Source organism: Brevibacillus laterosporus LMG 15441, from assembly GCF_000219535.2.
GTDB lineage: Bacteria > Bacillota > Bacilli > Brevibacillales > Brevibacillaceae > Brevibacillus_B > Brevibacillus_B halotolerans.
Genome location: NZ_CP007806.1, coordinates 5020858 through 5078528, shown reverse-complemented (window position 1 = coordinate 5078528; position 57671 = coordinate 5020858). Strand labels below are relative to the sequence as shown.

Genomic DNA, 57671 nt, shown 5'->3' with positions numbered 1-57671 from the left:
CCCCATTCTTGACGCTTCCTCCTCATCTTATGCGAATGGACGAGATTCATTCCACAACCTTTCCATATTTCTAACGTTAATTTGCCTCAATGCCTGCGTATACTGTTACTACAGCAAGAATATGTAAGCTCTTAATTACAAAAATATCTTTTATTCCTGCTAGAACGAAAGGAGTAATTGTTATGGGTTATTACGATAATGATTTTTATGAAACGGAGCCAAAGAAAAAAGCCAGCCGTTCCGGCATGGGCAAATATATCGTGACCTCTGTCACATCAGCCGTCATTGGAGGTTTGGTCGTACTTATGCTTACGCCAGCCATCTCCAAAACAGGTTATCTGAATCTACCTTTAAAAAATGGAGCAGATGCTAATCAAGCAGCAGTGACAGCATCGACGATCTCAACGAAAACCAACCAGCCTGTAAGTGTGAACGTGGAAACAGCGATCACCAGCGCAGTGGAAAAAACAGAGGATGCAGTGGTCGGAATTACCAACATCAAACGGGTAGCTAACCTCTGGACCAGACAAACAGGTAACGTCGCGGCCGGTGTAGGCTCTGGTGTCATTTTCGAAAAGAAAGATGGAAAAGCGCATATCATCACGAACAATCACGTTGTACAAGGTGCGCAAAGCATTGAAGTCAGTCTAGCAAGCGGAGACAAAGTGACCGCTAAAGTCCTTGGAGCTGACGCATACAACGATTTGGCCGTGTTAGAAATAGATGGATCGAAGGTAACAAAAGTTGCCGAGCTAGGTGATTCTAGCACGTTAAAAGTAGGGGAACCAACCATTGCGATCGGTAACCCGTTAGGTTTAGACTTCTCTCGTACCGTTACACAAGGAATTATCAGTTCGAAAAGCCGCTCCATGCCGACAGACGTAAATGATGACGGCGTTGTAGACTGGGAGCTGGACGTTATCCAAACAGACGCAGCCATTAATCCAGGAAACAGCGGCGGGGCTCTGGTCAACATCTATGGCCAGGTAATCGGAATTAATACCTTGAAAATCTCTCGTGAGGGCGTAGAAGGTCTTGGATTTGCGATCCCTATTAACGATGTGAAAAACATCATTCCACGTCTTATGCAGGATGGCTATCTAAAACGTGCCTACCTTGGCGTAACACCGCGCGACCTAACAGACGTACCAAAATATGCGTGGAAGGAAGTATTGAATCTACCAAACGAAGTGAAAACAGGTGTAGTTGCTATGGACGTAGGAAGCTTCTCTCCAGCATCTAAGGGTGGCTTGAAACAATACGATGTCATTACCCAACTAGACGATACTCCAATTAATAGCAGTGCACAGCTATTGAAATACTTCACCCTGAATAAAAAAGCAGGTGAAACCGTATCGATCACTCTGTATCGAGATGGATTTAAGAAAGAGGTTAAAGTAACACTCGGGGAAAAACCACAGCAGAATCAGGAACAGCTACAACCGCAATTTCCGTAAATAATAGAGTAATGAGGGGGACCTCCAGCAAATCAAGTGTTGCTGGCGGTCTCCTTCGTCATCAAGCTAGTGAAAAGGAAAAGCTGAGAATGAGAAAACCTATTCATTTTCCTTGCCAGCACAAATGATAGGCATGTGAAAAGCCATATCGGGTAATTTCTCGCTCATTCCAATACAAGCATCGGTGATGGATAAAGTACAAAGCAAAGACCATCCTTCATTTTCAGATTTTACACTGAATAAGGATGGTCATTTTTATCTTTTTATATCATGATCTTACCTTAATGGTTTTGGAGACAGCCTGTTTTAGAGTTACTAAAATCAACCTGCTGCCCAAACATCTAATTCAATTTTTAATTCCGGTAACCCTAATCCTTTAATGTATGCAATCGTCATTGAAGGAGGCGTGGTACCGAATACTTGATTCCAAATCTCATCGAAATGCTCCCAATCAATTTCTTCTGTGGCCCAAATATTAACCTTAATGACGTGATCGGGAGTCAATTTTTGAGAAGAAAGGATTTCAACGATATTATTCATTGTGTTTGTCACTTGTTGATTAAAATCTGTGGGTATATTATTGTTCTGATCTATACCAATTTGCCCAGAAAATACATACATTTCAGCATTTCTGCTTATTTTTGTTACATGACTATAGTTCCCGACAGGACTCGCTATATTTTCTGGATTATATCTTTTGATCACATGATTATTCATTGTAAAAGTCTCCTTTTAAATAGAAAACATATAACTTATGGATATGTCATATATTTTCACTGTTTTTTCATCTTTCTTGATTTTAGACAGACTTATCCCGTCATTAATCAATTCTAGAAAAAAACAGCGGTAGAATACCCAATACCAAAAGATAAAAATTTAATCGATCTCTTTTTCATCGGGTATTTCCTCCTTACCTTTAAAAGTGAGATAATTACATTAATATTCTAACATTAACGCAAGAAAAATGAAATGATGATCTGATTCCAAACCAAGAAACGGGTACATCTATTAAGTAATAATAGGCTTACTTAAACCCACTTTAGGGGTAGCTTTTCATTAACATATCTAAAAGTTGTAGTTGATGAGAGGGGAGATTTGTATGGAAAATGCTTTATCGAATGAATGTAGAATGAAATGGTATTCAGTAAAGATTTTATTTGAATCTATCCATTCAGGCGCTCCACTTCCCGATAAAATAAATGCCGACTATTATGTAAGCAAGGACAATAAAATTTTGGAGGAAAGCATCATAATAGTGAAAGCTACAGATACCGAACAGGCTTGCAAATTGGCAGAAGAATATGCAAAAAGGGCTGAACATGAATATCTAAATTACTACGGTGAACAAGTTAAGGATCAATTTGTATGTACACTCCATGCATTTGAGCTTAACAATTCAGAGATAACAACCGGGGTAGAGGTTTACTCAAGATTTATACACGCAACAAGCACAGAAACTACCAATGACATTATTAAAAGATACTATCCCGAGGCTTTAGATGAAGAGGAAGAACAATAATTAGAATGATCATAGATATAAAAGACGATGAAGATTTTGAGCTAGACAGAAAGCTGGTTATATCCTTAACATGGGGAAAACCGGCTCTTTTTTTGTCTAGCTGTCAGTAAGGCAGTAAATAGGTGTTTGGCTAGCCGTTTTTTTAATTGAAAATAATAGATAAAAAAGAGTCAAATTTTATCTTGTTTTTGAGATGGCTTATGAAAGAGCTGTCTTTTTTATGCCGTTCACCTTTGATTCATTACTCATCTGGGGTAGACTAGGAGAGTGAGAAAATCAAGCAATTTGAGTATGAATCTAAAGTCGATTTCTTAGTCGAATATGAGAGACGACTTACTATAAAGCGGGGGTATATTACATCATGGCTAAAACAATCGTGATTCAAGGAAAAGAAACACCACTTCATGAGGAGCATCCAATCCGTGTGAGCTGTATGGAGCATATTGAAACGGAGCTGGACGATTATGTGAATTATCACGATGTGGCACCAGATACGTTTTCCATAGATGAAGTAGAATTAGGAGAAATCCCAGCCACCTGCATGGAATGTAAACAACCAGGCAAAATCGTGCTATTGCATGTGAAGGGAATGTAGGAGAAGTGCAGATTACAATTATTACGGTCGGGAAGCTAAAGGAGAAGTACTTAAAGGAAGGCATCGCCGAGTATGTCAAGCGCTTGTCGGCCTATTGCAAGCTAAATGTCGTCGAGGTAAACGATGAGAAAGCCCCGGAAGAGCTAAGTGCTACGGAAATGGAGCAGGTCAAGCGCAAGGAAGGCGAGCGGATATTAGCACATATCAAGCAGGACCATTACGTGATCGCGTTGGCTATCGAGGGGCAGATGTGGTCGTCTGAGAAGCTATCTAGCGAAATGGACAAGCTAGCGCTGCACGGACGTAGTCAGGTGGCGTTTGTAATTGGCGGATCGCTGGGGCTGGCAGATGAGGTGTTGAAGCGAGCGGATGCGAAGCTGTCGTTTTCTAAGATGACATTGCCCCATCAATTGATGCGATTGGTGCTGGTGGAGCAGATTTATCGGGCGTTTCGGATTAGTCGGGGGGAGCCTTATCATAAGTGATGGTACACACGATTAGGAAAGTAATTGCACTTGATAGTAGCTATATCAGCAGATTAAGGCGATAGTGATAATTGTCCGGCGAGCAAAGACTATAAAATAAAGCCTTTGTTCGCCGCTTTTTTTGTTGAACGAACGTACCCGTTAGTTGAATTGACCAAATGAATTTTAGCTTTTTTCAAATCCATAATCCCGTTCGACTTTACAGACCCTCGTTTTGTATCTGAGATACCAATCAGACATACCTCGTCTTTGAGCAATCAAATGTCGTTCGTTCTGCTTCCATTTTTGTATAGCTTCGAGAGATTCCCAATATGATATTGTAATACCTAAGCTATCTCTGGCACTTTCTACTCCTAAAAATCCAGGTTGGACAGATGCAAGTTTCTCCATTTCCTCTGCCATTTCCGCATAACCTTTATCCCCATCAGTTCTTTCGGATGTAAAAATCACCGCATAATAAGGCGGTTGAGGCGTTTTTGCAATTCCGCTCATAAGCCCCTCCTAATAAAAGAAATGTAACAAAGATATTGGATTAATTCGAGTATACATATAAAATTAAAATTAATAAAACGAATATTTGTTATAAATCAATTAATATTTTTCATGAAAACAGGTGTTAATTATGAATTTGAATAAACTCTACATTTTGTAAAAGTGGTGGACTTAGGAAGGCTTACTAAGGCTGGAGAAGTGTTAAACCTTACACAATCAGCAATCAGGAATGCCATCTCCAGTTTAGAGTATGAATTAGGTTTGAATCTTCTTATTAGGAACCGTCCAGTCCGGATATGCCTGTATCGAGCACTTATCAGAAGACAACCGCCTCACTCAGCTCTGGGATATTCCAACGTTTCTAACCGAGGAAAAGGTAGAACGGCTGGATAAGCTTGATAAGAGATTCTGGGAAGACCAGGATCGCATTGCGGAACTTGCACATCGATATTACATGCAGTAGCTGGGAATACCTGCTCCATCATAAGGGTCTTTTGTTTGGACTTTGTACATACCTTATCAGAGCGTAAATCGTTTCTAGGTATTGATTCGGCCTGTAATTAAAGAAGTCCAGGTGTCGAAATACAGAAAGAAGCTGAGACAAGTATCCTTTTGAATCGATGAAAAATAGGTTTACCAGTAAAAAAAACAGCGAAGAACCATACCGCAATTAACAACAAAAATTGGAAATGTCTGTTCACCAATAACGGCAAACCAAAGCCTTACCCCTTGCAAGAAGCTGGGTTAAGGCCTTGGTTTTTTATGTGTTCCCTGAGTCTTGTGACGGACTTCTTACTTTTTTACCAGCCTTAAATGGTTTATAATTATCATAATAGTAGATATTTTGGTCTATAAATAATTATAATAGACTATGGTATGGTTATAATTGAGACAGAAAAGGTGTATTCCTAGGTGGCGCCTTGCTTTGGTGACAACTAAGCCGAAGCGCCTACTCTTTTTTGCCAATATAGGGGATGGAGAGATTACAATGAGCAACATGCAGCAAAAAACAGACGTTATTTTAATTGGTGCTGGAATCATGAGCGCGACTTTGGGATCATTGCTCAAGGAGTTAGCGCCCGAATGGGAAATCAAAGTGTTTGAAAAACTTGCAAAAGCAGGGGAAGAAAGCTCTAACGAATGGAATAATGCGGGTACAGGTCATTCCGCACTGTGCGAGCTTAACTATACATCCGAAAAATCTGACGGATCTATAGATATTAAAAAAGCGATAAAAATTAATGAACAGTTCCAGCTTTCCAGACAATTTTGGTCCTACCTTGTAGAAAGCAATCTGATTCGTAATCCACAGGACTTTATCATGCCAATACCTCATATGAGTTTGGTTCAAGGGGAAACAAATGTAACATTTTTGAAAAAACGTTTTGAAGCGCTTTCACAAAATCCGTTGTTCCAAGGGATGGAATTTTCCGATGATCCTGAAAAACTGAAGGAATGGATTCCGCTTATCATAGAGGGGCGTACGTCAAATGAACCAATAGCGGCAACCAAAATCGACTCTGGAACAGATGTCAACTTTGGTGCTTTAACACGTATGCTGTTTGACCACTTACAGAGTAAAAATGTCGAGATTAACTACAAGCACACCGTTAAGGATATTAAGCGTAATAGCGACGGCTTGTGGGAAGTCAAAGTGCATGATATCAATAGCGGTAAAATCCAACACCATACAGCAAAATTCGTCTTTATCGGCGGTGGCGGCGGAAGTCTGCCTTTACTCCAAAAAACCGGTATTCCTGAGTCAAAACATATTGGAGGATTCCCGGTAAGCGGATTATTTATGGCATGTAACAATCCGGAAGTTGTAGAGAAGCACCACGCTAAAGTATACGGTAAAGCTAAAGTTGGGGCTCCTCCAATGTCCGTTCCTCATCTTGATACAAGATATATCGACAACAAAAAAACATTGCTGTTTGGACCGTTTGCCGGCTTCTCACCAAAATTCCTAAAAACGGGTTCCAATTTTGATTTGATAGGCTCTGTAAAACCGAATAATGTCCTCACTATGTTGGCAGCGGGCGTAAAAGAGATGTCATTGACAAAATACCTGATCCAGCAGGTTATGTTATCGAATGAAAAGCGCATGGAAGACTTGCGCGAGTTTATCCCGAGCGCTAAAAGCGAGGATTGGTATATCGTGGTAGCGGGCCAACGTGTGCAAGTTATCAAAGATACTGAGGCTGGCGGTAAAGGAACACTTCAATTTGGTACGGAAGTGGTTAGTGCCGCTGACGGCTCGATAGCTGCATTGCTAGGCGCTTCTCCGGGTGCTTCTACTTGCGTTCACGTAATGCTGGAGGTATTAGAAAAATGCTTCCCGCAACATATGAACGAGTGGGAATCGAAAATTAAAGAAATGATTCCTTCTTATGGTGTGTCACTAGTGGAAAACCCAGAGTTTTTCCAAGAGATTCTTGCTTCAACAGCGCAGACGCTTGGTCTAAGTGAAAAAGAACCAGCCTTTAGCTAATTCTTTGGATGTAGAAACAAAGATATGTAATGAAAAAGGGTAAGCAACATTTTTCATTAATGGATAATTGCTTCTATGATGAAGAGACTGAACTGCGATTATTGGAAAAACAGGGAGAAAATAAAAAGCTACGTAAATAATAGGTATTATTTGCAAGGAAAAAAAGAACCTTTGATCTATCTTTGGATCGAAGGTTCTTTTTTCATACTCGCAGTGAGAGGCTACGGATAGCTTTATAAATTTTTTCCACCCGCTTGTCACCGATTCTCCACCCTTTATGTGAGCCGCATCACATCGAATAGAACGGCTGATTTTTATAATCAACTCATAAAGAGTAAAAGAGAAAAGGAGAGATCGTGATGTTCTGTTACCAATGCGAACAAACCCCGAGCGGTGGGTGTAAGGTGATCGGTGTCTGTGGGAAAACAGAGGAATTGGCTAGCATTCAAGACACGATCGTTTTTGCGTTAAAAGGGATTGCAGCGTATGCAACTCATGCCCGCCAACTGGGTTATATCGACCCTGAAGTGGATGGCATCACTCAGGAAGCGCTATATTTTACTTTGACTAACGTTAACTTTAATCTGGATGATCATCTAAAAATGGCGATGAAGGTAGGTCAAGCCGCGATCAAGGTGATGGAGCTACTGGACAAAGCACATACCGAGCACTTCGGCATTCCGCAGCCTGTGACCGTATCGCAAAATAAAATCGAAGGCAAATGCATTGTGGTTACTGGACATAATCTATTTGCACTAGAGGAATTGCTGAAACAGACAGAGGGAAAGGGCATAAACATCTTCACTCATTCCGAGATGCTACCTGCTCACGGATATCCTGCCTTGAAAAAATACCCGCATTTAAAAGGAAACATCGGCAAAGCATGGTACGACCAACGACGGCTGTTTGAAGAGTTTCCAGGGGCGATTCTTGCGACTACAAACTGCGTTATGCCGATAAAAGGCAGTTACGCTGACCGGTTTTATTCCTACGATGTCGCTGGATTGGAGGGAGTGACTAAGATTGAAAACGACGATTTTGCTCCATTGATCGAAAAAGCACTCTCCCTGCCAGAAGCAAATATCCAATCAGATCACACTTTAACTACTGGATACCATCATGAAACGGTATTAGGGATTGCACCAGAGATTATTGATGCTGTGAAAGCAGGCAAGATCAAACGCTTCTTCGTAATCGCAGGTTGTGACGCACCGGGGAAAGGCGGCGAGTACTACCGGGAATTGGCGACTTCTTTACCAAAGGAAACAGTTATTCTTACCACGTCCTGTGGAAAGTTCCGTTTTAATGATGTGGACTATGGAACAGTGCCAGGAACCGATATTCCTCGCTACATTGATTTAGGGCAGTGCAATAACTCTGTCTCTACAATTAAGATTGCAGCCGCTTTGGCAGACGCATTTGGCTGCGAGGTCAACGATTTGCCGGTTAGTATTGTGCTTTCCTGGTTTGAACAAAAAGCAGTGGCTATCCTGCTCGGGTTGTTCAGCTTGGGAATCCAGGATATTCGAATTGGTCCAAAGCTGCCTGAATTTATTCAGCCAGGCGTGCTAACCGTTTTGCAGGATTTGTTTAATGTTAAACTGATCGGACATGCGCAGGAGGACATGAAACAAATGATGGGGATGACTCAATAAAAAAGATTTTTCTATAACTGTAAAGACAGTTCGAAACTTACTTTAAAAAGTTTTGGACTGTCTTTGTTGTTTGATAAAAGGCTAATTATATGACTATCATTTCTATCTCGATCTTTCAAAAATTCCTTCCAAAGCACTCTAATAAGAAAAAATAAATCAATCTATCTATTATTAATTCTTCAAGAATTTTTGTAATTTTTGCGATTGATAAATGATTACTTCGCTGTTTGTGAGAAATTTTTATATTAAAAGAAATGTCATTTTCTTCTTTTAATAATGTTTAAATGGAATCCTTATCCTTATTTGAGCTACTTGCAAGGGATGAACCCAGCCAATCCACTAAGGGCCATACATACTTGTTTTCCAAGCTTAGTAGACTGTGTACCTTCTAGGGATTATGGTGATTATTTGTTAGAGGATGGTAGAGGGTACTCACGCTTTATCCCATATAGACGTATGCATGTGAAAAATGCCTTTCTTGATGAATTAAATGCAACGTAAGAGATCATTTCAAAACGAAATATTGCAGTTACACCTTATTGCGGGAATAGAGAGTAGTACCATTCAAAATCTTCAAATGGTTCATGATCCTTTGGATAAACTGGGCATCAGCAAAACGATATTGAACCCGATAAATAGCTATGTAGGCGACGGTATTGTTATGGTGCATAGCGTATTTGCATTGGATGGGGACAAATATATGGTAAAAGGAGGACACATGGAGGTATTATTTCGGAGCTATTCCATATTACAGAGGAAGCTTGCTTGAATGATAATGATCATATTCGAGGATAGATCAAATAGTAAAAGAAAGCATTCACTTTCTAATTCATTCCATTGTGTAAAGTGATTTTGGTCTCCTTTACTAGAAGATGACAAAAATGAGATCTTATAAGCTTCAACGAAAGAAAATAACGGTATCAAGAGGGGCATTCTGATAATTGTATTATAGGAACACCCCCGTTTTAAACAACTGAAAATGTTATTTATATGTATCCTGCCACTTATGTTTAGAGAGAAATAGTATAAGAGCAATTTACCAAGGACTATAGAAGTCAGTTCACAAGAAATAGCTCAATCGTATTGCAAGATATTTGTTATAAAGTAGAGCTCAAACACTTAATAATCTTATGAGATAATAATATTCAAACAGTGTAATTTTTAAATGAGTTTTTATGCTCAACTATAGACAGTTTATTTGATTTGGGCGAATATTCTTACTGTCTTGTAATGTCGATAGTCTGAAACGGGGTTGGTACAATAATCCAACCAAGATATCTATTTTCTACAATAGTTTCTTTACCAGGATAGACGGTGGCTTTCCAATTTCCATAAAGATCATAATTCTCACCAACACTAAAAACTCTAACTACATATTTTCCTGGTTCTTTAAATTTTGCATCAATTTCTTGTCCTTTTTTTATAACATGGGTATATTTTTTGTCATATTGATACCCAATTTCAGATTTCAAAAACTTTATAGGGAATTCAATTTTTGCATTAATATTGTGTTCAGTAGTGACAGTTAATTCAGCACTGGTAGTATATTTGATACCTAAATCGATGCCTCTATCAATTTTAACATATTGTTTGTAAATTAATTTATGGCTTGGTTCATCTGAATCAAACTCAACTCGCGCTGTTCCTTTAACATAGCCATTCGCGTGGTAAACAATCCCCGTTGCATATTGTATTATATCGGGTTTACGAATTTTACGATCTAAACTTGCCTCTCGATCTGCTTCGCTATCGAAATACTTAACATATTTAACTTTATTTTCGGAGTCAGAAGCTTGAACAGAAGGACTTAACAAAAAAATAGAGGCCCCTAGTAATGACAATGCTACAATCTTTTTTTTAAACATTTAAAATTCCCCCAAAAATTATATTTTATAGCAGGAATCGCTATAATCACAAAGTTAGATTTGATCATTTATAAATTTCGTTAATGATGCAAAAAAGTCAGAATGGATATCGTCTGGATCGGGAATCTTCGAACGATCTGAAATTGATGCAATACTTATATTCATTCCTTTGCTTGTAAAGTTATAAATGGTTAAAGTAGTATTAGGGAAAATATCACTGTAATTTTTTGTAATCCCTTTTTCTTCCTCTTTTGCGTTATAAAAGCTTGGAGAATAATGTAAGGCATTTCTCCATTCAGAATTTTTTAGAGGATTAAGGCTAATGCCGACCATGACAATAACTCCATTTTTGGAATTTTTGTAAACGAGAGTTTTATTCGTTTCTCTGAATTGAGAGTGCTTGTCCCGAGGCTCTCCTTGCAACTCTGGAACCAAATTTCTTATATCCCAGTCATCAGTAACTTCAATGAAATCCTCTTGTTTAAAATTAGCTTTAATATGTAAAAACTTATCATTAAATTGTTCAATTTCTGTTGAATTAAGTGCGGTTTCATTATTACTTATTTGCTCACATCCATTTAGCAATATTATTGAAAGGGATAATAAGCACAAAAGTAAGATAATTTTTAGTCTCTTCATGTTAGAACCACCTAACTATCGTTTTTTCCATATTATTACTGATGACATTACGATATCACTATTGAAGAATAAGATAAATATATATATTTTAAAAAAGCAATATTTTCTTATTAATGAGTATTCTTTAAGGGTTACTTGCTTATTTGTTACTCTCATTTTCTTCCTTGTACTGTAAACGAAAAAAAGCTTACGTGTATTGGTCATGCAAAATAATAAAGCCGCCATTTCTCACCGAAAAAAAGAAATGGCGGCTTACTACGTTTTCTCTTACAAAATTAAAAATCAAAGTTGTCCGGATCGGGACCGACTCGATGATTTTGATTCAAAGCATCAATGCGATCCATCTCTTCTTGTGTTAACTCGAAATCAAACACGGATGCATTTTCAACAATTCGATGCTCTTTAGTGGACTTCGGAATGGTGACAACACCATGCTGGAGGTCCCAACGAAGGATGACCTGAGCAACTGTTTTACCGTGCTTATCAGCAATTTCTTGTAATACCGGGTTATCTAACAATTGGCCCTGCATTAATGGGGACCATGCTTCCATTTGAATATCATGCGTCCGGCAGAAGGTAATCAATTCCTTTTGCGTCAGATATGGATGAAATTCCACTTGGTTTATCATGGGTTTTATTTCAGCTTCCCCCATCAGGTCTTCAAGATGATGGATTTGAAAATTACTGACCCCGATTGCTTTTACACGTCCATCTTTATAGAGCTTCTCTAACGCTCGCCAAGCTTCCTTATATTTACCTTTCACAGGCCAATGAATGAGATACAAATCGAGGTATTCTAAGCCGAGTTTATTTAGACTTGTTTCGAAGGCAGCCAGGGTGGCTTCGTATCCCAGATCGGCATTCCAAACCTTTGAGGTCACAAAGAGGTCTTCTCTGGAGATGTTTGCTTCTTGAATGCCTTCGTGGATCGCCTGTCCCACACTTGTTTCATTTCCATATATAGCAGCCGTATCAATACTGCGGTAACCATGCTTAATAGCTGATTTGACGGCTGCTACTAGTTCAGAGCCTTCTTCTACTTTAAATACGCCAATTCCAAACCAAGGCATTTTAATACCGTTGTGTAGTGCTGTTGTATCTTGTAAATTTTTTGCCATATGAATAGCCTCCTATGTCATTTTTTACATAATGATGTACTGGAAAAACGCGGTACAAATGATCAGTAACAAAATTATCGCCAAGAGAGTCCTTGCCTTTTAATCAAAAGCGATCATGAAAACATAGACTTTTACAGGCGAGCTAGCTCATTCTTGTTGGTAGTCTTATCTTTTCTTTCCAAGGCACGAGCCAAACCTGTTAAAAGTACGGCTCCTAAAACCATCAATGCTCCTACCCAGGGGGTATGAATCAGTCCAAGCTTGTCAGTAACGAGTCCGCCCAGGTATGCTCCGATTGCGATACCTGCGTTGAAAGCGGCGATATTCATAGCCGAAGCTACATCTACTGCTTTCGGCGCATAACGTTCAGCTAACATGACGACATAGACCTGCAATCCGGGCACGTTCATAAAAGCTAACAAGCCCATGAGCAGGATTGTTAGTAATCCGACAACTTTAAACGGGGCGGTGAACGTTAAGACGAACAGTATGATGGATTGTATAGTAAACATATAAAATAAGGCGGAAATAGGTTTGCGGTTGGCTGCCTTTCCACCAATGATGTTTCCAATCGCAATAGCAATTCCATAGCCAAGAAGAATAATGGCAACGGTCGTTTCCTTAAAGCCAGTTATTTCATGAAGTAATGGTGATAAATACGTAAAGACGACAAAAGTGCCACCATACCCAATAGCGGTAATGAGAAAGGCAAGAAGCAATCTTCCATTAGTAATCAGTGTAAGCTGTTCTCGCAGCGGTGTTTTGGTCCCTTTACGCAAATCGGAAGGAATTAAAATGATATTGGCTAGGAAAGCTAAGATGCCAACTGCGACGATTCCAATAAAAGCAGCACGCCAACCTAATTGCTGTCCGATAAATGTGCCTAAAGGAACTCCAGTGACGGTCGCTACTGTAAGTCCTGAAAACATAAAGGCGATTGCACTAGCCCTGCGATTTTCTGGTACCAGATCAGCAGCGATAGTGGAGCCGATTGACATAAATACACCATGGGACAACGCGGAAATCATTCTTGCTATCAGCAATACGACAATTCCATTCGCAGTGGCGGCAAGCGTATTTCCTACAATAAACACTAGCATGATCCACAATAATAAGGCTTTGCGAGGGATGCCAGAGGTTAGAGAGGTTAAAATCGGTGCTCCAAAGGTAACTCCTAATGCATATAAAGTAACGGTTAACGCGGATGTTGAGACAGATATATTTAAATCATCAGCGATAAGCGGAAGTAGTCCCACACTGATGAATTCTGTTGTTCCAATTGCAAATGCACTAATCGCTAACGCAAGGAGCGCCAACGTGCTTCTTTTTTGATCTAATAACATTCACTCCACTCCTACAGTATGGTATGACCGGCCGGTACATGCTATTATGATGTAAGATAATGAAAATGAATAGTACGCACTATAAAGTAATATACAAACAATAAAGTTACATACTTACTAAAAAGTAATATAGGTACTAAAAAGTTCCCATGGGTGTGTTTAGGAGGAATAAGCTGTGATTAAGAAAAAATATAATATCACTGTCGAAGCTACCTTAGAGGTTATAGGTGGAAAATGGAAATGTGTAATTCTTTGTCATTTAACACATGGGAAAAAACGCACAAGCGAATTAAAACGGGTTATGCCTGGCATTACACAAAAAATGTTAACGCAACAGCTTAGAGAATTAGAGCAGGATGGTATTGTAAATCGAATTATTTATAATCAGGTTCCTCCAAAGGTGGAGTATGAACTAAGTGAGTACGGGTGGAGCTTAAAGCCGATATTAGATTCCTTATGTGTGTGGGGAGAGAAGCATATTATCAAGGAATATGGAGATAAGTTCGCTGTGCTGGAGGATAACATTTTAAATCAAAAGGATAAAGAAATGTAAGGCGTATCTATATAACCGCACGGCAACAAGTCTACGAGTGAGTCCTCGTAGACTTTTTTAATAACCTTAGATTACGATTCAACGGTCTTCATTTTGCTCCCGAGCGCTTCGTTTTTAGAATCCCTAAATGACTCTACCTTCACAAATATCTAATTTAGCAAAGAAAAGTCTTTTGACTAGTACAAGTTGCGAACGACAACATAGTATATAGTAAGTCAGACGAAGGAGGTGAGACACATGAGTAGATGTCATCATCATCACCATCCTAAGAAGAAGAAGGTAGAGTTGGTTTGTAAATGCTTCGTTAAGAAAAAAAGAAGAGAATCACATCATCCTAGCTGTCATCATCATCACCATCCTAAGAAGAAGAAGGTAGAGTTGGTTTGTAAATGCTTTGTTAAGAAAAAAAGAAGAAAACCAATTAGAAAACCACATCATCCTAGCTGTTGGTAATTAGTATGTAAGGGCACAAGTACAACGTAGTTTTGGGTGTGAAATCTGATAGGTATCTGTGCACTTCCAAATGAGAATCATGTGTTAAGTAACGTCTCACGTTTTAAACTACTGATTGATTCAGGATGAGCAGGGTGTTTACCTTGACGAAGTGAGTTGAGGTAAACACCGCATCACAATCTAGTAGGTCTTCATGGATATCTAACCAATTGCAAAGCCTGTGATCTCTAGAATAGATAGGGATCATGGGTTTTTTTCTGGAATAATGAGGCTAGATGAGCCATTAGTCGTTACCACTAGCAAATCGTAATATAGGCACGAATAGCCAGTTATTCATCTGGCTATTTTTTTTTACCAAAAAAGCTTGTATGTATTCTAAAGCTAAATAAATTTACCTATGTTCAATACGCGAGATCAACCCAATAAATCCTAATTTTTCCTTTAAAATACGAATAATAAAGCCATTTGTTTATTGAAAATATAACAAAACACGAACTATTTAAAGTTTTAGTTTGATATTGATCGTCTTTTATGATACTTTACAGGTGTGACATTCATTTCATATAACAGAAGGAGAAAGTCAGAAATGGAATGGAAAGATATTATCGCGGCACTTAGCGTCGTACTCAACGGATTACCGCAGGGTCTACTAGCACTATCTCTGGGTTTTGCTTCCGTACCTACAGCTTTGGCGTTCTTAATTGGTGCGATTGGAAACACCATTACTGGCTCTGTAGCGGTTGTATCTTATCAGGTCGAGACGATTGCATTAGCTGGAACTTTGGGAAAAACGATGAGGGATAGGTTATCTATGATTTTTGTTGGCGGAGCAATTATGGCCACGATCGGTCTATTCGGCTTCTTAGAGAAAATCGTAAGCTTCATCGGACCTGTCATTACAAGTGGAATGATGGCTGGCGTTGGTATCATGCTAGCGCGTGTTTCTTGGGATATGGCTCGCAATAATATGCCTGTTGGAATCGTTTCGATGAGTACAGGGTTACTCACCTATTTTGTAACAAGAGATCTGGTCTATACCGTTACGATTTCCGTTCTTATTTCTAGTCTCATTTCACTGCTTCTTAAACAGGGTAATACCATCAAACCGCTGGAAAATGACCGCTTTGCTTTTCAAAAACCAAGGTTTTCAGCAGGTATTTTACGAGGCGCTATGGCGATGGTTTGTCTCAATATTGGCGCAAATATTGCTTTTGGCCAAATTAATGGTGAAATTGCCAAGACGGATGTGAACATTGACACGCTTAGCGTAATTAGCAGTGTAGCGGACATGGTATCTGCTCTATTTGGCGGGGCTCCTGTCGAAGCGATCATTTCTGCTACAGCAGGCGCTCCACATCCTGTTGCCTCAGGTGTCCTGATGATGGTAGTAATGGCGGGAATTCTTCTAGCTGGCTTGTTGCCCAAAATCGGTCGTTATATTCCTAGTGAATCTATCTCTGGATTTCTGTTTGTGTTAGGTGCAATTGTAACTGTACCCACCAACGCTATATCTGCATTGACTGGCGGCGAGGCTTCCTCTAGCCTAATTGGTGGTATAACCATGGTGGTTACCTCGATTTCTGATCCATTCTTTGGGATGCTAGCAGGCTTATTAATGAGAGCATTAATCAGCTTATTTGGGATGTAGGAGGGAGTTTCATGGAAAAGACTTATATGTTAGAAATAGCAGGGACTACTCGGCATTTACCAATTATTCCGATAACAGAAAAACTCAGCATTGCCAGCTTTGTCATTCTTGGGGATACAGAGCTGGTAACAGCAGTAGCCCCACTTCTTGCGGCAAAGCTTCCTGAAGTAGATGTAGTTATTACAGCAGAAGCCAAGGGGATTCCTCTCATTCATGAGGTATCGCGCGTGCTTAAAATGAAGAAGTACTATGTTGCTCGAAAAAGCACAAAGCCTTATATGCAAACGCCGTTAATTAATGAAGTAGAATCAATCACTACTCAGAAAAAGCAAGTTCTTTGCTTAGACGGAGCGGACGCCAGTGAAATCGCAGGAAAACGTGTTGCCATCATTGATGATGTAATTAGTACCGGTAAGTCGTTGCAGGCTATTGAGGATTTGGTCATTCAAGCTGGCGGCATTGTGGTAGCTAGAGCGGCAATTCTTGCTGAGGGAGAGGCAGCCGAGCGGAGTGATATTGTATTTTTACAAGAGCTTCCGTTGTTTTCTCATGAAATAGAGTAGCAGCAACATCAGGTGCATGTTTAAGCAAGTATCCCCTTCTATCGCTGGACAGAGGGGTTTTTTACATGAGGTAGGAAGAATCATCGGTAAAAGCTAAATTATATAGTATATTGTAGGTAGATAAAAATAAAAGCGAAGTTATCTTATTATTTATGTGAATATTCAAAATAGGTAGGTGGATCAGAAGAAACGAAAACAAAGAAACCTGTTAATTAGCACCCTTAAATTATTTGATGCAAAAGACATAAAAGAGCTTTGGCGTGAGCAGGATGTTGTCTACAATGACAAGACGCAACAAATATTTGCTTTTAACCATGCTATGAAGGTAACGCAGACAGGCGTTGGTAAGGGAGATGTGCTGGAAGCGTGCATCATTGGCTATAAAGATGGAAAACTGGTAAAGGTGAGCGATATAAAGAAATAGGTAATAAAAACAGCCTATTTACTCCTCAAAAAGGTGAAATAGGTTGTTTTTGTTTTATATGATGGAAAAAAATGGAGGTTAAAAAATACGAATTAAGATTTTAGAATATGTCTTACATGATCTCTAGCACTTTGTTCTACCTCTTCATCTGTAAGATGATGCTCAGCACCGTAAATAGCAATGTAGGTATAACAATTTGATGTGTGACTGGGGAGGAAGTCATATTGAAAAGAGGCAACAGGAAGACGAATCAATTATAATTTTACATAAATTAGTAAAGAATAAATAAGCAGCCTGCTACTATATGTCATTACACTCCCTGCAAAAATAGCTGAATAATTGGATAACTGATAGGGATAGTAGCTACGATAAGAGGCTATTAACTCAACATTTGTTCCATTTTTATTCAGATATTGATACATAGTATCTTGCTAGAAGAAATTATCTTCGCAAATCTGTGCCTTTTACAGTGATCTCGATCACACAAGGTGACATTTCTCACTCTATATACTGAGGTCATACCACGCAAAACGAAAGTGAGGTAATCAAGATGCTAAGTGAAAAGACTATTCAAACCATTAAATCTACGGTACCCGTATTAGAAAAACATGGAGTCGATATTACAAAACGTTTTTATCAATTATTGTTTACAAAACATCCAGAGCTATTAAATATTTTTAATCATGCTAATCAGAAGCAAGGGAGACAACAGACGGCATTAGCCAATGCAGTGTATGCTGCCGCCCAATATATAGACAAATTAGAAACGATTATTCCTGTTGTAAAGCAGATTGGTCATAAGCATCGTAGTCTTGGAGTTAAGGCAGAGCACTACCCGATTGTTGGAGAAAATCTGCTTGCTGCGATTAAGGATGTACTTGGAGATCTGGCGACAGACGAGATTTTGCAGGCATGGGCAGAGGCCTATGGTGTAATTGCAGATGCCTTTATTGGTGTAGAAGCTGAGTTTTATAAGCAAGCTGAACAACAGCAGGGTGGTTGGGAAGGTTTTAGAGCATTTAAGTTGGACAGAAAGGTAAAAGAGAGTGATGTTATTACCTCCTTTTATCTTGTTCCGCAGGATGAAAAAGCTATCGCTGGATTTGAACCAGGCCAATACATTAGTGTGAAAGTGGACATTCCTGGTGAAAAAAATATCCATATTCGTCAATATAGCTTATCTGATGCGCCAGGCAAGTCTTACTATCGCATCTCTGTTAAACGAGAGGATGGCAATCAGGATCAGCCTCCAGGTAAGGTATCTGTCTATCTACATGAACAGGTTAACCCAGGAGATCTTTTATTGCTTTCGGCACCAGCAGGGGATTTTGTTTTGGATCAAAAAGATGCTCGTCCTGTCGTCCTGATCAGCGGTGGGGTTGGATTAACACCTTTAGTTAGTATGCTTAACACACTTGTAGAGACGAATCCGAACCGCCAAGTAACCTTCATTCATGCGGCTCAAAGTGGGCAGGTGCACGCGATGAAAGAGCATGTAGAAGAGCTAGCTCGCCAGCACTCACAACTATCTGTTCATTGGTGTTATGACAAACCAACTGACTATGACAGAGCAACAAACGCTTTTCATAAAGAAGGCTATGTAGATATCTCTACATTAGAGCACATGGTTCCATCTAAAGATGCCAGCTTCTATTTCTGTGGTCCGACTCCCTTCATGAAGGCGGTGAACCATACCCTGAAGGAATACGGAATTGCGGAAGCAGACATTCATTTTGAGTTTTTTGGCCCTGCTGATAGCCTGTAGGACTATGAATCCAGTTTCGAGGCAGATTGAGCACGCAATAATCTGTTTACAGTCTCACGGCGCAGTCCGATAAATTGCCCGATCTCATCCTGTGTAAGCACTTCGGTCAAAGTGGTGGGAGCAATATAGAACTCAAACCAAGCTTGGAGCTTTCGCAATTTATCGGCGGCCGATACTTCTGTTAATTGATCGATCCGATGCTGCATCATACGGAGCTTTTCCTGAAGCTGTAAGGCAATGGTTCGGCATCTGTCCGGGTTGTTCTGTAGCTGTTGATACCACTCCCGCGCATTAAGAACCTCGATCTCACAAGTGATAAGTGCGATAGCCGTACCGAAATAAGGATTTGGACTAATAAGAGAATGGTGTGGGATGATTTCATTAGGCACAATGATATTTACTAGAGTTGTCGTTCCATCCTCATGAATCCGAATTACTTTTAACAGGCCGCTTTTCAGATGATACAGCGGGCCGGTTTCTCCTTGGCGAAATAGAGTTTCACCCCTATGCAATCTCATAGTAACCTCCATAAGAAAAGCGAAAGTCGGAACCCTCTGACTTTCGCTTTATTGTTTATTAATAGAGATTATAGCAGGATTAGCAGGTTTATGAAAAACCAATGTTACGAAAAACGTGTTTAACCTTCAATTTTTTTTGCAATACGCTAGATATAGCTACTATTTTACCCGGAAACTACTATGATACATAAGATAAGTACAATAACAGCTCGAAGTGACGTGATTGGTTTATGCTTCGCTCTAATGATATGGGCGTACAGAGCGGCAATCATAATGACAATAAAAATAGAAGCCGAAAACTTCAAGGCCGCCGGTATCCAAAAGGAAGCGATTACTCCAATAAATCCGATTAATTCGCAAGTGGCTGTGACGTACATGAGCCACATTGGATAGCCATATTCATTCCAATGCTGAACCATTGTCTTTGAACTTGTGAATTTGTTGAAAATCGAAACGGAAAACAAACCAATACATACAATTTGGAAAAGTAAAATAGTGAAATGCATGATGGTGCCCTCCTCTGATAAGATAGGTAAGATGGGATGTCTTTGTAGGAGAGTATACTCAGGTTTTGATGAAAAAGATGTAGTCTAGACTACATTGACAAATTCTGGGGGTATTGTATGGAGAAAATAAAATATTTATCAAGAATACAGTTATTTAATGAGCTTGAGGTAGAAGAATTAGAAAAAATCGAACCTGTTGCCCCGATTACAATTATGAAAAAAGGAACACTGATTACAACCCCGCATCAATCTCAAAAATTCCTGTATCTCATCAAATTGGGAAAGGTTCGCTTATATCAGATAACGTCAGAAGGCAGTGAACTAACTCTTGATGTATTAGGTGTCGGACATATATTTGGGGAAGTGGGTACGTTTACAACAGGGTCTGAAAATCTATATGCTCAAACATGGGAGGACTCCTTGATCTGTACGATTGATAAAACTGAGTTTGAGAACTTTTTGCAAAAAAAGCCTGATATTGCGTTAAAGTTTATTGAAATTTTGTCCAAACGTTTACAGGAGGTAGAGGAGCTGCTTGAATATATGGCATATGGAAGTGTTCGAAAACGGCTTCTATTTTTATTAAATAAACTATCGGATAAATTCGGGGTTAAAATATATAAGGGAGAGGGCTTGCATCAAGAAGAAGATTGGATTTTGCTTGATATAGCTGTTACGCATCAAGAATTAGCAACAATGATGGGCAGTATTCGTGAGACTGTGACGGGATTATTACAGGATTTCACAGCAGAAGGTATTATTCGGAAAGAAGGGCAGCGTAAACCTTTCCAAATCCATTACTCTCGATTAAAACAGGCAATAGCAAAAGATAGATGAGGTAATTAACTAATAAAGGGTAATTTTCCTTTAATTTTCATTAATAAATTACTTATTTAACAATAATTTATCCACTAATCTTTATTTATATTTACAATAATATACAATTAAACTAGAATTATAGAGGAGTAATGAATGGAACCGAATACCGTTGTCGAATATTGTCCTGAGAAATTATGTCCTAAGGTGGGAATATGATGGAAGGAAATGAAGCAGTACTTTACTCCTCTCTAGGTGAATTAATAAAAAATAAAAGACAACAAGCAAATTTGAGTTTATCAGAATTGGGAAGGCTGTCAGGGGTTAGTAAGGGCGTACTCTCTAAAATTGAATCATGTGAAACCAAGAGACCAGAGCTTCGAACCATTAAGGCAATCACTACTGTACTAGTATTGCCATATGAAGAGATAATAGCGAATTATATCGAAATACAACAGCGTGTAGAAATTTTATATGAGCTTCTTTTAGAAATGATTGAACTATCTAATATAACGCTAATTAGTAAGGTTGCACAAAAAATTCTTGAAAATCCCCAAGAAGATACATATACAGCTTTAGAACGTCTTTATGAACTATGCAATAGCATCACTAGCGACGAGATTAAACTTATTCTCTATAGCGCTATCATTAAGTATGCTAGAGTACATGGAATCCCAAATTATATAGCCAAACCATCCCTACAAAAATACCTAATAGAGAGACAGGATTTCAAAAATTTAGAGGAGTCTTTTAAAATCGGGGAAGAAATTATTCATTATGCAGACTTTTTGTCCGAGGAAGAAAAAATCACTTTCTATTTTAGGATGGGTCTGCACGCATTTGCTATCAAAAAATATCAGCAATGTATTGAATTGACAAAAATGGGGATTTTGAGAGATCACACCATAAATGAATTAAAGGTTAGAGCCTATCTCGCTATGATTAATGCTCTCTTATTATCAGGCAAATATGAAGAAGTCGAAAAACATCTTTCTACCTATAAAACATTTACATTCCATTTTGTGCATGAATCCGCGGCATTAACTGGTGCAATCGTAAAGGCAAAAAAGAAAGACTACGAAGCAGCCATTCCATTATTGCTGGATTGCTTACAAAATACGAGTGAGGATTCAAGAATTCATGCCGTAAATGAGTTAATTGAGTTGTATCTGCAAATGGAAAATTTCGATGCCATTGCAGAATTAGTGGCCGGGGAAGATAACTTTTTGAAGGTTGAATCGAAAACACCGTATAAATATTATTCAATAGGATTGTATTACCAAAACAAGGCAAACTATCAAATCTTAATTAAATCCTATCAAGAAGGATTGGATAGTTATCTTACTAGTATGGAGATATATGGCAAGATAAATGCTTATCAAGAAATTAATGACTGTATGAAGAGTATTCTTTCCTTTTATTTCTCTATAGAAAAATCTATAGATTTACAAATGGTACAGAAGCTTCAAGATGTATATAATAGGATTATACAGAATAAAGAAAATTAATTAGCGTAGGAGGGATTGAGATGAAAAAGGCAATTATAACGATTTTCATGACTTTAGCATTGGTAACTTCTATTGGTTCTATTGATTCTTTCTCTCATGTCGCAGAAGCTAGTAAACCTCATGCTATTCAGTATGTATACGATCCAGGATTTTAATTGTATCTCTCCTTAGAACGCTCTTAGGAGCGTTCTTTTTTATGGAAACACATTGGCCTATGAAACCAAACTCATCCATCTAACTATTTTTACACATAAATTACAATATCAATGATATGATTATAGTGATTTATACAACTAGATTAGATTGGATGGTTTTGTCATGCATAATTATAGAATGATTGTCCTCGATTTAGACGATACATTGCTTCAAGATGATCACACCATTTCAACACGTACAAAAATTGCACTAATGAAGGCCCAAGAAGCTGGAGTAAAGGTAGTTCTTGCATCAGGTCGTCCTACGTACGCCATGACGCATATTGCTGAAGAATTGGAGCTAGCAAAATACGGTAGCTTTATTTTGTCCTTCAATGGTGCAAAAATTATAAACTGGAAAACAAAAGAAGAGTTATTTAGTAGCACACTGCCAGTACAAACCGTACATGAGCTATACGATATCAGTAAAAAAGAACAGGTTGGGATTCTCTCCTATGATGGGGATGATATCGTAGCTGAAACAGTTACTGCGTACACCCAAAAAGAGTCTGAGATTACAGGAATGAACATTAAAGAGGTAGAAAGCTTTAAGCAAGCCATCACACGACCAGTAGTAAAAGTGCTAATGGTAGACGATCCTACTAAGCTAGCAATTGTGGAAAAGAAACTGCAAAAACAGCTAGAGGGTCAATTGAGTGTGATGCGGTCGAAGCCGTTTTTCTTGGAGTTTACAGAAGCGGGTGTTGATAAAGGAACCAGCTTACATCAGCTCATTCATAAATTAGGAATTGAACAAGCAGAGGTTATTGCGATCGGTGATAGCTACAATGATCTTGCCATGATTAATTTTGCAGGGCTTGGTGTCGCAATGGGCAATGCACCAGATGACATTAAGGAAATAGCGGACTATGTAACAGATACAAATATGAATCATGGTGTGGCAAAGGTTGTTGAGACCTTTATTTTAAATAAAATCCCACAAGCTTAGAAATCGTACTACTGATTTCTTTCCTATACTTATATGAAAGATGCGTCAGTGAACATTTTTGTTCCTTTGACGCTTCTTTTTGTTGGTAACGTTTCTGACGAATACATAGATTGCATCAATTGTCCAATTACGGTTTATCCCAGTGAAAGTAAGGGAAAAAATTTCTCTCTTTGAAATGAACCAAAATACGAGAACTGGTGAATAAGGAGTGACAGGGAAAACGAGGAGGTTTTTTATGTGGAGGAAAATCATTATTCTCCAATAACTGGAGAAGGGGGTCCAGTGGGCTTTGAAGCACTTGTTCAGCCTCACTTACCTACGGCATTTCGAGTCGCTTTTTTAATCGTTCATGATTACCATTTTGCTCAGGATGCTGTTCAAGAAGCACTATGGGAGGCGTATCAATCACTTTATCGCTATGATGAACGAAAAGGGACATCGTTTCGAGCTTGGTTTATGAAAATTGTGACACATCGGGCGCTTAATATGGTGCGTAGAAAGAAAAAAACGGAAGAATACGCAGACTCCATTGATCCTGACCAAAATCCATTGGAGAGTATTCTGCAAAAGGAGCAAGAGCAACAGATTTGGCGAGCGATCCAGTCGATGACGCCGAAGCATCGCTCTGCTGTTATTCTTTACTATTATGAACAGTTTAGTGTAGCTGAAATTGCAAAAATCCTTGGTGTGTTTGAGGGTACGGTAAAATCAAGGCTGCATAAGGCCAGAAAGCTAATCGCTGAGAAAATACAGGCTGAAAAAGAAACACAGGTAATGACCGAGATAGGAGTGATCATGCATGACTAATCTAGATAAACAGATTGCACAGACTCTAAAAAAGGTAGCTGGAGAGTTGGATCAGCCTGCTTTTGTAATGCCTGACCGGGCTGTGGCCTATAAAAGAAAAAGGTCGCGTCTGCTAGGCCCTTTGATTTTGCCAGTCTCAATTAGCTGCGCCCTGCTTTTAACGGTTTCGGTGGGTTCATATGTATCGCCCACATTTGCAGCCTATGTAAAATCGTTATTTGAAGGCAGTTCTGATAAAGAGCTACAAAATGCAGCAGAGGAGGGCTTTTCACAGAAGGTAAACGCCTCTGTTACGGATCAGGGCTATACTCTTGAAATAAAGGAGATATTGGCCGACCCAATGAGAATTGTGGCCGTATATTCGGTCAAGGATCAGCAGAATAACGTTATTCATCCGGATAAGATAGATCTAGGGAATGTAGAAGTAACTGATTTGAAAGGGAATCCATTTAAGAGAGTATCTAGCGAATTATTTACATTAGGATATGACGATGATAGTCAATACGGCTATATCACTCTGAAAAATCCAGTGGTGGAAAAACAACAGAAGCTTTTACTGCAAGTCAAGGGTAGAGAAATTGCCTCTGTTAAAGGGGACTGGTCCTTACAGATTCCTTTTGATTTAGAAAAATCAATTACGGCTTCAAAGGTGCTACCAATGAATGGGACGTATACAACACCGCAGGGATTGCAAATCAATTTAAACAGCGTGATGTATTCACCGACTGCTGCGCGTGTCGAATATGAAACAAAATGGACGGAAGAGGCAAAGAAAAGATTAGTGCAGGAAAGCAAACAAGTGAAAGGAAAAATAGCTTCAGCTCCCCCTTATGTTCGCTATGATGATTATAAGCTGAATTTTCATGTTGAAAATGAAAAGGGAGAGAAAATAAAGGACCTAAATAGGGAGATTGCTACTCCTCGCAAGTATCTAGATAAATATGGTCATTCTATCCGGAAGTATGGATTTGCTCCTCTGTCTCCTGATCATCAATATACACTGGTATTGGACTCCTTAGTAAAAACAGAACCGTATAAGCTGGACATATCATTTGAGCCGAAGCAGCTTGGCGATAAACCTGTAAGAGTAGATCAGGATGGCAAAACGATTGAGATTAAGTCAGTAACCTTTGACAAACCTCAAAATGAAGCATCTCCCAAGGATGAAAAGCATGCTACGATTACACTAGAGGCTTATGTAAAGGATATTGTTCAAATACCAAGTACAATTTTAGTGGATGATGATACCGATAAAATTATTAATCACTTTGATTGGACGATAAAAGATGAGAAGGGCAAAATATACAATGTAACAGGCGGAGATTTTAAAAGGTTAGGAAAGGACGAACAAGGCAGAAACCATATCCGAATAAAATTGCAAAGTTATGAAATGAAAGAACTTCCGCAAAAGATCAGCCTTACATCCGAACTGGCAGAAAAGAGCTATGACCTGGATTGGAGAGTACCATTGCCAATGCCAAAAGAAGATAAATGAGAAATAATGATTGCGAGAAAAATAATGGAGGCAAGAAAAATAATAGTGAGCTGTGTATAAGCAGGGAAATGGACAGGAAAAATAGCCTGTCCATTTTTTTGATTGAATCTTACAGAGTGATATTTCGATTACACAGAAAGTGGGTAATCCACCTTATCGACGTTTTAAAAAAATGTTACGAATTGAGATGAAGCTCAGTCCGAGAAAAAGCGTATTACCTGTTACCTTAGAATTGGTTATTAAAGGGTAGGAAAATTCTGTATTATTGATATAATGACAGTAAGAATTGAACAATTATGTATTCTCCCTAAGGAAGACATCAAGGTTCAAGATTTTATGATTATGAAATAGGCAATATTATCGCGAAAACCGTTAAAGCTTTTAATATGAGTCATTTTACTGAATGATTCGACATATCGTGGATTGTGAATAATTAGGAAGGGAGCAAAACGCATGGGAACAATGCCACTTTGGTTTTGGATTCTTTATTACCTATTCATTTTAATGACTATCATTCTTACAATTGTTTGCATGATTAAGAAAAAGCATACACTTTTTTCAGCCGTTACGCTTATTTTCTCCGTTCTAGCACCAATTGTTTTCTTTTTACATGCATTGACAAGGGGATATGGTAATGAGATTGAATTTTTCTTTAGAAAGCTTTTGTTAGGGGAAATTTGGGCAATCTTTGGAGCAATTGCAGTAGTTGAGACTGTTTATTGGTACTTTTTACTACTAAAAGATTGCAAGATAAACCGTAAGCATTCATGAAAATATTCGAACATACCCACAAATGGATAAATACTGACGAGCGCTCTCTCATTAGTGATACTAAGACAGACAATTAGATAAAGAATGATAACAGATAGGCCTAATAGCAAAAAAGCTATTAGGTTTACATGCATTATGCCTATATATAAACCTCAATCAGTAAGGAAGTGTTGGATAGAATAAATGTTTCGTATAAAAAGTTCGATAATAAAAAGAGAAGGGTTGGGCAGTATTCCAATTTTAATATGGAACAGAGGTGTCTTATTATATGTCTAATCTTAATATTTCGATAAAAAATATATTTATCGACATAATTTGATTTTTTTCGACAAAATCCAACATTTTTTTCAAAATAAGTATCGTTTTCAGCTTGGAGCATTATATAATTCAATTAGAAAATTCTACAAATAAGGAGAACCCCATGCGGATATTTCAAAACTTAAAAATAAGAACGAAATTATTACTCATCATTCTAACGTCTATCTTATCTTTTGTAGCTTTATCGTCATTAGGGTACAACGGATTAAAAAAAGGGGACGAAGCTGCCTTAAGCATGTATGAGGATTGTTTACTTCCTATTCAGTGGTTAGGAGATTTAGAATCGAATTTTTTTAGGGTTCATATGAATGTTGTGGAATATATGATTACCACTGATGAAAAAAGGAACAACGAACTTGATAAAATCATCAAGGAATTACGCGTAGAGAATGATGATTTAATCAAAAAATTGGAAAGCACTCGTATTCCAGTGGAAGAAAAGGAATTATACGAAGGATTTAGTACTAGCTTTAACAATCTGCGTGAACTTACAAGCAAAGCGATTTCATTGGCTAGTCAAAATAAAAATGCAGAAGCGTATACGTATTACCTAGCCGAGCTTCAGCCTTCTCGAACAGATGCCATTGTTTCTCTTCAAAAATTACTGACCTACTTGCAAGAAAAAGCAGATAAAATCCAAACTGAAAATTATCAGGAGGCCAATTTTACTATACTTATGTTTGGTATTGTAGCCTTACTAGTTGTTATCTTTATTAGTATGATAGGCTATATTATCAGTAAATCGATTAAGCATCCTATTGATCTACTAGAAGCAGATATGAAACAAGTAGCTCAAGGAGATTTAACCATTCGCACCTCCTATGAATCAAAAGATGAGATGGGAAGCATCGTCTCCTCTTTCAATAAAATGCTAGAAAATCTTCAGCAGTTGATGGGAAAAGTTCAAGCAGCAACAAACACCGTAATGGTTTCAACAGACAATATGCTACACGAAACACAAAATGTTTCTGCTATCTCTAGTAACGCTGTAGTTACCATTGATGAAATGAACCAACAAGTCCAAGGACAAATGTTAAGTATTCAGGAAAGTGCTAAGGCCATGGATGAAATGTCGACCGGAGTACAGCGAGTGGCCGAATCTTCTTCTACTGTTGCTGAATTAGCAATCACTACAGTGGAACAGGCGAGAGAGGGCAGTCAGGTAGTGCAGCAATTCATTACACAAATGGATACGATTCATAATTCTGTAGAGGAAACATCGGCAGTTATAGGCCGTTTGCTGGAAAATACACAGCAAATTGATAAAGCTTTGTTGTCTATTACCGATATTGCTGAACAGACAAATCTATTGGCGCTAAATGCGGCGATTGAGGCGGCGCGTGCCGGTGAATTTGGAAGAGGTTTCTCTGTAGTTGCAGACGAGGTGAGAAAGCTAGCTGAGGAATCCAAGCAATCGGCAAGTGAAATCAATCATTTGATTACCTATATCCAGCAGGATTCGAAGGATGCTGTTCATGTCATGGAGAAAGGACAGCAAGAGGCAAAACAAGGAATTATTACAGCCAATGAGGCAGGAAAAGCCTTCAATACTATTGTGGAAGAAATAAATGAAATCACGTATCAAATTCAAGAGGTATCTGCAACAACCGAAGAAATGTCAGCAGGAACCGAAGAAATAAATGCGTCGTTAGCAGAAATATCTTCTACTGCTACCCAAGTAGCCGGGTCTACAAATGAAACGGTACAATCAATTCAAGACCAATCGGCTTCTACAAATGAAATGGCTAATCATTCTATGAAAATGAATGAGACAGTTAAGGAACTTGAGAAGCTATTATCTCAATTTAAAATTCAAAACTAATAACCTTATCTATACAGGTAGGAACAAAAAAGGTAGATACAAAAACAAGCTGGCGGAATCTTAGTTCTGCCAGCTTGTTTGTTAGTAGGGCTTCAAATTGCTTTGTTGTCTATGGGTACTCGCTTACGGTGAAGGGTCAGAACGAACCCAGCCAGAATTTCCATTAAATTGGATTTGGTACCAACCGTTTTGATCAGCTATGCCCTCAATTGGGCTACCCTTTTTAATCTGGCCAATTACACCATATTCTTCACCTGGGCCTGCATAAACCTTGATGGAATCCTCGGACGAGCCATTTCCCCTCTCGTCATTTTTGGAAGGAAAGGCTGGTTCATTATCGTGTGGGGTGGTTTCTTCTGCTCCCGACGCGGCTTTCTCATCTGTTACTGTATCTGAATCTACATCAGGCTCAGTTTCGGGGGACGGTGATAGATAATCCCTTATCTTTTCCTCATAGACAAGACCATTATCCTCTAGCTTAAAGGCTGCTATTTCCTTTTCCCCTTTGCCCTCGGCATTTTCTAGAATGACGGAGCCTGTGCCTTCCACTGTAAATCCATCTGCCTCTACCTCAAATAGCTTCACCCAATCTTTTTTGGATAAATCGGGAACAAATCCATAGTATGTAGAGAGACGGTTTTTACCCGTTGTTTCCACAATGAGGATGGGGGTTTCTTTACTAATCAATGTATCTGAGATATTGAGATTTTTGAGCTTTGTGTCCGTATGAAAAGATCCCTCTAAGTACAGAACAGAATGATCATCCGGCATTTTTGCTGCCAAATGAAGATGTTGATCTTCCTCTGAAATACCGGCTGTATAAACGACAGACCCCCAACGCTTCTCTCCTGTGAGGACGAATCCAAACGATTTATCTGGATATTTTTCTTTCAATAGGCGAATTGGATCATACTTGATCCAGCGGTCTTCTAATTCTGTTACGAGCTTGGATGTATCCTGAAGATCGCTTAGCTTTTGATACAGGTCACGTGCCTTTTCAAACTGGTTTGCTTTTGTGTAACGCTCCGCTTGCTTTAGCTGAGAGGCGAGATGTTGATCAAGAAGGCTGATGGACTCCGAATCAGCAGGCAGCACGTCACTAATCTGACGGTAAGCCTTTGCCTGCATGATAAATGTGTCTAGGTCCTTATTGCGAATCGAGCGTTTGATCTGGGAGCTAGCATACTTTTCTAGTAAAGCAAGTAACCAATCACCTTGTATATCTACTTGCTTATAGGCATGTAAGCTTCTGGAGGCTGATTGAATTACCTGGTCGAAGGTACTTCTGTTTGTTACATCCCTATTATTTTTTTTGATCATAGGAACGAAAAAGGGAAATGAGTTCCTGCTTCTTCTGTTTTTCCCCACCAAAAAATTCATCTGGAATAGCGACCAAAGAATGAACAAAGCGTTCATCACGATAATTTTGCTGGGTCAGGTTTTCCTGCATAGATGTAGTATAGGTCTTTTTCATTGCAAGAAAGTAATTTTTTAAAGTAGCTTCGATTGCATGCTCTTCAGAAACTTGTGTGAAAAAATCGACGAATAGCTGTTCTTCTTGCTGAGCGTGCTGTTTAAAGGTGTGGTAGGTTGTATACAGCTCTAGTATATCTCCTACCTGATTCTCTCCTGCGGTAGCATGAATCTGCTCAGAGATGGATTCTAGCTGTTGGCGAATGGAACGCAATGCAGATAATGGCTTATTCCATGCCTCATCACCATAGCTGATAGTAGTAATGGCTTGTGCTTTCGCGAAGCTTTCTTCGGCCGCAAGCAGATTTCTTTCCTGGTAGTGCTTTTTGGCTTCTTCATATAAATTGATTTTTTTCAGGCTATATCTAATCTTGACACCCATGGCTATTAAAGACAACAGGAATAAAATTAGTAGGATATTTCGTATCCAAAGTGATCGTTGATAGGCAGGGAGTAGTTTGCTAATAAATTTCTTCATAGCAATCCTTTCAGATCGGGATCAAACGAGTAGTGCTGATCCACGTGTCTCTTGGTAGCTTCATATAATTTGGCCCACTGACTATTTTGGTGGGCACTAACCATTTTAGCTAAACGAATCAAACGCTCCTTAGGTAAATATTCTATGAACTCAATAATAAAATCCTGATAGTGATCTATATGAGCTCGTACTCGTAAAGATGCCCCTGCCACCTGACCGAGGATTTGCGTACCATTACTTTCCTGAAGAATATACGATTTATTTGAAATAACATAATCTACAACAGTTTGTTTTACTAACCATGGTTGGACTTTTAGTACCTCATGAAGATAGGCAATAAAATGATAATTGTAATCAGATGGGATCAGCGTATCTAACTCCAATTCCATGTCCTTACGAAGTACAAAGTGATTGAGATATTTGACCTTGAGGATTTTTACCAAATCAGAGTCGATAAAGTAGCCAACTTCCCTGATTTTTTCATAGGCATCTTTATATTTTTTTGCCTTAACATCAGCATCAATATCCTCTAGCTGTTGATAGAGAGCATTTTTAATATTTTCCTGCTCTGTTTTGATGAATTGTTCAAAATGAACCTTTTGTTCGTAGGAGCCATACCGCTTCTGCATGAGCCAAAAGAGCAAAAAGAGAAGAACGCCTCCACTACACGCAAGTACCAAATTCATTGTCGTATCAGCAAAAATAGCTGCGAGACAGACAAAGAGACCGATCCAAAGAAAGCGAATTTGAACGTGTCGTCTGGTAGTGGCTGCTGAGACAGCGCGGATAGGTAGGAGTGTTACGTTTTTTTCGCAAAAAGGGCATTCCGTATCCCACAGCACAGAATAGGAATGACATTTTGGACAATATTTTAAACGTTCAAAGGCATGAGTTGTTTTGACAGTCTTTCTGAATTGAACACCAGTTTTTGTCTTCATTTTTGCTCACCTTCGTTATTTAACAGCGCATGAAGATACTGATCTATCTCAGCTTCTGTTTTACTTTTTCGTTTAAATAGCCATAGTTGAGTGAAACGATAGCCCAGTAGTACCAAAGAAATAGCTAAAAAGATATAAGTTATCATCTATCATTCTCCAAATATCAATGTCGAAATATGTAACATAATAGTACATACGTCCGTATAACGTTATATGGATGTTACATGGCTTTTCTCTTTTTAATTGTAAAATATAGTGGTAATCTTGTCATATAGTCACATTCTTTGCAATAGTTGTTCAAAAACATGGATATTTTTAACAAAAAAATTAAGTAGCGGAGGTTCAATAGCATGCTTCAATGTAAGAGGTTTTTTCAGCATATATTGTGCGTGGGACTTCTGTTGACTTCTCTAACCACAGGTGCCACGTTTGGTTTTGCACAGACCGGTGGAGATAAAATGGACGCTGTGTTGGTTGTAGACGTCAGCAATTCCATGACCCAAAGTGATAAAAACAAAGTAAGTAACGAAGCAATGAAAATGTTTGTGGATATGACCTCTATTCAGGGGAATAAGATCGGGGTCATCGCATATACGGATAAAATTGAGCGCGAAAAGGCACTGATTGAGGTTAAATCCGATCAAGATAAGCAGCAAATCAAAGCTTTTATTGATAGCTTACAAAAAGGTGCTTACACAGATATTTCTGTAGGGGTCGATGAAGCAGTAAAAATTTTAGATGCAGGACATGACCCGACGCATTCTCCTATCGTTGTGCTGTTAGCAGATGGAAACAACTTTTTAAATAAGGACTCCAATCGCACGCAGCAGATGTCTGATCAAAAATTGCAGGATGCGGTACAAATGGCCAAAAGCAAAGGGTACCCTATCTATACGATAGGACTTAATGCTGATGGACAATTGAACAGAACAACTTTGCAACAGATCGCGACAGAAACGAATGGCAAGTTCTTTGAAACAAGTACGGCTGACAAGTTACCCCAAATTCTAAGCGAGATTTTTGCTAATCATCTGAAGCTGAAGGTTGTTCCTGTGAAAAGCATGACTTCAAACGGAGCCTTTCAGGACGTAACAATCTCGATACCTAACACCAATGTATTGGAAGCAAATATTTCGATCATGTCGAAGAATGCTGTACAGGTAAAGCTGTTTGATCCATCTGGCAAGGCAGTACCGGTTCCGTCTAATCAGGTTCATTTCTCGAAATCAAATGCATATTCCATGATTAAAATGCTAAAACCCCAGCAGGGAGATTGGAAGCTACAGGTCAAAGGAGCAGCCAAGGATAAGATTGATATCAACATGATCTTTAACTATGACGTGCAGCTCGCAATGGAACCGATCCCTGCTAAGACATATAAAGCTGGCGATGATATCCAAATTAAAGCAGAACTAGTTAGTAATGGACAAAAAATGACTAGCACTGATCTTTACAAAAGCATGAAGGCAAAGCTGCTCGTGAACGATGTAACAGACAACAAAACAAGTGAAATGGAACTAACGAATACAGGTAGTGGATTTACAGGAACCTTTACTATCCCAGCTTCCCATCAATACGAGATTAAGGTGAAAGCAGAGGATAGCAGCTTTTATCGAGAAACACAGCCTGTTACTGTGAATGCAGCAAATGCAGGGGCAACGGGGTCACAGCAACCTCCAACTGCCCCAACAGGAGAAGAAAAGCCTTTTCCGTGGGTCATGACGATTGGTGGTACTTCGGGTCTGATTTTACTTATTGCGATTGCGTTATATGTACTGTCCATGTGGAAAAAGGCAAACAAAGGATTTATGGGACAAATGGCTATCGAAATTATCAATGAGGATACAGGCGAAAAGTCGAGTCCACAGTATAAAAAACTAAATGCCTTTAAAGGAAAGGTTAAATTGCATCAATTGTTGCAGCTTGCCCCAGAGTTTCAGGAGACAGACAAAATCATTTTTCTACCAGGCAAAAATGACACGCTTATCATTCAAAACAAATCTGATTGTCAGATTGAAAAGGCTGGAAGAGTACTAGATGCAAGTAAAGGAAGGGAATTAAAAAAGAACGATCGAATCAAGGTATCCCTTTCTGGTGTAAACAAATCAGTCTTTATTGACTACATCATCTAGGAGAGGATCGATTATATGAGAGCAGTTGTGAGAGAACATATTCAGCAGTTGGATGTATCTTTAGGCGGGGGAATCGTAAGTGAGAAGATTCGTGTAGATACGATTGATAACCCGATGCTTGTTATTGGTTTAGGTGGAACGGGGATTGATGCGTTGCTCCGTTTAAAATATCAGGTAAACAGACGTTTCAAGCTACCGGTGGATTCTTTATCGAAAAAACGGAAGGAAAAACCGGATAATATTGAGTTTGTCGCCTTTGAAACAAATGAGCATGATCGCAACAAACGTTACAAGGGTATTGGGCTTGATCCTATTTCGGAATTTGTGTTGCTTTCTAATCCGGAGATTGGCGGAGTATTGCAGAATAGAAGCATTTTAGAACCATACATTACGGATTGGCTTTCACCTGAGCTGACAATCACAGATGGAATCAGTGGAGCATCAGGAGTTAGACAGGCGGGGCGGTTGCTGTTATTTACTAAAATTACGCAGGTCGTCCAAACCCTTGAGAAAAAGATTAAGATGCTTACCGAGGGCACCAATAAAAAGCTGATCGTATTTATCTTAACGGGTATCTCAGGCGGAACCGGTAGTGGCTGCTTCATGGATATTGCCTATATTGTTCGCGGTATTTTAGAACGAGAATTTGGCAGTGCAGGAGTCGATAAGGTTAACTCGCTTGGCTATCTGTTTACACCAGATGTTAACTTGTCGAATAAAAGCCTCAGCTCGCATACGCGCGATTACATCATGAAAAATGGTTATGCTGCGTTAAAAGAGCTGGATTATTGGATGAATGCAGACGAACGTATGGATCGCTTTAAGCAGCAATATGGCAACGCCTTACATGTCTCTTCCCCAATGCCTCCATTCAATTTGTGCCACCTTATTTCGGCAACAAATCTTGAGGGTAAAGCATTAGAAAATGCCTACGATTACTGCATGAATGTTACGGCTGAGAATATTACCAACTTCATGGCAAGTGAAGAAAAACGGTCGGGCGAAGAGTTTGCGATTCATGATTATATTAGTAATATTCGTACCAACATTAATCAGATGCCAAAAGCATATGCGGCTAACTACCAATATAACGTCATAGGTGCTTCGTCTGCGGTACTGCCGATTGAAGAGATGACTACATATTTGGCATACCGATTGTTTAAAAAGATGGAGAATATGTTTATCGCCGCTCCTACACAGGAGGATGTAGAAAAATTTGCTCGCAAATTAAGCATCGATATCGACTCGATTTCCAAGAGATTTGAGGAGCGTGTTCCAGAACCAATTCCAGGCTATGAAAATAGTGAGCGTCTCAGCTATAGCAATGTCATTAGCCAACAGGTCGTAAGTATCGATCATGAGCTGGAGCAGGGCTATCTGGCTAAAGCGAGAGAGGAATATATCAAATGTAAAAAACAGCTTCCAGGCGAGCTGACCACTACATTTGGTGAAATGATTACAAGAGTATTTTTACATGCACAGCAAGGGCCGTTTTTTGCTTCGAGTCTGATTCATTCCGATAAGGGCTTTTCCTTGCTTAAAATGATACTCTCTTATATCGAGAGCTTAAAACTAAACCTGGAGAGCTTCCCAAGAGAAATTGAGGGAGCGCGCGAAACAGCTAATGAGAAGCTAGGTGATGCTCGCAGTGCCTTTATCTCAAAGGAAAAGAAGAAAAATAGCTATTTGGAAGCAAAAATCACTGAATACCAGCTTCTTGCAGATCATGAAAAGCTAGAGCAAATGATCGAGTTCTACGAGGAGCTATATCGTCGATTAAGTGATGAAAACAATCGGATTTACAGTGTATTTACGGAGATTTTAAATACGCTCAACCAAATTTTTGAAAAGAACGGTGACATCCTCATCAACGGTGGGGAGGAGATGGATCGTACCGGAAATAAAACGTATTACTGGAATATTGTGAGCGTACCTGATATTGCGAAGGTTATAGCAAACACCATTGATGAAAAGGATACAGATGATTTAATACGTGATTTCACTGCTGAATTGCTGAAGCGCTCCGATCACTGGATCAAGGAAACAGAAGTAGATATCGTCGGTGCTATTTCAGACTTTTTATCCGATAAGTTCAGCCATCTGATTACAACGTCGATGGAAGAGTTTTTGCTGATGAAATACGGGCAGGACGAAACGCTGGATCGTATCGTAGAACGAAAAATAGCTAGTAAATTAGATGAAGAAGCGATTCCAGTTTTCCACCTCAGCAATAATCTGGGTAATATGAATTTCCCTTCATGGGGCTTTGTTTCGGTGCCACTTCAGGCTCCGTCTATTTTGAAGGGGATCAAGAACTTTCAAAATACGTCAATCAGCGGCTCGCGTTTTACAGTGAAGGAGAGCGGAGTAAAAAATCGTATTTTCTGGTTGAATACAAAAAATGGTGTTCCTTTGTTTGCTTATACGCCGCTCAAAGTGTATGAGGAAAGCTATGAACGAACCATTCTTGAAAAAGAAGGTGTTGGTCGTCACTTAGTTCAATCAGACAAGAATAACTGGACGTACCTACCATCTCCTATTCCAGAGAAATCTTGGGGAGAAACATATCTGAATGTACGTGTGAAAGATTACAATGCTAGGATTCGTGAGCTATTTGACAGAGCTGTTCGTTTCGGATGCATCATCGAAAAAGACAGTGAAAATCAAACAAGCAACCGATACGACTGTATCATTACCAAGCCGTTCGAAATCACTGCCTTCTTGGCTACATACAAGCTGGACAATGATCCATCCAAAGGTAGCCCAGGGGAGATTAAGAGATGTCTTGCTGAATTGAAGGGCTTTATGGAACAGGGATTGGAGCAGGAATATACAAAGGATTTGTTTGGCAGCATCAACGAAGAGATGGCCAAGGAAAATTTAATCCGCTCTCCAGAACTGATTCGTCTCCTTCAGCAGGAAGTGCGTAAATACGAAGACATCGAGAGTAAAATCAATGAGTTAGAACAGATCATCCAATCGATTCAAGGTGAGGAAGAGCTGTTAAATCGTTTCATTGAAGCACTATACACAGGTACTATTTGTAAAAAGGGCGCCTTGTATGTGTATGATAAGGACGAGGAAGAAGAGGCTTGGGAGCCTTTCGTCAATCTGATGAAGGTGAACAAGCATGTAGAGTTTGCGATCTACAATCAATATCGCAATTTGGATGGTAAACAAATGACTGCTCTTCAACGCAAAGCGAGTAAACGAAGCGACCAGATGACATCGTCAGTTGATACGCAGGAATTGTTAACGAAGCTAGAGGAAATCACTGTTGCTTTTCAGGAAGCGAAGAACGAGCTTGAGTATGATCGCGATGACTATGTAAACGGGGAAGACATGTATCGTTTTTATAAAAAAGTGTGGTCGAAAGTAAACGATATGCGCAAAACATTACAATAATTATTAGGGGAGAAAAGCATGAGGGATTTGATTGAACAGTTCGCAACTCACTATGTGTCGGATTTAGAAAAACAACTGGATAGTGAGAACGGACAGCGTAGCATTCAGAACCCTGTGCTTTTTCTCTTTTTAGGTGATAAGAGCTTAGAGGCACTTCAGTCGATTTATGCTACCAATGAACAAAAGTGGCAAAATAGCGAGGGAGTGCTCTATGTTCACGCCTATTCGGAAGGGACTCTACAGCGTGCGAATGTGTATAACTGCCGCTTGCCGCAGCCTTCTGCTGATAAAAAAACGATGCGGGCTTCTCTCTATGACATGTTTTATCAGGATGAATCATTGCTGATCGAACTAAATAAAATGATGAAGATGGTAAGTGTTCGTGTAGCAGAAATGGGTAAGCTATTTACTTATCACCAACAAATGAATATTGCAGTAGTCACCAGAGTAGATGATATTGCTAATGTGCTGTTACCGGAATTTACGCTGCTTGTAAAAAGCTATCTTAGTGAATTATTTAAAAATGTCTCGTTGGATTTGTATGTTTTGATGCAGGAAAAGAATAATGGCCAGGAATTTGGATTTTCTACGTCAATAGGAGTTAGCTTCCTTGATGAATTAAATGAATATCAACAGCCTGATTACCAATTCTGTGCTGATCTTCAGATGACAGAGGATCGAGTGAAGCTGGCTGTGGAGCATACTAGTTCTCCGCTTTATTCACTTGTGTATATCCTAAGTGATAAGAATGAGCAGGGAATGTTCATTGATAACGGTAAGGAAGATAATTATGAGTTGATTAGCGATATCGTGCTACTCAACAATAAACGAGTGGAATCAGAAGTATACGAAGGTAGTGAAAGCTATAATCGCACACAATTTATTCATAATATTACCGGGGTTACAAGACGACCTACATTTGCTTCAGCCGGGCTCTCCAAAGTAAAGCGACCTACTCACGCTATTGCACACACTGTACTTGCAAAGGTGTATGATCACTTTCTAGGACGTTTGAAGCAAAATGGCACGTATGATGTTTCAGAAGTGCTAGAGAGACTGGAGATCACAGACTCGCAGATTCTACAAAAAGTGAAGTCAGTTTTACCCGATGAGAGCAAATTAGAAGAGTTGACAGGTTTGATGACTTCGGGCGTTAGCTACAAAGAGCTTACGAGCATGACTCTTAAAGAGGCAGAGGTAGCATTGTTCGAGGATAGCAGTCAGACCTTTTTTGCAACGAATTTTGTGCTTGCCGCGCGTTCAAAACGAGATTCTTCTCAACAAAAGCATAAGCTCACTCCGCTTATTAGAGAAGAGATTCTTGAAAATCCCAAATACGGATTATATGCTGCCTACCAATTAACCTCGGGATCTGATGCTAAGAAGAGTCTTGCTCATGTCTTGCGTTCCAGAATCAAAGATACAATTCGACAGCTAGAGTATTGCAAGGATCAGCTAGAGGATCTTTATCGTCAGAGGGTTGACCGACAAGAGATAAAAACGGGTGGTCTTTTTACACGAGATAAAGAGCGTGTACGAAATTTTATACGGCATTTTTTCCCGGTCATTTATGGAAAGAAGTATGAGATTTTAGGATTGGAAATGGAGATAGAGCTTCTTAGCGATTATGAAAGACAATTGGAGGACATTCATCAGAAGCTAAGACAACAGGTCATGCAGCTAGAAGAAATCAAGGTACAAGTCAGTGAGATGGCGCGAAAAAGTATCCGAGAGGCTGTAGACTATCTAGACAAAAACATAGAGGAATATTACGGAGCTGTTGTACAGGAATCGATTGAAATAGTAGAAGCCAAACGAGGAACTGGCTTTTACTTTGAGGATAGATACATGGGGAGCATTTCTTTCCTATTAGATAAGGGAGTTACTGAAATGATCCAGCGGCTATGTGACATGTGCCGTAAGGAAATTATGACCAGTGAGCCGTTCTCCCTTTCCTTTGAGGATGAACTCCTAGCAAGAGCGAATGTGACGGCGGCTTACGACAACAGGACTGTTTTGACCCGAGAGCAGCTATATAGGGATTTGGCTTTAGAGTTGGAAAGCAGATCATCTGTCCATATAGAAGTCTTTCAATTTATGCAAAAGTATAGATATGAGGAAAAATACTTTTTTGCTGATTATACGAATGATTTTGTTCAATATGTATTTCGAACCGAGCAGGGAATGCGGACTTATAAACAGGGGTGCATTCATGAAGCAAACAAAAGCGGGATTGAGAAAATCAAGCTCATGGGTGGTTTCGGCATAGAAGACCTCATGTATTACCGCAATAATAGGAAATATTATGAATCCTATCGGGAAAATGGCTTTTTATTTCGCCGACAAGGAGGGGGGCAATTGTCATGAGTCAAAAAAAAATCAGTCTGCTCATGGTTTTCTGTAGCTTGATAGGTGGAATAATCGGCTTTGTAGTAGGCGAAATGATTGTAAACCTTTTGTCTAATGAACTACCTCAGTGGGTGGTTATGGGACTTTATTTTGGACAGTATGCTTTATTTGTTGGACTTATGTGTTTAATAGCTGAATTAATTTCACCTCGATTAAACGGGCAGGGCTGGAGACAGCGCTATGTCGGATTCTCATGGAAGATGCTTGTACCGAGTACCTTTATCATGCTAGGTGTAGTTGCTATGCTATTACAATTTTTCTATGGGACAAATTTTCAGAAGGCGTCGGGTTCAAATAACATTGTTATGCTACTAGATATTTCATCCAGCATGCAGGAGTCGGATAAGGATAATCAGCTGTTTAAATCAGCAGCCGATGTGGTTCGTAGAATGGATGCTAATACAAGAGTAGCGGTCATCACCTTTAATCAACAAGCGAGCGTGCTACAGCCCTTAGTGCTTTTGAGCAATCAAAAGGTAAGAGATGATGTTATACAAAAGCTAAATAGTCATGAGGGTCCTTCTGGTGGCACTGATATAGAAGAGGCATTGCAAACCGCTTTAAACCATATAAACAGGGAGACAAACAATTCTGGTAATAACACGGTTATTCTCATGTCAGATGGCTATAGTGATGTGGATTTAGATAAATCTCTTCAGCCATTCAAACAATCTCAAATCATTGTTCATACAGTGGGGATGAGTACGGTTAGCGCTGATGGCACACAGTTGTTGAAGCGCATTGCAGAAGAGACCAATGGTAATTACTACGATATTAAACATACAGATCAAATCACAGGTGTGTTCGGTCAAATTTATGATATGAGTCGTCAGGATCGTGAGCTTGTAAAGGAAAGAGTAGGGACAACGGAACATAGCCTTTTCTATGCAATACTTCGTGTCGTGAGCTTGCTTGTGATTGGAGCATTGTTAGGTTTGGCAGTAGGACTATTCTTTGATAACAAATATATAGCCAAGGGCTTCACTTTAGGGGGAATCGTGTCTGGTCTTCTTGCTGGATTGATTCTTGAGAAGGGATTGGCATCTGGCATGTATCCAGCTATGGGGGTTCGCCTTGTAGCTGACTTGCTGTTAGCTGCTGTCATGCCTTTGTTTACGATTTTTATCCCTATGCCTAACCAAGCTCTAGCCTCTGAAAAAAGTCGGTTTACCGGTGGTAGATATTTATCGGCAAAAAACAAGGAAGCTAAGCAGATCAGTACTAATAAGTTTGATAGGTAGAGTAGGAGAATGATGTGAAATGAGCAGAACGGAAGAGCTATCCATTGCACTTATTAAGGATGTCACCTCCCACATGCAGGGTAACGAATGCGTGATAAATTGGTACTGGGCAGAATCCGTTCCCTGCGTCTACGTGTACAAATCCCGATTTGAGACCCCATTTCATCCTGACCAAATCAATGAGAAGGATATGAAGCTCTATACACGTGAGGAGTACAAGGTGCATCAGGGATATCGTGAATATATTGATGGATATGGAAGATATACGTATCGAATTTTTCCGTGCCAGCTACAGAATGGTAGACCGGTTATGCTAATTCCGGAGGGTGAGGATCACATCGCTCACGTTAGTTCCGGTAAAGCTAAAATCTATTATTCCTTTAAAAGAGGGAAGAAATGGTTTAGTCAGTATCAAACTTTACAGATTCGCATTTTTTCGGAGATTCTTATTCCCAAGGAAGCTTTATGCTATGTGAAAAAGGAAGGCTCTCCTCCAGCGAATAAGGATGATGGCACGCAGTATGCTTTTATCCGTGATCTTGAACCAGGAGAGAACGTTATGCCTGAAATCGAGATCAAGAAAAAGGATTACATTCGCCTCTTTTTGACAGACGGAAAAAAATACGGGCAGAGCTATGAGCTGATTCCTGAATAGGAGGGAACCAACGTGTTTACATTTTTGAAAAATATGTTTGAGAAAAAACAGCCGGTCAAGGAACGACTTCCTTTTTATGATATTGTCTGTCCCTATTGTTTTGCGAAATATTCCCCCGATCAGGTAGTATTTAGAGCCACGCATCATCGTGATGATGACGAAAATTATGCTTTGCAGGAAGATGAGATTCTAAACCAGTATAGAGATAAATTCGGTCTTGATGCGATCGAGGAGCTGGAAGCAGTAATTGACCCGGCTACGATACCGCAGGAAAATCAGCTTTATGTTGATCAGGTTTTGGTAGGGCTGACTGATCGATACGGTATGGTTACCAAACGCAGACTTTGCCCGAAATGTCATAATGAACTTCCGATTACAGCCGGAAAAGCACCAAGTAATATTATTTCCATCGTGGGTGCCTCCCAGGTAGGTAAATCTGTCTATATGACATCGCTGATTCACACCCTGCAAAATACAACGGCAAATCATTTTAATGCTGCCTGCATGCCATTAAACGCACAGATTAGTCGTAAGTTCCGGGAAAATTACGAGGCTCCTTTATTTGAGAGAGGCCAATTGCTTGACTCTACACAAAAGGAAAAGCGGCAGGAGCCATTTATTTTTCAGTTTATTTTTAAGGATAGTGAACAACCCCCGCTCATTCTAGTGTTTTTTGATGTGGCGGGTGAGGGAATGGTAGATCGTGAATATTTGGAGCTATATGCATCCCACGTGAAAAATTCCTCAGGCATTCTATTCCTTGTCGATCCGCTACAAATTAGAACGATACGCGATAAAATCATGTTTAATGTAGGCGATGAGCCAGGGGAGTTTACTGCTAGATATGATGAGCCTCGTGAAGTGCTCATTACCCTATTTGAGAACTTTATCGGATATGAGGAGCAGAGCAAAACCAATATACCGACTGCTGTTGTAATGACCAAAAGCGATATGCTACACATGCTGAAGGAAGACGATAGTGAGTATATTAAATCAAACAGCAATGTGTTTCGAAATTTCGTTCATAAACAGTATTTGAACACGAGTGAATTCGAAAATATCAATGGAGAGATAAGGCGCTTCATTGAAAAAGTAGATCGACCTTTTAAGGATGCACTGGAGGTTTATTTTACAAATACGGCTTATTTTGCTGTATCTGCGCTGGGAAGTAACCCGGTTAACCAAAAGGTGACTGGCGTAGTGACGCCTGTTCGTGTAGATGAACCATTTATTTGGCTGTTACATCAATTGGATTATATTGATGGGAGGGAGCAATAGTGGGACGGCAGCATATTCAACAGCAGTACTATACGCGAGGGCGGCAAGGGATTTTCCGCTCAAACGAAGGATACGACACCGTCTCTAAATCTGCTTCTCTGGACAATTCATTTATCAAGAAGACGCTTCATCCGTTTTGTGTCTATAATGCTCCTAAAGAGCTACAAGAAAAGGGAGAAACACAGGAAGAGAAGTATCCAGAGGCACTTTTCTGTTTTCGCGCTGAATCAGGCGAGATGGTCATTGGGAAAAGCGTTTATGTAGGAGCAGACTTTACAGGACAGCGGAACACATTCTTTACCCATAATTATGTGATCCCAAGTGTGCAACGAGATGAATTTTGTAAAACGCCGGCAAAAATTTTCGGCATCAGTTCCTTTGTAAATCATCATGAGGAAACAGACGGGAAAGAGTTGCCGGAGTTAGAGGATTTACCATATCAGAGTCTTAGCACTGGTGATAAAAAGCAGATTTTAGCGCGGTTAGGGATTGATGAACAAGCCTTTAAACAGCTTCTATTCGCTACCATGAGCTCTCTATCAACCAAGAAAAAGGTCTTTATTAGCTTGGATGTTGCTATCAGTGAGACCTCTACAGCTGCTACTCAATTATTAGAGATTTTATATGGCTGCTTGCCTTATGAGATGCGTAGACAATTTGGGTTTCTTACTTATACAAATGAACCAGAAAGTAAAAAGTATCTCCACGTTATTTTTGTTGAAAAGGGTAGCATTAGGTCTGGTAACGGACATATGAATAAAGATTTTCTGTTTGATTTTGCAAACAAATCGATACTTCATGCTGATATCCAAGGTGAGCATGAGTATCTTAGCTTTGCGTGGACGAACTTAAATGAAGCAGTTGTGCTCAAGTCGTTTTACGAGTTCGCTGACGAAATTCTTGCAGGAGAGAATTCAGCTAAGGGCTTGAGCATTGCCACGTATTATGAATTGTGTACGCTGTTTTTGATAGAAACAGGTAAACTGAGCGTCTATGGACGCAATAAAGCGGCCGTATGGCAGGTACTCCTACAATACCTTCGTAATGAACGCTTAATAAACAAACAGAGAGTATTAGCGCTGTTTGGACTTTTATTTGGGGCGGAAAAAACGGCTGTTACATCCAAGAGCCTGCCCTCCGTCGAACTGATTACCTTGATCTGTGAAGCGTATAACGTTGTTAAGAATCAAGATAACCGCAAAGAGATCGTGATGTACCTGATGGAAGTTCTTCTGAAAGGGAAAAGCTCTCAGCAAACAGAGTACGTTGAGCAGGTATACAAGCAACTCTCAGGTAATCATGAATTGTTTACATTTATGATGAATACCATTTTGAGCTATGAAAAGGTTGTGAAGCCTTTATTTGAGGAATATGTAGCTCAACGCTTAGCAAACTGCTCCAAACTAGATGATGCAGTCAAGGAAATGAGCTTTTGGGCTGTTCATGCTTCCCAAGCTCTACAGAATCCTTTTTTCATGAATCGTACGGAGCAAAAATTGCTGGACTTATTTAAAGAGGAGAAACGAAAGGTAGAAGCGGCACTGTCGGTTCACCAAACGTTGGGTAAGTGGGAAGTCGGCCGTAGCTATACGAGCAGGGTGTTAGAAGAGCTAGATAAAAGTTTACTGAAGCATCTTTCTTTGGAGGCCTTATCCAAGGAGGATGTTAAGAAGATTGTTTCGTTGTTTGAGCATAAACCGCAAAGCTTTTTCACAGCACTAGATTCCCAGAGCGAATATAAGCTGGAACTACTAATGAACGTCTTTTCTTTAGAAACAGAGACGGGGACGCCTTTGCCCGAAGAATTTTATCGGAATTGGGACGCGGCTGACATCCAAATCCAGCAGAAGCTGATTCGCAAGATGGTAGGCAGTCCATTAGACGAAGGCAGTTTCCCAAAGATAGCGCTTATTTTTTATCGTGGCGATTCCCAGAATTCGCATACCGCGTTTGATTTTGACAGCATGCTTACTTTTGCTCGGCAACATGGGGGAGAAGAAGCTACCTATCTGTTCATTCAATGGGTAGTAAAGCAAAGGATGTTTCTGATAGATAGAAAGCTTGTCCCTTCTTATCGTCACGTCTTGAAGCAATATCTATTGCATGATAACGCTAAAAGACTACGGGATAAAGAATGGCGAAAACGTTGGTACGCTATTCGTAACCCGGAATTTAGAGAAATACTGCATGAGGCAGAGAGTGAGTCGTCAAATGCTTTATCGAGATTCTTTCGCCAAAATAAGGGTATGGCTGTGATCGGGTTGCTAGCGATGCTTACGGTAGGTACAGTTGGAGGGGTCATGCTTTATTCCAAAAGCCAGGCTCCTATTCCAGCGACCCTTCCTGCTACAGTAACAACACCTGTTACTAGTGAAGAGGAGGATGCTACACCGATATTTGTGGAAAAGGGACAAGCTGAATCAATAGACAACACACCAATCTATATGCTATTGCAGCCAAATGTGAAACCGGTGAACATATCGTCTGTCCCAGCTAAATAGAGCAGGTATACAAAATAGAAGCAGGAGTGGCCAAAGAGCCCTACCTATAAAAAAGAGGACTAGTCCTGGTAGTAGCCCCGTCAAGTAGACAATGAAAAAAGAGTAAGTTCGTTATGCGGCGATCGCTTCACGGTACTCTACCGGGGAGAGATCGCCAAGTTTTTTCTGAAAACGTTCTTGGTTATAAAAATTGATATATTCCGTGATCAGTTTTCGAGCCTCCATTTGACTTGCTGGTTTTTCAAGGTAAAGTTTCTCTGTTTTCAAATGTGAGAAGAACGATTCCACGCAGGCGTTATCAAAACAATTTCCCCTTCTTGAATGGCTTCCAATGAGCTGTTTCTCTTCAAGCAATATCTTGTAAGACTTTGTTGTGTATTGGAATCCCTGATCAGAATGCAAAATGGCCCCTTGTGCATTCAAATGCTTTATCGTGTCCAAAACGAGTTGTAGATCGTTGCGAGATGACATGTCCCATGCGACAACTTCGTTGTTATAAAGGTCTAAAACGACTGATAAATAGACAAAATCATGACCAACTCGAATATAGGTAATGTCTGTTACAAATTTCTTCAAAATCGTTTCTGCTGTAAATTCTCGGTTGAGAACATTCGGAAAGACAACGGATGGTTTTCGCCCCGCAAAGGGGCGTTTCTTACGGATGACAGAGCGAATCTCCAGCTCTCGCATAAGCCTACGCACCTTTTTGTGGTTAACCAAGAACCCTTCTTTGAGAAGGGCTGTTCGCATGCGTTTATAGCCGAAAATAGGACGAAGTCGATGAATAGCAAGAATATGTTCTTTTAGATTGGTTTCCAGCTCAAATTGAATCTGTCGATATCCTAAAGCCGATTTCCACTTGTAGTAACCAGCACGTGATACTTCCGCAATTTTACATAGTGTCGTGATGGAGTAGGTCTGACTCATTTTTTCGATGGTCCTAAATCGGGCTTGCTTATCCAACTTCCCTCCCCATGAAGATTCGGATTGAGCTTTTTTAGATATTCCACCTGCGCTTTCAGGTAGGCGTTTTCCTCTTCTACGCTGCTGAAATGCTTCTTATTCCAGCGCCCCCGATAGTCCACAAATGATTCTCCGTTTTGGTGCTTCTGAACCCACGCGATGATTTGGGCATCACTTTTAATTCCCAGTTTTTTTCTGATCATGGCATAGCTCCACTGGTCTTCGACCCGTAGGCGCACAGCTTCCTTTTTAATTTCTTCGCTATAGCGAGTAAAGACTTGTCCTTTTTTTGGTGGCATGAAAAAACCCCTCCGGTTAACAGTAATGAATCCATGATATCATGAACTCTTTTTTTACTGTCTACCGTAAGGGGATAATACCATCCATTCATTTGGACTGGTCTTCTTTTTTTATAGAAAGCTCAAATTCTCCATTATGATTCGGGATTTAATCCATGGCTGTCGTGTCCCTATTTCAACTACTATTTATGAAGATATGATAAGAAGGGGGATAAGGAGATGAGAGAGGTCTTCGTTACAGAAACGGTGGGAGACAGAGAAATTATGATTTACTTGCCTCCTACTTATGAAGCCGGGGGGAGCTTTCCTGTGGTATACGTACAGGATGGCAGCTATTTGGTGCTTGCATGCATGAATTTGCTGGAGCATCTTTTCATTACCAAGGAGCTACCCGAAATGATTTTCGTATGTATCCCACCGCACAATCGAAATGATGAATACACGCCATGGCCTGCAAAAGCACTGCTTAGCAGCTACCCTGATTTTGGTGGTAAGGGCGCAGAGTACCTTTCTTACGTTGTTCATACGTTAAAGCCTCATGTAGATTCCGTGTATCGAACAAAAGCGGAAGCGGAGTATACGGGAATAATCGGCGGCTCTTTTGGCGGAATGATTTCATTATATGCCGCTTACCTGTATCCTGAAGTATTTGGACGTATAGGCTTGCTATCTGCTTCCTTATGGTTTGAAGGACTGCTAGATTTTATCCGAGACCATCAGATTGGTTCTAGTAAGCAACGAATGTACATGTATGTAGGAAGTCTGGAAGGCATCTATAAGAACAACATTCAGGCTAATATGGTTGAGTATACGTATAAGGCTCATGAGTTTTTAATCAGAAATGGATTTCCAAAGGAGCAACTGAAGCTCGTGGTAGAAGAAGGCGGGACGCATGACGAGCTTTTCTTTATTAAGCACTTCCCACAGGCGATGAAATGGCTGTTTACATCATAATGAATGAGATGAGTGATTGGATAGTAAAAGCAGCATTATTGAAGATTGATTGTCAAATGAAATAGATTGAGAGAAGATAGGTCATTAATATGCTATCTTCTCTTTTTTATTTCGGTACTCACATGTGCCATTTAAAATAACGAGTTTAGTGTGGAATATCTTGTCTATTTAATATACCAAAAATTAAAGTTCATGAAGGACGATTTCTGTCAGAGTCTTATTGACACATAGAGACTATATACACTTATTGGTAAGCTATTAATCTGGAGTATGATTTTCAGAACTAAAAATAAAAATTTTCTGAAAAGTGGTGGATTTCGGCAAAAAATTATAAGGCAATTGAGAACCGTTTTCGAATATAATGATGAAAGGTAGCTAGGAAGGAAAAGTACGATTAGTTACGAGTGAAACGTAACGTATATGTCGCTAACAAAGAGAGGGGTAACAACAATCAAAACCTTTCCATTGTTATAGTGTACTATAGATGGGCATGAATCATCTTCCCCCTTTGATTCGGAATCCATGCGTTACTTACTGTAAAAGAAAGATTCAGAGAGAGGAAGATTACTATTAGCGTGAAGCTGGAAGAACAAGTTAACTGGAGAAAGAAAATCGCCCCCTATGAAAAATCCCAGATCAAGTATAGTGTACGACAGCTAATTAATACATTGATCCCATTTTGTCTGCTTTGGTATGGTGCATATCTATGTTTATCCGTATCCTATTGGTTGAGTCTAGTATTGATTGTACCTGCTGGAGGTTTTCTCATTCGCATATTTATAATCTTTCATGATTGTTGCCACTACTCTTTCTTTAAAAATCGGAAGGCAAACGAGATTGTTGGTTTGATTACGGGAATTCTAACGTGTTGCCCCTATGAGCAATGGAAGAGATCTCACTCTATTCATCACGCAACAAGCAGTAATTTAAATAAACGAGGCACGGGAGATGTATGGACACTCACAGTAGATGAGTACGTAGCCTTGTCACCTAGTAAGCGGTTGTTCTATCGGTTGTATCGAAATCCATTCATCATGTTTGGTCTAGGCCCTATCTATATATTTTTGATTAATTACCGATTTAACCGCAAAGGCGTAGGGCAAAAGGAACGCCTCAATACGTATATAACCAATCTAGGCATCGTTTCCCTATCGGGTGTACTATGCTGGACTCTAGGTTGGCAAGCGTTTTTGCTCATTCAGGGACCGATCTTTCTTATCTCAGGTGCCGCAGGTGTATGGTTGTTTTATGTACAGCATCAGTTTGAGGATACGTATTTTGAACAAGAAGAGAATTGGGATTATGTAAAAGCGGCCTTACAGGGAAGCTCCTTTTACAAATTGCCAAAGGTCCTGCATTGGATTACAGGAAATATTGGCTTTCACCATATTCACCATTTAAGTCCGCGTGTACCTAACTATTACTTGGCTTCGGCGTATAAGAATAATGCCTTCTTACGGGACGTGAGAAGCATTACATTGCTATCAAGTCTAAGATCACTCCGCTTCCGTCTGTGGAGTGAGGAAAGCAAGAAATTTGTGGGGTTTAAAGATGTACACCACAGGATCATGAAAAATAGTTTGGAAAAAACCAGTACCATGTAAAGTTATGAAATAAAAACCTAGCACGGATCAATAGGTACAAAACAAGTACCTCAATGACGTGCTAGGTTTTGTTGTAGTTGTTATGAAGTCGTCTGTTCTGTAAACCAATCGTTATCAAGCATGTCCTGTACGCGTTTGGAGATTGTTCCGGCAGAGACATTATATTTGCTTGCTAATGCCGCCTGAGTGATGGGAATATCCATAATCGTCGCAATCGAATATTCAATCGAAGCTTCTATGATTCCAGCTTTTCGGATTACGGGATGGGTAGCATGAGCGTATTTATGCCATAAATTGATGGCGGCAGCAATGGTGTCAGGCTTGTAATCTGCCTGCATATTCTTCACAATATTGTGGGCTGTAGTTATATAATTCTCGTTATCCCATGTTAAATCTAAATCAATATATTTATGCAACACTTGATTGGTTCCTGTTGATGATGAATGAAGGAACTCGCGTTGCTCATCTTTAGGTAAACAACATTTTTTATATTTTTTGCCACTCCCACATGGGCAGAGTGAGTTTCTGCCAATATCCAAAATAACCACTTCCTTTTTATAACCTGATTGTTAATAATATGTAGTATAACATATAAAAAAGCCATTCCTCGACTGATGACGAAGAATGGTCTTTGTTTTTGTTACACCTGTAAGGTCCATATTCCTGCGCACTCTGGTACCTGAAGGAGCGATTGGCTAGCCACTTTTTCTGCTACCTCCTCTCCAAAGAAAAACCTTGTCAGGTCTGTCGCTTCTTCTACACTCTCAAAATGATAATCCAATCTAATCCAAGAAAAAGAAAAGCCATAATCTTGTTCTAGTGATCTGTAATAATTTTGTAAAAATACCGGGGGATGCGGATTTTCATATCCGGTCCCCATTGTTTCTACAATAATAGCTGTACCGCCAGGGCGAAGGACGCGCTTTATTTCCTCCATTACCTGCTTGATATTATGCTTCCAAGTAGGATCGGTAGAGTTTGCTAGATAGCCAATGCTCCAGCCTGAGACTAATAGATCAGCAGAGTCATTAGCTACGGGAAGAGCGCGGTTGTCAGCCACCTGTGTTCTCCAATTGTGCAGACCGGCTTGTTTTAATTTGTGTGCTGTTATTTGCAGCATAGCCTCGGATGCATCGAGAGCAACGATGGATTTAGCCTGCTTAGCTAGCACTGTAGTAAGTCTACCTGTACCGGCTCCCAGATCAATAATGTCTGTATTTTCAATCGGTTTTATCTGGTTCATTACAGCATAGAGACTTGGTTGCTTTGAAATTAATCGTTCGTATTTCTCGGCTTGATTCTGATAGATATCGGGATGATTTGGTTGTGCCATGCAAAGCCCTCCTCATATGTTGTTGGACTTTAGCATAAGGCTTGACGTTACGAGAAGGTCAATACCAAGGGACACATCTCTATCTAATAGGGACGGCATACATGACATAGAGTAGCTCATGTAGTTTCTGGTGCTTCACAATATACCCATTGCGAGTAAACCAATCGAGAAGCTGTTCGCTATTTGCATAATATTTATCCTGAATAGCTGTATGGATGTCTCTTTTCCCCTGTTTCAGCAAACCATCTAGGTATTGCTTTTTATGTCTTTCATTTTCAAACATCAAATCGGTTATACAAATCCGGCCGCGTGGATGTAAGACTCGGCGCATTTCGTCCAATGCCATCAGCTTTTGAGCATCTGTAATATGGTGGAAGGCAAAGCTGGTCACAATAAAATCAAACTGATTGTCCAGATAGGGAATGGCTAGGAAATTGCCCAGTTTCGTTTCCATCTGTGGATACTTGCGTTTGCATTGCTTCAGCATTTCTTTTGATTGATCGACACCTGCCATCTGGATACCTTTCTCTATAAAACGTGCTGCTAAATTCCCCGTACCTGTGCCCATGTCCAATCCTCTTTCTTTAGGAATAGGATCGACCCACTGAAGCGTGATATCAAGTGCTTCCTCGTAGTTTTGGTAGATATGAAAGCTCTGTTCGTTACATAAGACATGCACATCATGGGTTCTAGCCTGATGATCAAAATTCCACTTATCATGCCAGTTTTTGCGTAAGTCTCTTAGACGTTTAGAGCCTTCTGCCAAAGTAAAAATCTGCTCCAACGACAGTTCCTTGTTTTGTACCAAGCGTTCTATCATTTGATCGGTTGTACGAATGTTTTCTTTCAGCTCCAGCCATTGTGCAAACATGACATACCGCTGTAGCTCCAAGTAATATTGAAGCTCGTCATGATTACCCTCATCGATTTGCTTTAGGGCCACTTTAATATCAGGAATAGACATTCCCACTTCCCGTAAGGCAATAATGGTTTGCAGGCGCCAGACGTCTTTCTCTGTAAAATCACGATAGTTGTTCTCCTGATTTTTAGCTGGTGTTACTAATCCCTTTTCTTCATAAAAGCGAATGGCACGTGGAGAAATAGTAAGTTTGTCTGATATTTCCTTGATTTGCATCTGTCAGTCACCTACCCAAGATTATCGAAACAATAACGCAGGGGAAACGTCGAAAGCACGAAAGCTCGCGAAACTACTTCTACGTCAGAATAAAAAATGGTAATCCTCATCGAAAAAACAATCCATAGTGTTAACTTGAAAACAAAAGGAACCTAGCCTAGAGATAGTGCTTTGACCCAGTTGGTTACGAACCTTCCGATTGCTAGAAATTGTTTTCTGCTATCTAGTCTACTAGTTATTTCATATTCATGCATCAGCTTTCCATTTGGGGTAGATCGTTGCCTATTTTTTGATTTTGGGGGAGGCCTTTTTGGACGGGTATTTTACTTTTAGAAATATTTATAAAATTTAAAATTAAATCTGTAACAGTTTATCTATGGATTTTGTTACTGTTTTGTACGATTAAAGTAATGTACAAGAAAAATTCGAATACGGATATCACAGAAAGTGGAGGGATTATTTTGAGTTTTAGGCTTCAGTTTAAATCGATTAAAGCGCAACTGCTTTTTATCATTGGTGGGTTGCTTGTTACCACATGTATTGGGCTTACGTTGCTAGCTTATTTTACCGCTCAAAAACAAATTGAAAATACAGCCGAAACGATGCTTTCACCTCTTGCCCAGCAAACGGCCAATTATTATGAGGATAAGCTAAAAAATGAGGTTACGTTCATTGAGGGAGTAGCATCCCGCAAGGAAATCGAAAACTATCAAACCAACCCACAGGAAGCTCAAGATAGTGTTTCTCGGCTGATAAAAAAACGTGGAGCAAGTAAATGGGGAATTGCTGATCTCTCGGGAAAAGTGGTTTTAGGACCTCAATCGAATACGAGCATCGCACAGCGAGACTATTTTAAGAATGCCCGTGCTGGTCATTCCAATACTTCAGATGTGATTGTTTCTATGGAAAATAATTCGTTAATCATCATTTTTGCAACTCCTATCTACTTAGAAGAAAAAATAAATAGTGTGTTGTACATGGAGTATAAAGTTGATAAGTTATTAGAAATGATTTCAGACCTAACTTTTAGTAAAACAGGACGAGCTTATGCGCTTAATAAACAAGGAACGGTAGTAGCCCATGAAAATATGGAGTTAGTTTTTTCTCAAGAGAACGTCATAAAAGCGGCTGAAACTGATCCTGCGCTCCGTGATTTGGCTGAGCTAGACCAAAAAATGATTAGTGGGGTCAATGGTACAGGGTCTTACGAATATAACGGCGTAAAAAAATATGTAGGCTTTGCCCCTATTCCACTTACTGGCGGCGGACTTGCTATCTATATTGAGCAGGATGACCTGTTGAATGGAACGGTTATCATGCGCAACTATTTATTTGCTATTTCCTCCGTCTTCCTGCTTCTTGGAGGTATTGCGGTTTATTACTACTCGTATTCTCTATCACGTTCGATTCAAGGCTTCAAAAATATCTTCTCCTTCATGGCTAAAGGTGAGCTATCTACGGCTATTGATCAGAAGCTACTAAACCGCCGTGATGAAATCGGTGATATGTCACACCTGCTTGAGGATATGAAACGATCCTTTGGTGGCTTAATTGGCGTTATTCAAAAGCAGTCGACTGAAATTGATCGTTCCTCCCATAATCTAAGTAGTATTTCGCAAGAGATGAGTACAGCGACAGAAACGGTTTCCAATTCAATTCAAGAGGTAGCTACTGGAGTAACTTCTCAAACAGAAGAGCTTGTCGAAATCAGTGAAATTCTGACTTCCTATGGCAAAGGCTTAGATGACATGGTAGCCTCTATCGAGGACGTGGACCACAACGGGAAAAACATTCATGCAAGAGCAAGTGAAAGCAATGAAAACATGGACAAATTGATTGTATCGGTAGAACAGGTGAATCAAATTTTTAAAGAATTTATTGATAGAATCGTTGCAGCAAATGAAAATTTAAATGGTGTACATCATATTACGACAGCCATCAATGAGATTGCCGAACAAACAAACCTATTAGCTTTAAATGCGGCTATAGAAGCTGCACGTGCAGGTGAGTCGGGACGAGGCTTCGCTGTAGTAGCAGATGAGGTGCGCAAATTAGCAGAGCAATCTCGCCAGTCAGCTCAAATGATTGCAGATATGATTACCTCTGTCTCCTCTGATTCCGATCAGATGCTAGAAAATGCAAGATCAATGAGTCAAGCTATGTCTGGTCAAAAAGAGGAAATGGATTTGGCAATGAGCTCCTTCCGTGAAATTATTCGCGAAATAGAGAACATCAATCCGAAACTGGAGCAAATTAGCTACTCTGCACAACAAATGCAAAAACAAAAAGAAGAGATTTTAGAAAAAGTAGAAACAAGCTCTAGCATTTCTGAAGAAGTAGCAGCTTCCTCAGAAGAAATCGCTGCAACCTCGGAACAAGCTTCTGCAGCAGCTCAGGAAGTTCATGCAACGGCAAGTTCGCTTGCAGGCATGACAAAGCAAATGCAGGAGGAATTAGAGCGTTTTAAAGTGTAAGGATTACAGCATGAAACCAGACTTGCAGATGACTGCTTCTCTCTTGAAGAGGAGCAGTTTTTTTGCTGATCAACACTCCTTCTGGCATTTATATGCGATATGCCTACATTGACAGTCTTGCGCCACCTTATAGATTCAGGTATGATTTTTATTATGATATTGATTATCATTATTATCGAATGAAACTAGGGAGGCTTTTATGAGATTCGGAGGGTTTAAAACAGCTCGCAAGGTTATGCTGACCATTTGTCTAACAGGGGTTTTGAGTGCTTGCGGGAATTCTAATAATATTACTGAGACAGCAGGCAAAAATGGTGCCAATGCTGGAAGTGAAACGATCTCCTACACAGCGATAAATGGAGAGGTCCACATTCCCAAAGACCCCAAGCGTGTGGTGGTTGCTGAAGAAATTTACGTCGGTGATATTTTGGCCCTTGGTATCAAGCCAGTAGGAATTCCGCAAAAGGCTTTTCATAACATTTATCTTAAAGAAAAACTAGATGGGATTCAAAATATCGGGGATGGCACGTCAACTGAAAAGATTATGGAGCTTAAGCCTGACTTAATTATTACCTTCAGTGGGGCAGAGAACATTGACCAATTGCAAAAAATCGCTCCCACAGTAGCGGTTGAGTACGGTAAGAAAGATGTAAGAGAGCAGGTAAGAGAATTTGGTAAGATAACAAATAGAGAGGATAAGGCTAACGAGTGGATTGCGAAGTGGGATAAAAAGGTAGCAGAAGCCAAGCCAAGAGTGAAGGCAGTAGTAGGCGACAAAACGGTTTCCATACTAAATCCCTACTCTAAGGGTATTTATGTATTCGGTAGCAATTTTTCGAGAGGAGGCGAAGTACTCTACAACGAATTGCAGCTAAAAGCACCAGCTATTATTCAGAAGGAAGTCATTGATAGTGGTACTGGATTTGGAAGTTTATCTCTTGAAACGTTACCTTCCTATGCAGGCGATTATATTTTTACAAGCGCATGGTCCGGAGATGATGCCAATCCTGAGGTTGTTTATAATAGTAGTATTTGGAAATCACTACCTGCTGTCAAAAACGATCGCGTATTTACAATGGATAAAAACTCCTCTGTATTTAATGACCCCATTTCGTTAGAGGGACAGCTTGATTTTATTGTCGAGAAGCTAACGAAGTAATTGCATATGATATAGATAGACCCCCAACATACCAAACCCCCTCCTGCGCCCTTTTAAATGGGTGAGGAGGGGGTTTTTGCGTACTCCCAATATTCCTTTGCTATTTACCGTAATAGCTTCTTAGCAAATCAGCGATTCCAAGCGGATTCTTACGAAGATCCTTAACGCTAAAGAAGACATCGCCCTTTACCTGAGGGAACTGAGTATTAAACTGCAATTGATTAATAATCTCCTGAGCTGATTGCCAGCCTGCTTCCTTTGTTCCCAGCTTATAAGGAGAATGCCCTACATATAGCTTCACATTGGTTCCATTCACTTCATTTGCCCACCAAGTAACGAGCTTGTCGTACTGGGCAGCAGAGAAGGAGAAGCTCCAGTAGATTTGCGGCATAACATAATCAATCCAGCCTTGCTTAATCCATGTACGAACGTCTGCATGCATATTGTCATAAGCAGTCACGCCGGCTTTTGTGTCCGATCCGGTACTGTCCATCGATTTATTGCGCCATACACCAAATGGACTTATACCATATTGTACTTGTGGCTTAGCGCTATGAATGGCTTCCCCTAGTTGACGAACAAATTGATTAATATTATCGCGGCGCCACTCCGCTTTTGTGGCAAACGAGTTGAAGTTATAAGCCTTGAAGGTAGCGTCATCAGGGAATACCCCGTCAGACGGATAGAAGTAATCGTCCAGATGAACGCCATCGATTTGGTATCGGTTTACTACCTCCATAATTTCCGTGATGATTTGTTGACGTGCTTCAGGTATTCCCGGGTTAATGTAGAGCTTGTTTTTCGCATTAATGATCCACTCTGGATGGAGTTTTGCTACATGGTTAGCAGCTAATTGATCGGTGTTTGCATCAACGTTAGCTCTAAAAGGGTTAAACCAAGCGTGAAACTCCATACCGCGTTTATGTGTTTCTTCAATCATAAAAGCAAGAGGATCATAGCCAGGGTTTTTTCCTTGTGTTCCTGTCAGGTATTTAGACCATGGAACTAGTGATGATGGATAAAAGGCATCTGCCGAAGGACGAACCTGGACAAATACAGTATTTAAGCCCATTCCCTGTATAGAGTCTAGCAATTGTATGTACTCCTGTTGTTGTTTGCCCATATTGCTATAGGAAGCGGCGGAAGGCCAATCTAAATTATAAACGGTAGATACCCAAACACCTCGCAAAGAACGCTCGGTGGTAGTAGGCACTCCGGGATTAGGAGGGAAACCAGGGTTTGTATTTTCAGGACTGATGACATTGCCAGGATATTCAGGGTATAGTCCGTTTTCCGGGCCTACAATATCTGGTGGTGGCAATTGATTAGAATTAGCTTGGTTGCCTGATTGCAGTGTGATGGTTTGTGTAGGCTGATCCCAAGCTACTTGAAGACCTAATTGTTGACTTACAAAGCGTAGCGGAACGATGACACGACCTTGCTTGTTTACTACGGAAGAGTCTAAGTTAACTTCCGATCCGTTTACCGTTGCATAATTTTGCTTTACGGTCATGCTTATGTTGGTGTCTGGCTTACGAATTGTCACGGTTTGCTTAGATTGATCCCAATTAGCCTGGGCACCTAGGCCTTCGCTGATAACACGAAGCGGAACCATGGTGACATTTACTTTTGGAATGATGTACGGTGGGACATCACTATTTATTCTTTGTCCATCCAGGTAGATACTAATCCCCTGGGAAGCCTGAGCTTGCACTGACTGGCCCATCATGGGGATGCATAGTGTGAACAAAAGAAGCAGGGCGAATAACTGGCGAAGCTTCATTCTTACAATCCTCCCGAATCAATAGATTTTTTTAAAAAAATGCTCTATTAGCTTTAGACGTTCTAGTAGGAAACTTTGTTACGTTTATTTACCAAAACAGGTAGAAAAAATTAGGTAGAACATGGACAACAGAGAGGAACAGGCTTACTGCTTTATGTAGCTTGATAGGGAGAGTAGCTTTCATTTTATTTAAAAATTCTAATAAAAAGAAAATTCTTTGTATTTTTCTGTAGAATCGGGTAGGTTCTCTTTACGATACGAAATATAAAACCATAAATAAGGGGGATTCTGGTTGATTAGCTTTCATCAAGTGAACAAACATTACGGAAATTTCCACGTGCTTAAAAACATTAATCTTCACATCAACCAGGGAGAGGTTGTCGTGGTCATCGGGCCTTCCGGGTCTGGGAAAAGCACATTAGTTCGCTGTATGAATCGCCTAGAAACGATTTCAAATGGAGAACTGATTGTAGACAACATCAAGGTCAATGACAAAAATACCGATATTAATCGGCTTCGTCGCGATATCGGTATGGTGTTTCAGCATTTTAACCTGTATCCGCACAAGACTGTGCTGCAAAACATCACATTAGCTCCCATGAAGGTGTTGGGTATTTCTGAGAAAGAAGCAAAAGAGACGGCGATGTCTTACTTAGAGAAAGTCGGGATACCTGATAAAGCGGATAAG

General features: G+C 39.8%; 49 protein-coding genes and 1 pseudogene (2 of these 50 only partly in view). 32 read left to right on the top strand and 18 right to left on the bottom strand.

Annotated features, from left to right (window positions below; genetic code table 11):
• Positions 1-6, bottom strand: partial view of a hypothetical protein gene (locus BRLA_RS22375; RefSeq protein ID WP_003344588.1) — the start only. It extends 381 nt beyond the left edge of the window; the window shows 6 of its 387 coding nt (coding positions 1-6); the start codon lies at positions 4-6; its stop codon lies beyond the left edge, outside the window.
• Between the two features lie 176 nt (positions 7-182).
• On the opposite strand from BRLA_RS22375, the gene BRLA_RS22370 reads away from it, so the two are divergent.
• Positions 183-1457, top strand: coding sequence for a S1C family serine protease (locus BRLA_RS22370; protein WP_003334025.1), 1275 nt, complete (start codon positions 183-185; stop codon positions 1455-1457).
• A gap of 321 nt (positions 1458-1778) precedes the next feature.
• Here the strand turns inward: BRLA_RS22370 and BRLA_RS22365 are convergent, their stop codons facing one another.
• On the bottom strand, positions 1779-2174 hold the full coding sequence (locus BRLA_RS22365; RefSeq protein WP_003334026.1) for a RidA family protein: 396 nt from the start codon (positions 2172-2174) through the stop codon (positions 1779-1781).
• Between the two features lie 382 nt (positions 2175-2556).
• On the opposite strand from BRLA_RS22365, the gene BRLA_RS22360 reads away from it, so the two are divergent.
• The 3 genes from BRLA_RS22360 (at position 2557) to rlmH (ending at position 4056) form a co-directional block, all read left to right on the top strand.
• Positions 2557-2976: a DUF4288 domain-containing protein gene (locus BRLA_RS22360; RefSeq protein ID WP_003334027.1), complete on the top strand. Its 420-nt coding sequence runs from the start codon at positions 2557-2559 to the stop codon at positions 2974-2976.
• A 361-nt stretch (positions 2977-3337) separates the two neighbouring features.
• Positions 3338-3571, top strand: a complete 234-nt coding sequence (locus BRLA_RS22355) for a CxxH/CxxC protein (protein ID WP_003334028.1) — start codon at positions 3338-3340, stop codon at positions 3569-3571.
• A 5-nt stretch (positions 3572-3576) separates the two neighbouring features.
• Entirely contained in the window at positions 3577-4056 is a 480-nt protein-coding gene (rlmH, locus tag BRLA_RS22350) for a 23S rRNA (pseudouridine(1915)-N(3))-methyltransferase RlmH (RefSeq protein WP_003334029.1), read from the top strand.
• 165 nt (positions 4057-4221) lie between these two features.
• Here rlmH and BRLA_RS22345 read toward each other — a convergent pair whose 3' ends face one another.
• Complete coding sequence (locus BRLA_RS22345) at positions 4222-4548, bottom strand: antibiotic biosynthesis monooxygenase family protein (RefSeq protein ID WP_003334031.1); 327 nt, start codon at positions 4546-4548, stop codon at positions 4222-4224.
• Between the two features lie 162 nt (positions 4549-4710).
• Here BRLA_RS22345 and BRLA_RS25360 point away from each other — a divergent pair.
• The 3 genes and pseudogenes from BRLA_RS25360 to hcp all read left to right on the top strand — a co-directional run.
• Positions 4711-4833, top strand: a pseudogene (locus BRLA_RS25360) (LysR family transcriptional regulator); the annotation flags it as partial.
• Positions 4834-5530: 697 nt separating this feature from the next.
• On the top strand, positions 5531-7039 hold the full coding sequence (locus tag BRLA_RS22340) for a malate:quinone oxidoreductase (protein ID WP_255253050.1): 1509 nt from the start codon (positions 5531-5533) through the stop codon (positions 7037-7039).
• Positions 7040-7398: 359 nt separating this feature from the next.
• Positions 7399-8694 carry a hydroxylamine reductase gene (gene hcp / locus BRLA_RS22330; RefSeq protein ID WP_003334033.1) on the top strand — a complete coding sequence of 432 codons (1296 nt, stop codon included), beginning with the start codon at positions 7399-7401 and terminating at the stop codon, positions 8692-8694.
• 1217 nt (positions 8695-9911) lie between these two features.
• On the opposite strand, the gene BRLA_RS22320 is transcribed toward hcp, so the two are convergent.
• The 4 genes from BRLA_RS22320 to BRLA_RS22305 form a co-directional block, all read right to left on the bottom strand.
• Complete coding sequence (locus tag BRLA_RS22320) at positions 9912-10559, bottom strand: hypothetical protein (RefSeq protein WP_003334036.1); 648 nt, start codon at positions 10557-10559, stop codon at positions 9912-9914.
• Between the two features lie 54 nt (positions 10560-10613).
• Positions 10614-11198, bottom strand: a complete 585-nt coding sequence (locus tag BRLA_RS22315; RefSeq protein WP_003334037.1) for a hypothetical protein — start codon at positions 11196-11198, stop codon at positions 10614-10616.
• A gap of 275 nt (positions 11199-11473) precedes the next feature.
• Positions 11474-12316, bottom strand: coding sequence for an aldo/keto reductase (locus BRLA_RS22310; protein ID WP_003334038.1), 843 nt, complete (start codon positions 12314-12316; stop codon positions 11474-11476).
• A gap of 131 nt (positions 12317-12447) precedes the next feature.
• Positions 12448-13659, bottom strand: coding sequence for an MFS transporter (locus BRLA_RS22305; protein ID WP_003334039.1), 1212 nt, complete (start codon positions 13657-13659; stop codon positions 12448-12450).
• Positions 13660-13837: 178 nt separating this feature from the next.
• Here BRLA_RS22305 and BRLA_RS22300 point away from each other — a divergent pair, with 178 nt between their 5' ends.
• The 5 genes from BRLA_RS22300 to hmpA all read left to right on the top strand — a co-directional run bounded on the left by BRLA_RS22300 (position 13838) and on the right by hmpA (position 19065).
• Complete coding sequence (locus BRLA_RS22300; RefSeq protein WP_035301640.1) at positions 13838-14212, top strand: winged helix-turn-helix transcriptional regulator; 375 nt, start codon at positions 13838-13840, stop codon at positions 14210-14212.
• Between the two features lie 1039 nt (positions 14213-15251).
• Positions 15252-16313, top strand: a complete 1062-nt coding sequence (locus BRLA_RS22295; protein ID WP_003334042.1) for a SulP family inorganic anion transporter — start codon at positions 15252-15254, stop codon at positions 16311-16313.
• A gap of 11 nt (positions 16314-16324) precedes the next feature.
• Entirely contained in the window at positions 16325-16876 is a 552-nt protein-coding gene (locus BRLA_RS22290) for a phosphoribosyltransferase family protein (protein WP_003334043.1), read from the top strand.
• 175 nt (positions 16877-17051) lie between these two features.
• On the top strand, positions 17052-17300 hold the full coding sequence (locus BRLA_RS22285) for a hypothetical protein (RefSeq protein ID WP_003334044.1): 249 nt from the start codon (positions 17052-17054) through the stop codon (positions 17298-17300).
• Between the two features lie 550 nt (positions 17301-17850).
• Positions 17851-19065 (top strand): NO-inducible flavohemoprotein, encoded by a 1215-nt coding sequence (hmpA, locus tag BRLA_RS22280; protein ID WP_003334046.1) that lies wholly within the window; start codon positions 17851-17853, stop codon positions 19063-19065.
• 2 nt (positions 19066-19067) lie between these two features.
• Here hmpA and BRLA_RS22275 read toward each other — a convergent pair whose 3' ends face one another.
• Together BRLA_RS22275 and BRLA_RS22270 are read right to left on the bottom strand one after the other, a co-directional pair.
• Positions 19068-19583: a Crp/Fnr family transcriptional regulator gene (locus BRLA_RS22275; protein ID WP_003334047.1), complete on the bottom strand. Its 516-nt coding sequence runs from the start codon at positions 19581-19583 to the stop codon at positions 19068-19070.
• Between the two features lie 164 nt (positions 19584-19747).
• On the bottom strand, positions 19748-20089 hold the full coding sequence (locus BRLA_RS22270) for a DoxX family protein (protein ID WP_003334048.1): 342 nt from the start codon (positions 20087-20089) through the stop codon (positions 19748-19750).
• Positions 20090-20206: 117 nt separating this feature from the next.
• Between BRLA_RS22270 and BRLA_RS22265 the strand changes: the two genes are divergently transcribed.
• The 8 genes from BRLA_RS22265 (at position 20207) to BRLA_RS22235 (ending at position 28769) form a co-directional block, all read left to right on the top strand.
• Complete coding sequence (locus BRLA_RS22265) at positions 20207-20926, top strand: Crp/Fnr family transcriptional regulator (protein WP_003334049.1); 720 nt, start codon at positions 20207-20209, stop codon at positions 20924-20926.
• Between the two features lie 194 nt (positions 20927-21120).
• Positions 21121-22413 carry a helix-turn-helix domain-containing protein gene (locus BRLA_RS22260; protein WP_003334050.1) on the top strand — a complete coding sequence of 431 codons (1293 nt, stop codon included), beginning with the start codon at positions 21121-21123 and terminating at the stop codon, positions 22411-22413.
• A 20-nt stretch (positions 22414-22433) separates the two neighbouring features.
• Complete coding sequence (locus BRLA_RS25100; RefSeq protein ID WP_003334051.1) at positions 22434-22568, top strand: hypothetical protein; 135 nt, start codon at positions 22434-22436, stop codon at positions 22566-22568.
• Between the two features lie 163 nt (positions 22569-22731).
• A complete protein-coding gene (locus BRLA_RS22255) occupies positions 22732-23556 on the top strand; it encodes a Cof-type HAD-IIB family hydrolase (protein WP_003334052.1) in 825 nt (274 codons plus the stop codon).
• Between the two features lie 237 nt (positions 23557-23793).
• Positions 23794-24363: an RNA polymerase sigma factor gene (locus tag BRLA_RS22250; RefSeq protein WP_003334054.1), complete on the top strand. Its 570-nt coding sequence runs from the start codon at positions 23794-23796 to the stop codon at positions 24361-24363.
• Positions 24356-25858, top strand: coding sequence for a DUF4179 domain-containing protein (locus BRLA_RS22245; RefSeq protein WP_003334055.1), 1503 nt, complete (start codon positions 24356-24358; stop codon positions 25856-25858). The genes BRLA_RS22250 and BRLA_RS22245 overlap by 8 nt, the downstream gene beginning before the upstream one ends.
• A gap of 453 nt (positions 25859-26311) precedes the next feature.
• Positions 26312-26629, top strand: a complete 318-nt coding sequence (locus tag BRLA_RS22240; RefSeq protein WP_041752439.1) for a hypothetical protein — start codon at positions 26312-26314, stop codon at positions 26627-26629.
• A 421-nt stretch (positions 26630-27050) separates the two neighbouring features.
• Positions 27051-28769 (top strand): methyl-accepting chemotaxis protein, encoded by a 1719-nt coding sequence (locus tag BRLA_RS22235; RefSeq protein WP_003334057.1) that lies wholly within the window; start codon positions 27051-27053, stop codon positions 28767-28769.
• Between the two features lie 123 nt (positions 28770-28892).
• Here BRLA_RS22235 and BRLA_RS22230 read toward each other — a convergent pair whose 3' ends face one another.
• Genes BRLA_RS22230 through BRLA_RS24425 form a run of 4 tightly spaced genes read right to left on the bottom strand, consistent with a single transcriptional unit; the run spans position 28893 to position 31804 of the window.
• Positions 28893-30149 carry an SH3 domain-containing protein gene (locus BRLA_RS22230; protein WP_238547456.1) on the bottom strand — a complete coding sequence of 419 codons (1257 nt, stop codon included), beginning with the start codon at positions 30147-30149 and terminating at the stop codon, positions 28893-28895.
• The gene (locus tag BRLA_RS24920) at positions 30073-30720 is read right to left on the bottom strand and encodes a hypothetical protein (RefSeq protein WP_238547455.1); all 648 of its coding nucleotides are present in this window, start codon (positions 30718-30720) and stop codon (positions 30073-30075) included. The genes BRLA_RS22230 and BRLA_RS24920 overlap by 77 nt, the downstream gene beginning before the upstream one ends.
• A complete protein-coding gene (locus BRLA_RS22225; protein WP_003334060.1) occupies positions 30717-31658 on the bottom strand; it encodes a hypothetical protein in 942 nt (313 codons plus the stop codon). Before BRLA_RS22225 ends, BRLA_RS24920 begins: the two co-directional genes overlap by 4 nt.
• Positions 31655-31804 carry a hypothetical protein gene (locus tag BRLA_RS24425; protein ID WP_003334061.1) on the bottom strand — a complete coding sequence of 50 codons (150 nt, stop codon included), beginning with the start codon at positions 31802-31804 and terminating at the stop codon, positions 31655-31657. Before BRLA_RS24425 ends, BRLA_RS22225 begins: the two co-directional genes overlap by 4 nt.
• A 204-nt stretch (positions 31805-32008) precedes the next feature.
• Here BRLA_RS24425 and BRLA_RS22220 point away from each other — a divergent pair, with 204 nt between their 5' ends.
• Genes BRLA_RS22220 through BRLA_RS22190 form a run of 7 tightly spaced genes read left to right on the top strand, consistent with a single transcriptional unit; the run spans position 32009 to position 45279 of the window.
• On the top strand, positions 32009-33790 hold the full coding sequence (locus BRLA_RS22220) for a vWA domain-containing protein (protein ID WP_003334062.1): 1782 nt from the start codon (positions 32009-32011) through the stop codon (positions 33788-33790).
• Between the two features lie 15 nt (positions 33791-33805).
• Entirely contained in the window at positions 33806-37195 is a 3390-nt protein-coding gene (locus tag BRLA_RS22215) for a tubulin-like doman-containing protein (protein ID WP_003334063.1), read from the top strand.
• An 18-nt stretch (positions 37196-37213) separates the two neighbouring features.
• Complete coding sequence (locus tag BRLA_RS22210) at positions 37214-39562, top strand: hypothetical protein (RefSeq protein ID WP_003334064.1); 2349 nt, start codon at positions 37214-37216, stop codon at positions 39560-39562.
• Entirely contained in the window at positions 39559-40845 is a 1287-nt protein-coding gene (locus BRLA_RS22205; protein WP_003334066.1) for a vWA domain-containing protein, read from the top strand. Before BRLA_RS22210 ends, BRLA_RS22205 begins: the two co-directional genes overlap by 4 nt.
• 19 nt (positions 40846-40864) lie before the next feature.
• Positions 40865-41500, top strand: coding sequence for a hypothetical protein (locus BRLA_RS22200; protein ID WP_003334067.1), 636 nt, complete (start codon positions 40865-40867; stop codon positions 41498-41500).
• Positions 41501-41512: 12 nt separating this feature from the next.
• The gene (locus BRLA_RS22195; protein ID WP_003334068.1) at positions 41513-42778 is read left to right on the top strand and encodes a TRAFAC clade GTPase domain-containing protein; all 1266 of its coding nucleotides are present in this window, start codon (positions 41513-41515) and stop codon (positions 42776-42778) included.
• Positions 42778-45279 (top strand): GAP1-N2 domain-containing protein, encoded by a 2502-nt coding sequence (locus BRLA_RS22190; RefSeq protein WP_003334069.1) that lies wholly within the window; start codon positions 42778-42780, stop codon positions 45277-45279. The genes BRLA_RS22195 and BRLA_RS22190 overlap by 1 nt, the downstream gene beginning before the upstream one ends.
• 111 nt (positions 45280-45390) lie before the next feature.
• Here BRLA_RS22190 and BRLA_RS22185 read toward each other — a convergent pair.
• Positions 45391-46541, bottom strand: a protein-coding gene (locus BRLA_RS22185; RefSeq protein ID WP_119912828.1) for an IS3 family transposase whose coding sequence is annotated in 2 segments (ribosomal slippage) — positions 45391-46280 and positions 46280-46541 — 1152 coding nt in all. Because the reading frame shifts where the segments join, the coding sequence is not laid out codon by codon here.
• A 219-nt stretch (positions 46542-46760) separates the two neighbouring features.
• Here BRLA_RS22185 and BRLA_RS22175 point away from each other — a divergent pair.
• Together BRLA_RS22175 and BRLA_RS22170 are read left to right on the top strand one after the other, a co-directional pair.
• The gene (locus BRLA_RS22175; RefSeq protein ID WP_003334074.1) at positions 46761-47495 is read left to right on the top strand and encodes an alpha/beta hydrolase; all 735 of its coding nucleotides are present in this window, start codon (positions 46761-46763) and stop codon (positions 47493-47495) included.
• Between the two features lie 575 nt (positions 47496-48070).
• Positions 48071-49099, top strand: a complete 1029-nt coding sequence (locus BRLA_RS22170) for a Delta(5) desaturase DesA (RefSeq protein WP_003334075.1) — start codon at positions 48071-48073, stop codon at positions 49097-49099.
• An 80-nt stretch (positions 49100-49179) separates the two neighbouring features.
• Here the strand turns inward: BRLA_RS22170 and BRLA_RS22165 are convergent, their stop codons facing one another.
• From BRLA_RS22165 to BRLA_RS22155, 3 genes are all read right to left on the bottom strand, one after another.
• Positions 49180-49647: an SEC-C domain-containing protein gene (locus BRLA_RS22165; RefSeq protein ID WP_003334076.1), complete on the bottom strand. Its 468-nt coding sequence runs from the start codon at positions 49645-49647 to the stop codon at positions 49180-49182.
• Between the two features lie 92 nt (positions 49648-49739).
• Positions 49740-50432, bottom strand: a complete 693-nt coding sequence (locus BRLA_RS22160; protein WP_003334077.1) for a class I SAM-dependent methyltransferase — start codon at positions 50430-50432, stop codon at positions 49740-49742.
• 79 nt (positions 50433-50511) lie between these two features.
• Entirely contained in the window at positions 50512-51567 is a 1056-nt protein-coding gene (locus tag BRLA_RS22155; RefSeq protein WP_003334078.1) for a MerR family transcriptional regulator, read from the bottom strand.
• A gap of 461 nt (positions 51568-52028) precedes the next feature.
• On the opposite strand from BRLA_RS22155, the gene BRLA_RS22150 reads away from it, so the two are divergent.
• A complete protein-coding gene (locus BRLA_RS22150; protein WP_003334079.1) occupies positions 52029-54041 on the top strand; it encodes a methyl-accepting chemotaxis protein in 2013 nt (670 codons plus the stop codon).
• A gap of 199 nt (positions 54042-54240) precedes the next feature.
• Positions 54241-55200 carry an iron-hydroxamate ABC transporter substrate-binding protein gene (locus BRLA_RS22145; RefSeq protein ID WP_003334080.1) on the top strand — a complete coding sequence of 320 codons (960 nt, stop codon included), beginning with the start codon at positions 54241-54243 and terminating at the stop codon, positions 55198-55200.
• A gap of 100 nt (positions 55201-55300) precedes the next feature.
• Here the strand turns inward: BRLA_RS22145 and BRLA_RS22140 are convergent, their stop codons facing one another.
• Entirely contained in the window at positions 55301-56983 is a 1683-nt protein-coding gene (locus BRLA_RS22140; protein ID WP_003334081.1) for a family 10 glycosylhydrolase, read from the bottom strand.
• 292 nt (positions 56984-57275) lie between these two features.
• On the opposite strand from BRLA_RS22140, the gene BRLA_RS22135 reads away from it, so the two are divergent.
• A protein-coding gene (locus BRLA_RS22135; protein ID WP_003334082.1) for an amino acid ABC transporter ATP-binding protein crosses the window boundary here: on the top strand, positions 57276-57671 show its 5' portion. 333 nt of this gene lie beyond the right edge of the window; only the first 396 of its 729 coding nucleotides appear in the window; its start codon is at positions 57276-57278; its stop codon lies off the right edge, out of view.

Coding starts and splice junctions, on each gene's coding strand:
- BRLA_RS22370 (WP_003334025.1), top strand. CDS start 183: ATGGGTTATTACGATAATGATTTTTATGAAACGGAGCCAAAGAAAAAA.
- BRLA_RS22365 (WP_003334026.1), bottom strand. CDS start 2,174: ATGAATAATCATGTGATCAAAAGATATAATCCAGAAAATATAGCGAGT.
- BRLA_RS22360 (WP_003334027.1), top strand. CDS start 2,557: ATGGAAAATGCTTTATCGAATGAATGTAGAATGAAATGGTATTCAGTA.
- BRLA_RS22355 (WP_003334028.1), top strand. CDS start 3,338: ATGGCTAAAACAATCGTGATTCAAGGAAAAGAAACACCACTTCATGAG.
- BRLA_RS22345 (WP_003334031.1), bottom strand. CDS start 4,548: ATGAGCGGAATTGCAAAAACGCCTCAACCGCCTTATTATGCGGTGATT.
- hcp (WP_003334033.1), top strand. CDS start 7,399: ATGTTCTGTTACCAATGCGAACAAACCCCGAGCGGTGGGTGTAAGGTG.
- BRLA_RS22320 (WP_003334036.1), bottom strand. CDS start 10,559: ATGTTTAAAAAAAAGATTGTAGCATTGTCATTACTAGGGGCCTCTATT.
- BRLA_RS22315 (WP_003334037.1), bottom strand. CDS start 11,198: ATGAAGAGACTAAAAATTATCTTACTTTTGTGCTTATTATCCCTTTCA.
- BRLA_RS22310 (WP_003334038.1), bottom strand. CDS start 12,316: ATGGCAAAAAATTTACAAGATACAACAGCACTACACAACGGTATTAAA.
- BRLA_RS22305 (WP_003334039.1), bottom strand. CDS start 13,659: ATGTTATTAGATCAAAAAAGAAGCACGTTGGCGCTCCTTGCGTTAGCG.
- BRLA_RS22295 (WP_003334042.1), top strand. CDS start 15,252: ATGGAATGGAAAGATATTATCGCGGCACTTAGCGTCGTACTCAACGGA.
- BRLA_RS22290 (WP_003334043.1), top strand. CDS start 16,325: ATGGAAAAGACTTATATGTTAGAAATAGCAGGGACTACTCGGCATTTA.
- hmpA (WP_003334046.1), top strand. CDS start 17,851: ATGCTAAGTGAAAAGACTATTCAAACCATTAAATCTACGGTACCCGTA.
- BRLA_RS22275 (WP_003334047.1), bottom strand. CDS start 19,583: ATGAGATTGCATAGGGGTGAAACTCTATTTCGCCAAGGAGAAACCGGC.
- BRLA_RS22270 (WP_003334048.1), bottom strand. CDS start 20,089: ATGCATTTCACTATTTTACTTTTCCAAATTGTATGTATTGGTTTGTTT.
- BRLA_RS22265 (WP_003334049.1), top strand. CDS start 20,207: ATGGAGAAAATAAAATATTTATCAAGAATACAGTTATTTAATGAGCTT.
- BRLA_RS22260 (WP_003334050.1), top strand. CDS start 21,121: ATGATGGAAGGAAATGAAGCAGTACTTTACTCCTCTCTAGGTGAATTA.
- BRLA_RS25100 (WP_003334051.1), top strand. CDS start 22,434: ATGAAAAAGGCAATTATAACGATTTTCATGACTTTAGCATTGGTAACT.
- BRLA_RS22255 (WP_003334052.1), top strand. CDS start 22,732: ATGCATAATTATAGAATGATTGTCCTCGATTTAGACGATACATTGCTT.
- BRLA_RS22245 (WP_003334055.1), top strand. CDS start 24,356: ATGACTAATCTAGATAAACAGATTGCACAGACTCTAAAAAAGGTAGCT.
- BRLA_RS22240 (WP_041752439.1), top strand. CDS start 26,312: ATGGGAACAATGCCACTTTGGTTTTGGATTCTTTATTACCTATTCATT.
- BRLA_RS22235 (WP_003334057.1), top strand. CDS start 27,051: ATGCGGATATTTCAAAACTTAAAAATAAGAACGAAATTATTACTCATC.
- BRLA_RS22230 (WP_238547456.1), bottom strand. CDS start 30,149: ATGAATTTTTTGGTGGGGAAAAACAGAAGAAGCAGGAACTCATTTCCC.
- BRLA_RS24920 (WP_238547455.1), bottom strand. CDS start 30,720: ATGAAGAAATTTATTAGCAAACTACTCCCTGCCTATCAACGATCACTT.
- BRLA_RS22225 (WP_003334060.1), bottom strand. CDS start 31,658: ATGAAGACAAAAACTGGTGTTCAATTCAGAAAGACTGTCAAAACAACT.
- BRLA_RS24425 (WP_003334061.1), bottom strand. CDS start 31,804: ATGATAACTTATATCTTTTTAGCTATTTCTTTGGTACTACTGGGCTAT.
- BRLA_RS22220 (WP_003334062.1), top strand. CDS start 32,009: ATGCTTCAATGTAAGAGGTTTTTTCAGCATATATTGTGCGTGGGACTT.
- BRLA_RS22215 (WP_003334063.1), top strand. CDS start 33,806: ATGAGAGCAGTTGTGAGAGAACATATTCAGCAGTTGGATGTATCTTTA.
- BRLA_RS22210 (WP_003334064.1), top strand. CDS start 37,214: ATGAGGGATTTGATTGAACAGTTCGCAACTCACTATGTGTCGGATTTA.
- BRLA_RS22205 (WP_003334066.1), top strand. CDS start 39,559: ATGAGTCAAAAAAAAATCAGTCTGCTCATGGTTTTCTGTAGCTTGATA.
- BRLA_RS22200 (WP_003334067.1), top strand. CDS start 40,865: ATGAGCAGAACGGAAGAGCTATCCATTGCACTTATTAAGGATGTCACC.
- BRLA_RS22175 (WP_003334074.1), top strand. CDS start 46,761: ATGAGAGAGGTCTTCGTTACAGAAACGGTGGGAGACAGAGAAATTATG.
- BRLA_RS22160 (WP_003334077.1), bottom strand. CDS start 50,432: ATGGCACAACCAAATCATCCCGATATCTATCAGAATCAAGCCGAGAAA.
- BRLA_RS22155 (WP_003334078.1), bottom strand. CDS start 51,567: ATGCAAATCAAGGAAATATCAGACAAACTTACTATTTCTCCACGTGCC.
- BRLA_RS22145 (WP_003334080.1), top strand. CDS start 54,241: ATGAGATTCGGAGGGTTTAAAACAGCTCGCAAGGTTATGCTGACCATT.
- BRLA_RS22140 (WP_003334081.1), bottom strand. CDS start 56,983: ATGAAGCTTCGCCAGTTATTCGCCCTGCTTCTTTTGTTCACACTATGC.